We start from the raw sequence: 57,671 nt of genomic DNA, 5'->3' as shown, positions 1-57,671 counted from the left end.
GTTGAGTCCGAACCCGCCGATATTGAGCGTTACATCAGCCAGGCAACACCACAATTGATGGGGTTTTTACGTAATTACCTTGAAAACCAGCCAGTGTATACCTTAGACACTCGCGACAGTAATCAAGCGTTAATGGCTAAAATGACCAAAGAAATTGCCGTACAACAAGGCAAACTGGTGGTTAAGTTTTAACGTTATAATCGTAGTAGCAGAAAGCACCTTAGGGTGCTTTTTTATTGCTTCAAACTCATCTACATGCACATCGAAAATAAAGGCTGAACATCTCAAGTATCAGAAAACTGAGCATTTCCTAATCAATCAGAACCACGTACAATAACTTGGCAATATTGGAGTGCATAATAATCATGGGATAAATGATGCCGTTAATGGATGACGTAGCAAAACTAAAAGCACAACTGGCGGAGTTTACTTCACAGCAAGGCGCTCAGCAAGCCGATGTAAATCGACAATTGGCTCAGTTCAGTCAACAACTTGATGCTTTGGCCCAACAGGTACAAGCGCAAAATAATAATGAACAACCGATAGCCTTGCCTGCTGAAAACTTACATGCCCCAGTGCATGAGAGTCGAGAAAACGATTCGAGCGGCAGTATCGTAGCCGATAAACCTCAATACTCGTCTTCTGCTTGGGAGCGCCAACCGTTAGATATAAGTCATTCAGCGTTAACATCATCTCTATCAGAACAACAAACTTCGGTAGTCGCAAAGTCACCCGCTAGACAAAGTGCCCTAAGTGCGATGGTTACTCAATTAGCTGACGCTATCGGTGAGTTCAGTGCGTCAGCATTTGCTCCCATTTCTGGGTTAACCGAACAAGCAAAAGAATTCTATCAGCATTATCAAAGTAAAGGGTTAGGGCCTGTATTTTTGATGACGGTTGCAGGCATTATTACCCTGACATTAGGTTTTGGTTATTTACTGCAGTTTTCAATTAACAACTGGTTTTCAGAACTGGGTAAAGCGTTATTAGGTTTAGGCGTAGCAAATAGTATTATTGTTGGTGGAGTATTTATTCGGCAAAAACGCCCAGGAATGCAAGACTTCGGCTCAGGCCTAGTTGGCCTTGGGCTTATTCTTAATTATTTGTGCCTATATTTCCTTGGACCGTACTTTAATCTTATTCCTGATATTGCCTGCTTTGGCTTGTTATTGCTTAATACGATATTGGGTTATAGCTTATCGTTTAAACTCGACACCAAAGTTGTCGCGATTGTCGCTTTACTTGGCGGATCACTCGCGCCATTGATGCTACTTGATGGTGGACAAACGCCGCTATTGTACCTGCCTTATTTAATGCTTATCGGTATTTGCTCGATGGTACAAAGCCACAAATTAGCTTGGCCAATACTCATCGAAATTACCGCCTTACTCCATATAGCTTGCATACAAATACTCAGCTTATTTATTCAATTGCCGCTGTCTGTCATTGATTGGCAAACCGGCCTAGCAGTATTAATGATCAATGGGCTGTTCTACCTCTACAGTATTGCCAGCTTATTATTTGTCATCAAGTCTGCATTAACACCAAGGCTGCTAGCGGTTCCAATCGCACTTATGGTTTTTACTCTCTACACCCTAACGGAGTGGAGCATTTTTGCTGGTGAGCTATTTGCACTTAATGCATTGCTGTGTGGGTTGCTATATTGGGTAATTAAACGCGATAAAGATATTAGTGCCCTAGCCTTGGCTTTTGCCGGAAGCTTTGCTGGTTTTGCCGCACTGTTTTTACTCAGCGTCGAACTGATGGGTTTAGTGCTGTTATTAGAGGGATTATTGTTACTGTGGATCGGCTGTAAACAGTTGTTTAGCCCTATTAGAGCAGAAGCCTATGTCTTACTCGTACTAGGCATAATCGGCAGCTTTGCTAACGTCTTTGATGTGCTAGCTCTGTCACGCTATGACAATGATGGCCTATTAGGATATCAAGCATTATTAATTATATCGATGACACTAACCTGTGCGATGACTTTTGTAGCGCAAAAGCTTCTGAGCCGCCATCAAGCTGATTTAATGCAATTTGAACACCTAGTAGTACGGTTTATCCGCGAGTTACTTGGAGTGCTCTATACAGTAACCTTGTTACTCATTAGCTTCTTTATCACCGAGCAATATTGGCTTAATACATTACCATTAATCAGCTTTTTACTACTGTACATGAGTGCTAAATACACCCTACGTTTTAGCGAAGTATTAGCCTGGTTATTGCAACTACCGTTATTAGGGTTAGTTATTTTTGGCATGATAGACGCTGATAGTCTTAGCTTTGCCGACCAAGCAATGAACGCTAAATTAGCCCGTTTTGAACTCTTTATCGGATTACTATTGGCGTATTATTGGTACAAAAAATATTATGCCAATGCCAAGTTAATCCACGTTGCTTACTATGTTCAGTTAGCATGTTATCTCGCGCTACCATTACTATTATTGCCCAAAGTCATACGCAGCTATCCTGACTACATTGCTATCTCATTATGGTTAAGCAGTATGATGAGTCTAGGTTTGGCTTACTTTATTAATCACAAGAGTCTTCGCTATGAGTCGCAAATACTCACGGTATTAGCAACCATGGTTACAGCAGCAATGTGCCTAGCAGAATTGTGGCAAGGACTTGCTGCATTGACAATAGGATTGCTATTACTCGGATTAATTAGTGTACGCTATGTACAATTACCAAAAAAGTGGCAGCAAATTACTACGCTACAATGGCACATTGCTCCATATTATATTGCCTTAGTCATAGCCGTACTAAGTCAAACTCTCACTAACTTAATCCATCCATCATGGGCAATAACAGCGTTAATCATCTGTGGATATTTTAGTGTTATTACCGAAAGAAACACACGCATAGGTCAACATTTTAAGCAGGCCTTAGCACCAAGTTATAGCTTGGCGTATTTTGCTATTTTTGCTTGTGCCATTTTACCCATCCTATTTCACAGCGAAACACAACTCACCCTTAATATTGATAATGTTCTGACCAATTTAGCAGAGCTTGGAGTGCTGATTTTATTAGGTCGTTATTTGTTAACAGCAAGATTAGGTATTAGAGCACACAGAAAAATTATCTCTTATGTCACGCTTAAGTGGGCTTGGCATGCTTTATTGGTGATAAGTTATTTACTGTGGAGCTATCAATTCGACCTAATTATTGCTGCACCAATGAGTGCAGTGCTGTTAGTTGTGCATGCTAGTGTGGTGATGTTTATAAGCTTACGGCCTCAACAAGCAAGCCTAGTCAGGCTAGCAGCATTACTATTTGCTTTGGCATGTATCAAAGTGATTGTTGTTGATATGGCGTCATTTGAATTAATTCAAAAAATCGTCGCCTTTATTTTGATTGGCGTTATTTTATTAACGGTTGCTTACTTTTATCAAAAAGCGAAAAACAGTCAATTGGCTGATGACCTTACAGCCTAGTCATTAAATCTAGCTTGCTTACACCAATGGTAAGCAAGCTAGAAATACACTTACTTGGCGAATCTAGGTATCGACGGGTAATCAACAATAACGGCTTCTTCAAGTAGTGCACGACGAAGCATATCGTAAGCAATTGCCGTACTCATACTTCTCACAAGCTGACGTGAGCGCTTTGGTAACTTGACCATTTGACTGTATACGCCATGTTTAGTTGCTAATGCTATAGCGACTGTTCCAACGGGCTTATCATCTGAGCCTCCGTCAGGGCCAGCAATACCACTAGTAGCTAAAGCATAATCACTATCAAGAATACCTCGTACGCCTTGCGCCATCGCCTCAACAGTAGCAATAGACACTGCACCATGATCATCTAAGATCTGTGGATTAACGCCCAGCACTTTCACTTTAGATTCATTACTGTAGGTCACTAAACCATGATGCAAGTACGATGAACTCCCTGCAAAGTCGATCAATTGACTGGTGATCATGCCACCTGTGCAAGACTCTGCCACACTAAGACTAAAACCAGATTGGTATAATCGATGATGGATCTCTGCTGCTAATGTTGGCCGATTTTCAGCAACAACCGCACAACCTAATAAAGCTTTAACCTGCTTTGTTACATCAGGTAGCTGACGGATAGCTTTTTCACCACGAGCAAAAATCTTAATTTCAATGTGTGGCATAGATGAGCGATAACCTAGCTCAATGCCTTGTGGCAAAGTGATGTCTGACAATGTATCTGCTAATGATGACTCACCGTGACCAATTGTAAGTAATTTTTCTAAAGCCGATTTTTGTTGTACACCGAACTCTTGAGTAATAAACGGAATAAACTGTTCAGTGATCATGTGCTTTAATTCAAACGGCACGCCTGGAGTAAAGAATAACCATGCGTTATTCAGCTTCACTCTAAAGCCACATGCTGTCCCAACAGGATTATCTACCATCACAGCAGAAGCTGGTAACCAAGCCTGCTTTAAATTACTCTTGGCCATTACACGATTATTACGCGTAAACCAATCTTCCAAATGTTCACGCCATTGCACATTTTCGACAAGGTCTTCACCTTTAGCTTTCGCCATGGCTAACGCAGACATATCATCACTGGTAGGCCCCAATCCACCATTAACAATAATGATATCTGCATGCTTACTGCGTTCTTGGAATGCAGCAACAAGGTCATCCATTCGATCGCCAACCGTCACTCGATGTTGCATCTCGATACCTAACTCCATCAAAGTATTCGCAACCCAAGCAGCATTGGTATCGACTATTTGGCCAGAGAGTACCTCTTCACCAGTACAAATCATTTCTAACTTCATCATTATTCCTAATCCCATGCTATTGGCACTTAAGTTAGGGGAGCAATATGTGAATGGCAAGACAATAGATCGCATTTATCCAAAATTAGCCAATAAAAGACTTAATGAATTACAACAACTCAACAGTAATATCTCAAAAATAGCTAAATTGATTATTTTGATATTGATTCAATGTATTAAAGTATTATCAAAAATGAAAGACAATACAAAATAATGTCGGACAAATTACAAAGCCTATTGCCGCTTAATGAAACAGAAATGTCGCGGTTGATTTTCACATACGAAAAAGGCCTTTGCATTGCAGCAAAGGCCTTCATCTTAAGGTGGCAGTGCGGACGCTGCTTATAATAAAGAATGAACTAGTCATCTGGCGTGACTGGTCACTTTCTATTGATTGAGAGTCAACCGTCCAAATAGATTGGATGAATGCAAAGCAATACCGGGAACGTTATTGGACCAATTAAATTAATGCAGCGCTTGTGGCTGTTGATATCTGTTCGGGAAAAATGGGTAAGCTTCAGATACAAAAAAGCCTCGTCGTTAGACGAGGCTTCTATGTAATTGGCGGAGCGGACGGGACTCGAACCCGCGACCCCCGGCGTGACAGGCCGGTATTCTAACCAACTGAACTACCGCTCCTTTAGCAAATTGCTTACGCACGATGCTAAATGCTTTTTAAGTCGCTAACGTGTCATGGTTAGGAGACTTGCTTCATAATGAAGCTACTCTTTCGAGTAATTAGGCGCCTGGAAATGACCTACTCTCGCATGGGGAGACCCCAAACTACCATCGGCGATACTGTGTTTCACTTCTGAGTTCGGAATGGGATCAGGTGGTGCCACAGCTCTATGGTTTCCAGACAAATTTTGTTTATCTAACGCACTATTCTTGATGCATTAAATAATAATTCGGAAAGCTGATTGCTTTTACTCTTATTAAGAGTCTTGAGTTCGACAAGTACACGGATGTACTTGATGTCATAAACGCATGGAGCATTTTATGACCACTGTTTAAGCGCCTCATTCTAATACTAAGTCGTATCAGTAAAACCCATCTGGGTTGTATGGTTAAGCCTCACGGGTCATTAGTACAAGTTAGCTCAACGCCTCACAACGCTTACACACCTTGCCTATCAACGTAGTAGTCTCCTACGGCCCTTTAGAGAGCTTAAAGCTCTAGGGATGACTCATCTTAGGGCTCGCTTCCCGCTTAGATGCTTTCAGCGGTTATCGATTCCGAACGTAGCTACCGGGCAATGCCATTGGCATGACAACCCGAACACCAGCGGTTCGTCCACTCCGGTCCTCTCGTACTAGGAGCAGCTCCCTTCAATCATCCAACGCCCACGGCAGATAGGGACCGAACTGTCTCACGACGTTCTGAACCCAGCTCGCGTACCACTTTAAATGGCGAACAGCCATACCCTTGGGACCGACTTCAGCCCCAGGATGTGATGAGCCGACATCGAGGTGCCAAACACCGCCGTCGATATGAACTCTTGGGCGGTATCAGCCTGTTATCCCCGGAGTACCTTTTATCCGTTGAGCGATGGCCCTTCCATTCAGAACCACCGGATCACTATGACCTACTTTCGTACCTGCTCGACGTGTATGTCTCGCAGTTAAGCTGGCTTATGCCATTGCACTAACCGTACGATGTCCGACCGTACTTAGCCAACCTTCGTGCTCCTCCGTTACTCTTTGGGAGGAGACCGCCCCAGTCAAACTACCCACCAGGCACTGTCCTCAACCCCGATAAGGGGCCAGAGTTAGAACATCAAAACTACAAGGGTGGTATTTCAAGATTGACTCCACTCAGACTAGCGTCCAAGCTTCAAAGTCTCCCACCTATCCTACACATGTAGGTTCAATGTTCAGTGCCAAGCTATAGTAAAGGTTCACGGGGTCTTTCCGTCTAGCCGCGGGTATACGGCATCTTCACCGCAATTTCAACTTCACTGAGTCTCGGCTGGAGACAGCGTGGCCATCATTACGCCATTCGTGCAGGTCGGAACTTACCCGACAAGGAATTTCGCTACCTTAGGACCGTTATAGTTACGGCCGCCGTTTACCGGGGCTTCGATCATGAGCTTCTCCGAAGATAACCCAATCAATTAACCTTCCGGCACCGGGCAGGCGTCACACCGTATACGTCATCTTGCGATTTTGCACAGTGCTGTGTTTTTGATAAACAGTTGCAGCCACCTGGTATCTGCGACTCCCGTCAGCTTAGAGAGCAAGTCTCATCACCAACAAGAGCGTACCTTCTCCCGAAGTTACGGTACCATTTTGCCTAGTTCCTTCAGCCGAGTTCTCTCAAGCGCCTTGGTATTCTCTACCCGACCACCTGTGTCGGTTTGGGGTACGATTCCCACTAACCTGAAGCTTAGAAGATTTTCCTGGAAGCATGGCATCAACTACTTCATCACCTTAGTGACTCGTCATCAGCTCTCAGCCTGTACATTAAAGTACGATTTCCCGGATTTGCCTAAGAAATCAACCTACCACCTTAAACGCGGACTACCAACGCCGCGCTAGCCTAGCCTTCTCCGTCTCTCCATCGCAGTTAGCGGAAGTACAGAAATATTAATCTGTTTCCCATCGATTACGCCTTTCGGCCTCACCTTAGGGGTCGACTCACCCTGCCCCGATTAACGTTGGACAGGAACCCTTGGTCTTCCGGCGAGGGAGTTTTTCACTCCCTTTATCGTTACTCATGTCAGCATTCGCACTTCTGATACGTCCAGTGTGGGTTACCCCTTCACCTTCAACCGCTTACAGAACGCTCCTCTACCGCGCACTTCCTAAGAAATGCACCCGTAGCTTCGGTGGTATGTTTAGCCCCGTTAAATCTTCCGCGCAGGCCGACTCGACTAGTGAGCTATTACGCTTTCTTTAAATGATGGCTGCTTCTAAGCCAACATCCTAGCTGTCTAAGCCTTCCCACATCGTTTCCCACTTAACATACACTTTGGGACCTTAGCTGACGGTCTGGGTTGTTTCCCTTTTGACAACGGACGTTAGCACCCGCTGTCTGTCTCCCGAGTAGTACTCATTGGTATTCGGAGTTTGCAAAGGGTTGGTAAGTCGGGATGACCCCCTAGCCTTAACAGTGCTCTACCCCCAATGGTATTCGCTCGAGGCGCTACCTAAATAGCTTTCGAGGAGAACCAGATATCTCCGAGTTTGATTGGCCTTTCACCCCCAGCCACAAGTCATCCGCTCATTTTTCAACATAAGTCGGTTCGGTCCTCCAGTTGATGTTACTCAACCTTCAACCTGCCCATGGCTAGATCACTCGGTTTCGGGTCTACACCTTGCAACTAAACGCGCAGTTAACACTCGGTTTCCCTACGGCTCCGCTATTCGCTTAACCTCGCTACAAAATGTAAGTCGCTGACCCATTATACAAAAGGTACGCAGTCACGGTCTCAAGAACCGCTCCCACTGCTTGTACGTATACGGTTTCAGGTTCTATTTCACTCCCCTCACAGGGGTTCTTTTCGCCTTTCCCTCACGGTACTGGTTCACTATCGGTCAGTCAGGAGTATTTAGCCTTGGAGGATGGTCCCCCCATATTCAAACAGGATGTCACGTGTCCCGCCTTACTCGTTTTCATCTATGGTTAGTTTTCATGTACGGGGCTATCACCCTGTGCCGCTGTGCTTTCCAACACATTCCACTAACACCCCATAGACTTAAGGGCTAATCCCCGTTCGCTCGCCGCTACTAGGGGAATCTCGGTTGATTTCTTTTCCTCCGGGTACTTAGATGTTTCAGTTCCCCGGGTTTGCCTCACTACACTATGTATTCATGTAGTGATAACAGCTTATGCTGCTGGGTTTCCCCATTCGGATATCGTTAGCTCAAATGCTTATTACTAGCTCGCCAACGCTTTTCGCAAGTTATTACGTCCTTCATCGCCTCTGACTGCCAAGGCATCCACCGTATACGCTTGGTCACTTAACCATACAACCCAAATGAGTTTCACTTGCGTGAACATCTGGGTCATATCATGACCAGCTGGTTTTTACTTGTCTCACCTCCGACCAGGAAGTGGACTCGCCTTAGTTTTTTAGAATATTCAAGACACTTAAACAGTGTTTTGAGAACTCAAGTGTTAATGCTTTCGCATTAACGTTTTTCGCACTAACATCATCACATCAATAACAACGAATCGTCATTCATGCGCCTTTAGTTAGTACTATCAGCTTTCCAAATTGTTAAAGAACAACACTTAACCGGCAAGCGGTGTGTTTCACTCTACTTCCGAAGAAGTTAACAAGTAATCTGTGTGAACACTCACATGCATCTCTGCACTTTAGGTATTGAGTTAGTCGTATAGGTAAGGAGGTGATCCAGCCCCAGGTTCCCCTAGGGCTACCTTGTTACGACTTCACCCCAGTCATGAACCACAAAGTGGTGAGCGTTCTCCCGAAGGTTAAACTACCCACTTCTTTTGCAGCCCACTCCCATGGTGTGACGGGCGGTGTGTACAAGGCCCGGGAACGTATTCACCGTGGCATTCTGATCCACGATTACTAGCGATTCCGACTTCACGGAGTCGAGTTGCAGACTCCGATCCGGACTACGACGTACTTTGTGAGATTAGCTCCACCTCGCGGCTTTGCAACCCTCTGTATACGCCATTGTAGCACGTGTGTAGCCCTACTCGTAAGGGCCATGATGACTTGACGTCGTCCCCACCTTCCTCCGGTTTATCACCGGCAGTCTCCCTAGAGTTCCCACCATTACGTGCTGGCAAATAAGGATAGGGGTTGCGCTCGTTGCGGGACTTAACCCAACATTTCACAACACGAGCTGACGACAGCCATGCAGCACCTGTCTCACAGTTCCCGAAGGCACAAGTCCATCTCTGGTCTCTTCTGTGGATGTCAAGAGTAGGTAAGGTTCTTCGCGTTGCATCGAATTAAACCACATGCTCCACCGCTTGTGCGGGCCCCCGTCAATTCATTTGAGTTTTAACCTTGCGGCCGTACTCCCCAGGCGGTCTACTTAATGCGTTAGCTTGGGAGCCCAGTGACTAAGTCACCAAACTCCGAGTAGACATCGTTTACGGCGTGGACTACCAGGGTATCTAATCCTGTTTGCTCCCCACGCTTTCGTGCATGAGCGTCAGTCTTTGTCCAGGGGGCCGCCTTCGCCACCGGTATTCCTCCAGATATCTACGCATTTCACCGCTACACCTGGAATTCTACCCCCCTCTACAAGACTCTAGTTCGCCAGTTCCAAATGCAATTCCCAGGTTGAGCCCGGGGATTTCACATCTGGCTTAACAAACCGCCTGCGCACGCTTTACGCCCAGTAATTCCGATTAACGCTCGGACCCTCCGTATTACCGCGGCTGCTGGCACGGAGTTAGCCGGTCCTTCTTCTGTAGGTAACGTCACAGTAATAGTTTATTAAACTATTACCTTTCCTCCCTACTGAAAGTGCTTTACAACCCGAAGGCCTTCTTCACACACGCGGCATGGCTGCATCAGGGTTTCCCCCATTGTGCAATATTCCCCACTGCTGCCTCCCGTAGGAGTCTGGGCCGTGTCTCAGTCCCAGTGTGGCTGATCATCCTCTCAGAACAGCTAGGGATCGTCGCCTTGGTGAGCCATTACCTCACCAACTAGCTAATCCCACCTAGGTTCATCCAATCGCGGAAGGCCCGAAGGTCCCCTCCTTTCCCCCGTAGGGCGTATGCGGTATTAGCAGTCGTTTCCAACTGTTATCCCCCTCGACTGGGCAGATCCCTAGGCATTACTCACCCGTCCGCCGCTCGTCACCTCAGAAGCAAGCTCCCTTGTGTTACCGCTCGACTTGCATGTGTTAGGCCTGCCGCCAGCGTTCAATCTGAGCCATGATCAAACTCTTCAATTAAAGTTCTTTTGAAAACCCCACTCTTATAAATAAGAACAAAGCTTTCGGCTCAATGAATTCTGATTTCATTCATTAGACTCGGAAGAATCTAAATAATGTTTGTACATATTACTATGAACACTCATCGTTGCATTGAGTTGTAATTTTTTGATTGCCAACATTCCGAAGAACAGAAGACAATTTCGAATAACTCAATACCTGTGAATGTCCACACAGATTTCTTGTTTAGATTGTTAAAGAACGTTGCTAACATGAACATCTTTCGATTTTTCATTCAGCGGCCGTTGACGCTAGGTCGTTGGCTTGGGGTGCGTATTCTACGCTTTCCCGGGTTGGCGTCAAGTGTTTTTTCAAACTTTCTTTTCGCCTTGAACTCTGTGTTTTGAAGCACTTAATTCAACCTGACTCAGTAACCGCTTGCGCTGTCTGCCGTGTCAGTGGATGCGCATTATAGGCACCACACGGTTTTGCGCAAGGCCTTTTTTAATAAAAAAGGATCGCTTGGCGATCTTTTCACCAAAAGCGATCCTTTTTCGTATTTTAAGCGACTTTATGACGGTTTATTGTACTTCTTTAGCGTTCTGGCGGAACTGTTCAAGGAAAGTCACCACATTTGAATCGTCCCAATCGACATACGAACGAACATAAGCCACCAGCTCACCTTGTTCATTTAAGATAAATGTTGCAGGTATCGTATCAAGCGGGAAGACATCACGTAGTTGTTGTTGCGGATCGAAATACGAATTAAACCGGCCTAATCCAAGAGACTCTAAAAATGGTTGCACAATAGTCACAGCTTCAGCATCAATAGAAATAGGCAGTAGAGCAAAATTTTGTGCATTTAGAGTTTGATTTAATCGATCGAGTGCTGGAAGTTCTCTAACACAAGGTGGACACCAAGTAGCCCAAAGATTCACAACAACCACTTTACCCTTATATTGTTCAAAGTTAACCGACTGACCAACAAGATCAGTAAAATCGACTAGCGCAATTGGGAATGGTTGCGGCAATATGTTTATGCGATCGAGTGTTGATTCAGTGGTTTGCTTGGCCGCTGCTTGCATGCCTGGGTATGCATTTACCGGACCTGCTGTCCCCATAAGAATGAGACAAGTGAAAATAAACGCAAACCACTGTTTCAAAGTTAATACTCCAATCGGTTACTTAGTTGTCTTACTACGATTTAATAACGCATCTAACTCAGCTTGTTGCTCTGTTGACAAGGTTGTCGATTCAGATGCCTGTATACGTTGCTTACGCACAAAGATAAAACCAATAAAGAGACCTAAAACAAGTAACCCAAATGGACCAAGCCATAGAATATAAGTTTTCGAGTCTAACTTTGGATTGTATAAGACAAAATCGCCATAGCGGCTGGTCATAAATTCAATAATCTCTGAATCTGACTTACCACTATCGACCATCGTATACACTTCAAGACGTAAATCTTGCGCAACCGGAGAGTTTGAATCGACTAAGTTTTGATTCTGACACTGTGGGCAACGCAATTGGTGTGCTAGTGACAATGCTCTTTGTTGATTATCTACCGATTGAAATTCATAAGTATCAACAGGTGTCGCCATTACCGTCAGAGTAAAAAGTAAACTCGTACAAGCCACCATCATTTTAAATATGAATTTCATTACGATGCTCCATCGACTTTAGCTTCAGCTTGTAATTGCTGGATCATTGGATACAAGGTTTGTGTCCATACCGTTTGATCTATAGGACCGGCATAGCGATAACGAATAATACCGTTGTGGTCGACTATAAAAGTTTCCGGTGCTCCATATACTCCAAGATCAAGACCTAAGCGGCCATCTTTGTCAAAGATGTTCACTGTGTATGGATCACCTTGAGTAGTTAACTCCTTAACAGCTAATGCTCGCTCGTCACGATAGTTGATACCATATATAGGTAACAAGTTACGTTTAGACAGCATCATCAAATAAGGATGCTCATACTTACATGCTGGACACCAAGTTGCCCAAAAGTTCAACATAGACACTTTTGCTGGAAGATCTTTCTCAGTTAACACTTCACTAGGCACTTCTAAGCGCTCAAGTTGGAAAGCCGGAACTGGCTTTCCTTCTAATGCAGAATCAAGCACCTTAGGATTGAGAAATAATCCTTTGTATAAAAACACGCCCATACCCAAAAATATAACCAAAGGTATAAACAGTACAAACTTCTTCATAATGTCTCCGAGTATATTAAGCAGTCGCTAATTTTGCTTTTACTGCTTCATCTGTCGCAGCTTGCTTTACACGATAACGCTTATCGGATGCTGCCAGGAAGCCACCAATCATCATAAAGATTGATCCAAACCACAACCAACGTACAAACGGTTTGTAATTAAGACGCACCGCAAACTCGGTTAAACTAATGGGATCACCCATAGTGACATATAAATCGCGGAATAATCCCCAATCAATACCCGCTTCAGTCATATCCATAGTCCGTACATTGTATTGACGACGGTCAGGTTTGAGTAAAGTGATAAATTCATCATCTTTGTAAATCTCAATCTGACCTTGTTGAGCGGTATAGTTAGGACCGACAACATTTTTAGTTTCTAAATACTTAAATGTGTAACCTGCTAGTTCTTGGCTGATACCAGGACCCATACGGACGCTTTTTTCAATCGAATAGTTAGAGACAATAGTAGCCCCCATTACCGACACAGCAATACCAAAGTGAGCGAAAAGCATTCCTAATTGACTACGTCCAATTCGATTAAGACTAATACCACCTTCTTTATCGCTCACCATATTATAAGCAGCGCGAAAAGTGGATAGCATGATCCATGCTGTAGCAGCCACACCACACATCACCCAAGCATTAAATTGGCCACCAGCAATAAATGGAGCAGCGACACCGGTAACTAATGCAATAATAGCTGGAATAAGTAACTGTTTTTTAATTTCGCCTGCTTTAGATTTCTTCCAGCGAATAATTGGACCAATACCCATAAAGCCAAATAGCACTAATACGATAGGTACAAATACAGCATTAAAATATGGAGGTCCGACGGAAATCTTGCCCATGCCTAATGCATCTATCAATAAAGGATAAAGCGTACCCAGCAACACAGTACCTGCAGCAACAGTGAGTAACACATTACAGATTAGCAACATGGTTTCTTTCGATTTAAGCTCAAATCGTGCTGGACTGCTCATTTCACTGGCTCGGAAAGCAAACAGAGTTAACGAACCACCAATGGCAATACCTAACAACAGCAAGATAAACAAACCACGACTTGGATCTGCTGCAAATGAATGCACTGACGTAAGCACACCAGAACGTACAATAAAGGTGCCGAGTAAACTTAATGAGAAGGCAAAGATAGACAGCAATACAGTCCAGTTACGGAATGCCCCACGCTTTTCCGTCACAATTAATGAGTGCACTAAAGCAGTACCGACTAACCAAGGCATAAATGATGCATTTTCAACTGGGTCCCAGAACCACCAGCCGCCCCAACCTAATTCGTAGTAAGCCCACCAAGAACCAAGTGAAATACCGCCAGTTAGAAATATCCATGCCGCTAATGTCCATGGACGACTCCAGCGTGCCCAAGCAGAATCAAGTCTGCCACTCATGAGGGCTGCAATAGCAAAGGCAAAACAGACTGAAAAACCCACATACCCTAGATACAACATTGGTGGGTGGAAGATTAAGCCAACATCTTGCAACATTGGATTTAAATCTCGCCCTTCTAGAGGAATAGGAAATATCCGTTCAAATGGACTTGATGTAAGGATCATAAATAAACTGAAGCCAACAACAATCATCGCTAAAACAGATAACACCCTTGCGGTAAAGACTTCTTCTAAGCCCTTACTAAATAGTGCTACTGATGCAGTCCATACAGACAACGCGAATACCCAGAATAATAATGAACCTTCATGACCACCCCATACCGCCGCAATTTTAAAGAATATTGGTAGTTGAGAATTAGAGTGATGGGCGACATAAGCCACAGAGAAATCATCAACAGCAAAGCTGTACCCTAGTGCTATAACGGAGAGACTGATGAAAAAAAACATTCCGTATGTCAGTGGCCAGGCATATCGAACAAGATACTGGTCTTTACGTGCGGAACCATATAACGGCACGCTAGCTAGCAGTAAGGCAAAAGCCAAACCGAGAATTAGCGAGAAATGTCCAAGTTCTGGAATCATGGGTATTCCTTAGTCTAAAAAAATTAGCGGATCTGAAACAAACAAATCACGACAGTACTAATTAATGCGATGAAACTAATATACGCACATTAGCTTAAACGAATTTTAACGCATTTTAGAACTTGCTATGACATATGTCTGCCATTTTCGTACAAAATTGGGTCACCAGTCTCATTATGAACACCGATTCAACCAAAACGAATTTTTTTGGCAACTTGTCTGACAGTATTACTGATATAAAGTTTCGCTATTAGTTAGTCAAACCATTCAATCTGTGAACCAGTACGCAACTATCAGGATTTGGATTCATATCTTCCTTATATTACTATTCAATTAATAATCTTTACGTATAATCGAAGTTCCAAGCACTGCGGTAAATGCCGCTTTCTCTGTTAACCTAAAAGTGAATATTGACATAATGACCACATTTTGGATTTTTATTGCGCTTGTCGTACTCATCGGCCTAATCATGATTTGGGTTCCACACTTTCGCCAAACAAAACTGTTACAAGCCGAAGAGTCTGGCGTTCGTAGACAAACTAACCTTGAACTTTTTGCTGAGCGGTTAACAATTCTTGAAAAAGAATTACATGACGAGCTTTTGGATCAAGTCGAATTCGAAGCATTAAAGAAAGAATTAGAGATAAATCTACTTCAGGACATGCAACAAAAAGGTGATGACTCCCTTGATGTAGAAATTAAATCAAAAAACGCATTATGGCCTGCTTTTATGACCTTGTGCTTATTGGCTGTTTCCGGTTACCTATATCAACACTTAGGTGCTTATAACGAATTAGCCAATCCTCCTCAAGCAAGCAATCCTCATCAAGGCATGGATCCGGCGCAAATAATGTCGCAACGGGTACAAATGATGGAAGCAAAAGTGCAGGCACAGCCAGACGATAGCCAAGCTTGGTTTAGCCTTGGTCATGCTTATATATCTGCCAACCAATATGATAAAGCCATTGGCGCATTTGATAAGGTAATGGAACTCGTCGGCACGCAAGCTGAACTCCTTGGGCCTAAAGCGACTGCGCTATACTATAAAGCAAATCAGCAGATGTCGCCGGCGATTCAAGCTGTGATTGATCAATCTTTAGCGTTAGACCCACAAGACCCCTCTACACTACTTCTTGTTGGCATGGATGCATTCTTTACCGCTGACTACAACAAAGCTATCAATGCTTGGCAGATGATCTTAGACAGCGATCGAGATGATGTTGATAGAACAGCATTAATGAATGCAATTGAATCTGCAAACATGCGCCTTAATGAAGGTTCGGCAATGCCTAATGGTGATTCAACTCAAAAGCCAGTAGTTACGAGCAATGCGAAGACAGTCGCAATTGAAGTTTCTATTGCTCCAGAATTAGCAGACAAAGTGGCCGATAGCGATACTGTGTTTATTTTCGCACGAGCAACGCAAGGTCCAAAAGTACCGTTAGCGGCAACTAAAATCAGTGCTAGCAGTTTACCTGCAACAATCACATTAGATGATAGTACTTCAATGGGTGGCGATGTCACACTGAGCTCAGTACAAGAAGTCGAAATAATTGCGGTACTGTCAAAAAATGGCAGCGTGAAACCGCAACCTGGAGACCTAAAGGGTACCATTAAAGCCATTAAAGTGGGTGATAATGCTGCACTAACTCTGGATACCTTAGTGCAATAGCATTGTGTAATATTAGTGATGTTCTCAGTTAGCATCACTGAAATTAACCCATAAAAAAACCGGCTATAAAAGCCGGTTTTTTGATTTAGTTGAAAACTACTTAGACATAAACTGAATTGCGTTTTTGTAATCTTCATCGGTACAGTCAGTACACATACCACCTGGTGGCATTGCGTTTAAACCAGACTTAACCGAACCAACTAAGGCATCTAAACCTTTTGCTAGACGTGGTTCCCATGCCGCAGCGTCATGAACTTTAGGCGCTCCGGCCACACCCATGCTGTGACATACTTGACACGCTTTATTGTAAATAGCTTCACCTTCTTGAGCAAATACATTTGCAGACAAAGTTAAGGCAGCTACTGCAGTCATTGCTAACAATTTTTTCATATTCATCGTTCCTAATTGCAAATATACAAAGCTTAACGCTGCCCTTTGATTTAGAAGGCAGACTCATTTTTAGCAACGATAGATTACTACAATTAGCAAAAAAACTCATCTTTTTGTGATAACAATCTCAGCTTAGCCTCTAAATCGAGACAATCTGTGTAGTTCAGGTAATATATTAGTAATCGATGAAAAAGTTCAAACTAAATTCATAATTTTGGAACCATATCAAATTGCTAGCACTTAATCAGTGACAAAGCTAAACCGATAAAAGTGTTTGTGTTAATATCTTTTCGAATTCATCCTCAAGTAAAATAAGAGGGATAAGTGACCATATCAAACCAATCACAAGTGCTATTAAGTGCCAACGAATTAACCTGTATTAGGGAAGAGCGCATTCTATTTGATGGACTGAGTTTTAATATCAATGCAGGGGATATTGTCCAGGTTGAAGGTCCTAATGGTGCCGGTAAAACCAGTCTTTTACGTATTATTGCTGGTTTGTCACGTCCCTATGCCGGTGAAGTTGAATATAATGGTGAAAACATCAATCGCTGTAGAGACGAATTTAATCACGACTTACTCTATCTCGGGCATTTAGCGGGTGTGAAAAGCGAGCTAACAGCAGAAGAAAATCTTAACTTCAATTTAAGAATTAGTGGCTATGATAATTTCGATACCACTGAAATTTTGGCGAAAGTCAATTTAACCGGTTTTGAAGAAGCACTAGCAGGTCATTTATCTGCGGGACAACATCGACGTACTGCATTAGCAAGATTACAACACAGTAATTGTAAAATATGGATCCTCGACGAACCTTTTACCGCAATTGATAAAAAAGGTGTAGAAGAATTAGAACAACTTTTTATTCAACATGCTGAATCGGGTGGATGTGTAATATTAACCACACATCAGGATATGAGCATTATTAGTGATGCCATACTACGTAAAATCACTCTCGACTATCGCTTTGTATAAGGTATTTGAATGAAACGAGGAATCAGTTACACCACAGCATTCATGACGCTTTTGCAACGTGATTTAAGAATTGCCATTAGACATCGAGGTGATATTTTTAACCCGCTGTTATTCTTTATTTTAGTGGTCACTCTTTTTCCTTTAGGAATTGGACCAGAACCTCAAGTGTTGACTAGAGTAGCACCTGGTATTATCTGGGTAGCAGCCTTACTTGCATCTATGCTGTCATTAGAACGTTTATTTAAAGCAGATTACAACGATGGCAGCTTAGAACAAATGCTACTGAGCCCACAACCGTTAGCATTAATGGTTCTGGCCAAAGTTCTAGCACATTGGATACTTACTGGTGTGCCATTAATTCTAGTCGCACCATTACTCGCTGTACTGTTGCATTTAGAAGACAATAGTTACGGTGCATTGATGTCGACTTTAGCATTAGGTACACCGATATTGTCGTTACTTGGTGCGATAGGTGTTGCACTGACTGTAGGACTTCGAAAAGGAGGAGTCCTGCTAAGTTTACTTATTCTACCTTTATATATACCTGTACTTATTTTTGCCACTAGTGCGATTGATGCTGCAGGACTGAATATGGCTTATGATGGTCAACTTGCGATTCTTGCCGCAATGTTGGTCGGTTCTTTAATCTTGGCACCTTTCGCAATTGGCGCCTCTTTACGTGTGAGCACAAACTAATGTGGAAATGGTTACATTCTTACGCAGACCCTGAACGGGCATATAAACTGTCAGGCACTTTGTTGCCTTGGTTTAGTATTCTAGCAATATTACTCGTTGGAACAGGCAGTATTTGGGGTTTATTATTTGCCCCGACAGATTACCAACAAGGTGACAGTTACCGAATCATCTTTATCCATGTACCTGCTGCATCGATGTCAATGGCTGCATATATGGGTATGGCAGTGGCTTCATTTATTGGCTTAGTTTGGCAAATAAAATCGGCAGACTGGGCCGCGGCAGCTATCGCACCTATTGGTGCAGTCATTACCTTTATTGCCTTACTAACAGGTGCTGCATGGGGTAAACCTATGTGGGGAACTTGGTGGGTATGGGATGCACGCTTAACCTCTGAACTGGTATTACTGTTTCTCTACCTTGGGGTTATATCACTGTATGCATCATTTGAAGATAAAGTCCTCGCGGCTAGAGCTTCTGGAATTCTGGCGATTGTCGGCGTAATTAATATACCCATTATTAAATATTCCGTTGATTGGTGGAGTAGTTTACATCAGCCATCAACCATTAGAATCACAGAAAAATCGACGATGTCGACCGATATGTTATACCCACTGTTAATTAATATTTTCGGGTTTGGGATGATGATTGGAGCGATAACCTTGATCCGCTATAGAACAGAGATCCTTGCTCGCAATGGCATGCGCCCTTGGGTGAGAGACTTAGCAACAGCAGAGGAGGCAAAATAATGCAATTTGATTCATTTAAAGATTTTCTTGATATGGGCGGTTACGCATTTTATGTTTGGCTATCCTATGGTGTAACGTTCGGCTGTCTAGCCACATTAATAACCCTGAGTATCAGACAAAAACGTAAAGTCCTGATCGAAATTGCTAAAAAGATAACGCGTGAACAACGCCTGAAAGAAACAAGAGGTAATAACCGTGAATCCAAGACGTAAAAAGAGATTAACCCTTGCCGTTGCATTGATTGCGGGCGTTGCTGCTGTTGCATCATTACTATTGTACGCACTAAATTCAAATTTGAATTTATTCTATACACCGTATGAAATTACCCACGGTAAAAACGATACGGGTGTAAAGCCAGAGCTTGGACAACGTATCCGAATCGGTGGCATGGTAACAATGGGATCGATGAAACGCGATCCAGACAGCTTACACGTTGAATTTGCTGTACATGATTCAGCGGGTGGGACTGTATCCGTTACATACGACGATTTATTACCAGACTTATTTAGAGAAGGTCAAGGTATCGTTGCCCAGGGTGTACTGGTTGAGTCAGGAAAACTAGAGGCCACTGAAGTACTCGCTAAGCATGATGAAAATTACATGCCACCTGAAGTTGCTGAAGCTATGGGTCAAACGCATGAAAAACCGACCTATAATCAAAAAGCTCTTGAAGAAAAATAAAGTCTATTTGTAATAAAAAGCCTCTTCGGAGGCTTTTTTTATGAATGAAATTTCAATTGTTATCGACAAATAGTTGCTATTATTTTAGCTACTCATTACGGAGAGGATAGTTTGAACATAGGTTTGTAACCTATTGTCAGTTTTACATTAAGATTTTCAGCAAGGATAAGAAACAATGGTGTGACGGTGCAAAAACCATTATATCCATTTAAGGTAAAATACTGCTTAACTGAAAATGTTGTGTCTCTATTAAAAGTCTGCTTATTTTCCGCGTACTGAACAATGCCAGTCACAGTAAGTCATACCTATAATGAAAGCCTATCGAATTATGAACAACTCTGGTTTCAATAAAACCCTTCTATTTATTGTGATTCCAGTTTTGATTCAATGATTTTGAACCACAGCACAACGGCTTTAACCTATAGACTAATCCATATTTTCTATTTTTGGCATCAGCTCAATAATGCTAAATAACCTCAATTCAGGTTAATAAGTGAGATAGGTAAGGCAAAATGACAATATTCGGCCTATTTCATATCAAACTTGTCATTTTTTTTAACTAAGCGCAGCGGTGCGTCATTACTAGCCTATTGCAAGTAATGCAATACAGTTGGCAATACAAAAGAGAATTTGATGACCATTTATGATTCCAAGCTGAGGCCAAATAGATAATAGTTAGTTATGGTAAGACCTATGTAGCATGTCTACACGCCACGGTTAACAATAATGGCATCATATAACCTAGTCATTGAGTATAACTTCAAAGTACGTTAATCAAGTCGAATACGCAGCCTTAACGTGATGTTAAGTAACAGATCCAGTATTGCATTCCCGCCGTCAGCCATATTCCTACATCAGTAAAATATTACACATACAGTAAGTGGTTTCGACCAACTCTGTTGAAGGTTCGTTTGCAGCTCAAAACCTGTGAACATTGGCTTAAACGGAATAGCCATTGTTGCAAACATAAGAACAACTTTAGCGTCTTGTACTTGGTATTATCGACTTAAGCTTAGACATGGTTAACGTTGCTAATATGTCCTTAATACAAACACAATAATACGATTTTACTAAACAGAGTTGTACGACACATATCGGATCAGAGAATCAAGAAAATGAGTATTGGGTTCATCTCGTTGACCGAGCTGAGAGCGATTGTGAAAATAATCAGATAGAAGATTACGCATAAATAGTAGACATTTACCAAGTTGTACAATAAATGGATATGGATTGCAGCTAAAAAGATATGATGTTTGAAACAAAGTCGAAGTTAAAAAAAGATAAAAAAAAACCGAGCCTAGGCTCGGTTTTTCGGTGAGTAATTAATTACTCAGCAGCTTCAACTTCAACAGCTTCAGCAGCTTCAGGACGACCTACTAACTCGATGTAAGCCATTGGGGCTTTATCACCGGTACGTAGACCGCACTTAAGAATACGAGTGTAACCACCAGGACGTTCCTGGAAGCGTGGACCCAATTCAGTAAATAACTTACCTACAACTTCAGCGTCGCGGGTACGAGCGAAAGCTAAACGGCGATTTGCAACGCTGTCAACTTTAGCAAGTGTTATTAGAGGTTCAACAACGCGACGCAGTTCTTTCGCTTTAGCTACAGTTGTCTTGATAATCTCATGACGAACTATTGAACAAGCCATGTTACGGAACATAGCTTGGCGATGACTGCTGTTGCGGTTTAGTTGACGACCACTCTTACGATGGCGCATGACCTAATCCTTATAACCTAAATCTGTACTAACCTGAGACTTATAGGTCGTCAGCTAAACTAGCCGGAGGCCAGTTTTCTAGACGCATACCTAACGACAGTCCGCGAGACGCTAAAACATCCTTAATTTCAGTAAGAGATTTCTTACCTAAGTTAGGGGTCTTAAGCAACTCAACTTCAGTGCGTTGTACCAGATCTCCGATGTAATGAATCGCTTCGGCTTTTAAACAGTTAGCCGAACGTACAGTTAGCTCTAAATCGTCGACAGGACGCAGCAAAATCGGATCAAACTCCGGTTTCTCTTCTACAACAGCTTGCTCAGTAACATCACGTAGTTCAACAAACGCATCTAGCTGTTCAGCTAAAATTGTTGCAGAACGACGAATTGCTTCCTCAGGATCGATAGTACCGTTTGTGGTCATATCTATCACAAGTTTGTCTAAGTCAGTACGCTGTTCAACACGAGCGGCTTCAACATTATAAGCAATGCGAGCAACAGGTGAAAAAGAAGCATCAACCAGCAAACGACCGATTGGGCGATCATCGTCTTCAGTCTGTGCACGAGCCGAAGCTGGCACATAACCACGACCACGCTCAACGCGGATACGCATGCTGATATCATTGTTACCAGTCAAGTGACAGATAACATGATCAGGATTCACGATGGTAACATCACCATCATGTGTGATATCTGCTGCTGTAACAGGGCCTGTGCCGGACTTGCTTAATGTAAGCAAAGCCTCGTCTTTACCCTCGATGGTCACTGCTAATCCCTTAAGATTAAGCAATATCTCAAGGATATCTTCTTGTACGCCTTCCTTACTGCTGTATTCATGCAGTACGCCGTCAATTTCGACTTCAGTAACTGCACAGCCAGGCATAGACGACAATAGGATGCGACGCAACGCGTTACCTAAGGTATGGCCAAAACCACGTTCTAGTGGCTCTAGTGTAACTTTGGCGCGAGTTGAATTAACCTGCTCAATATCAACGAGACGCGGTTTAAGAAATTCTGTAACAGAACCCTGCATTGTGTCCTCTCTTGTTTGTTAGCTTTACTTAGAGTAAAGCTCGACGATCAGCTGTTCGTTAATATCCGCAGACAAATCGCTACGTTCTGGAACGCGCTTGAAAGCACCTTCCATTTTCGCATTGTCGACTTCTACCCATGTAGGCTTTTCGCGTTGACCAGCCACTTCTAAAGCCGCTTTAATACGAGCTTGAGTACGTGACTTTTCACGGATGCTTACAACATCATTCGCAGACACTTTGAATGACGGAATGTTAACAACACGACCGTTAACCATAACAGATTTATGGCTTACTAGCTGACGTGATTCTGCACGAGTAGAACCGAAACCCATACGATAAACGACGTTATCTAGGCGGACTTCTAAAAGTTGCAAAAGGTTTTCACCAGTATTGCCTTTTAGACGTGCAGCTTCTTTGTAGTAGTTACGGAATTGCTTTTCTAGCACACCATAAATACGACGAACTTTTTGTTTCTCGCGTAACTGAATACCATACTCAGACAAACGTGGCTTACGTGCGCCATGTTGTCCAGGTGCAGTTTCTAGCTTACACTTCGAATCGATTGCTCTCACACCGCTTTTTAGGAAAAGGTCTGTACCTTCTCTGCGGCTGAGCTTGAGCTTGGGACCCAAGTATCTTGCCATGATCTTTCTCCAACTATCCTATATACGCAGTGTTATACACGACGCTTTTTAGGTGGACGACAGCCATTATGAGGGATAGGCGTCACATCGGTAATGTTGGTAATTTTATAACCAACAGCGTTCAGCGCACGAATGGCTGATTCACGACCTGGACCAGGACCCTTCACGAAAACTTCAAGGTTTTTAACACCGTAGTCTTGAGCAGCAATACCTGCACGCTCAGCAGCAACCTGCGCAGCGAATGGTGTTGATTTACGTGAACCACGGAAACCAGAACCACCTGAGGTAGCCCATGACAACGCATTACCTTGACGATCCGTAATGGTGACAATTGTGTTGTTGAAAGACGCATGGATATGAGCCATGCCATCTGCAACCTGTTTACGTACGCGCTTACGCGGAGAACGTGACGGAACTTTAGCCATTTTGGTTTACCTTCCCGTTACTTTCTTATTGGCTTACGTGGACCTTTACGCGTACGCGCATTGGTCTTAGTACGTTGCCCACGAAGGGGCAGGCTACGACGATGGCGGAGACCACGATAACAACCAAGATCCATAAGACGCTTGATGTTCATTGAAATCTCACGACGCAAGTCACCTTCTACAGTGTATTTGGCGACTTCTTCGCGTAGGATATCTATTTGAGCTTCGCTCAATTCCTTGATCTTAGCATCTTCAGCAATTGAAGTAGATGCGCAGATTGCTCTAGCGCGTGTACGTCCAATACCAAAAATAGCAGTCAACGCAATGACTGTATGCTTTTGATCAGGAATGTTAATGCCAGCGATACGGGCCACTATGCACTCCTTAAAGTTAAAGGCCATCTGCGAAAAGCCCGAAAGGATACTCGACAGACGACAGATTTGCAAACAATATTTTGGTCAGCCCATTATTGAGCTGACCAAACTTCTTTCTTAGCCTTGACGCTGTTTGTGTTTTGGTTCAACACATATAACGCGTACAACACCACTACGCTTGACGATCTTGCAATTACGGCAGATCTTCTTCACGGAAGCTCGAACTTTCATTTCATCACTCCGTAAAAGCAATCTTATTTTCCAAAGCGGTCTAAATTGGCTTTGTTAACAAGATTAGCTTTCTTCATCACAGACTCATATTGATGGGACATCATATGGGTCTGAACCTGAGCCATGAAGTCCATGATTACGACTACTATAATTAGTAGCGAAGTACCGCCAAAATAGAACTGTACTTTCCACGCAATTAACATGAACTCCGGAATTAAGCAGATAAAGGTAATATACAACGCACCCGCTAAGGTTAAACGTGTCATTACTTTATCAATGTAACGCGAAGTCTGTTCTCCGGGACGGATCCCAGGAATGAATGCACCACTCTTTTTCAAGTTATCTGCTGTTTCACGAGGGTTAAAAACCAACGCAGTATAGAAGAAACAGAAAAAGATGATTGCTGTCGCATACAATAATGAATACAGCGGTTGTCCTGGTGACACAGCTAAAGCGAAATCGCTTAACCATGACATAGACTCATTTTGTCCAAACCACTGAGCCAGTGTACCTGGAAACAAAATAATGCTGGAAGCAAAGATTGGTGGAATCACACCTGCCATATTTATTTTTAATGGTAAATGTGTGCTTTGCGCTGCAAAGACCTTACGGCCTTGTTGACGTTTAGCGTAGTTAACGACGATACGACGTTGACCACGTTCCACAAATACCACTAAATAAGTTACAGCAAATACAATCACTGCGAGCAACAGTAGTACTAATACATTCATGTCACCTTGACGCGCCTGCTCAGCCGTTGAGCCGATGGCCGATGGTAGACCAGCAACAATACCTGCGAAAATTAAAATCGAGATACCATTACCAATACCACGTTCGGTAATTTGCTCACCTAGCCACATAAGGAACATTGTTCCTGTTACTAAGCTCACAACTGCAACAAAGTAGAAACCAAATCCAGGATTGGCCACAAGACCAGGCATCAGATTTGGTAAACCCGTTGCAATACCGACAGATTGCAGCGTACCCAACACGAGTGTGCCATATCTAGTATATTGACTGATTTTCTTACGTCCTGATTCGCCTTCCTTTTTCAATTCAGCGAGTGCAGGATGCACAACAGTCAATAACTGCATAATGATAGATGCCGAAATATACGGCATAATACCCAATGCGAAGATAGAAGCACGCTCTAAGGCACCACCCGAGAACATGTTAAACATGCCAAGGATGGTATCTTTTTGCTGAGCAAATAGCTCTGCCAATACAGCTGCGTCAATACCAGGAATTGGCACGAACGAACCGGCTCTAAAGACGATAATCGCACCAATCACGAACAGAAGACGAGTTTTCAGTTCAGATAAACCGCCTTTCGCGCTTTTTAAATCAAGTCCTGGTTTTGCCATCGACGTATTATTCCTCGATCTTGCCACCGGCAGCTTCAATAGCTGCACGAGCACCTTTGGTTACCTTGAGACCTTTTACAGTCACTGGGCGGTCAATGGTACCTGAAAGAACGATTTTCGCAAACTGGATGTTGCGAGTAATAACGTTCGCATCTTTCAGTGCATTCAAATCGACAACATCACCGTTAACTTTTGCTAGTTCGAGTAAACGAACTTCAGCTGTTACCAAAGCGCGACGCGAAGTAAAGCCAAACTTAGGTAAACGAATCTTAAGTGGCATTTGACCACCTTCGAAACCGACGCGAACACCGCCGCCTGAACGAGACTTCTGACCTTTATGGCCACGTCCCGCTGTTTTACCTAAACCTGAACCGATACCACGGCCTACACGCTTAGGAGCAGATTTAGAACCTGCTGCTGGAGATAGAGTATTTAGACGCATTATCCTAATTCCTCCACCGAAACCATGTAGTACACCTTGTTAATCATACCGCGAACTGAAGGTGTATCTTCAACTTCAACAGTGTGATTAATGCGGCGTAGGCCTAAACCGGTTAAGGTTGCACGGTGTTTTGGTAAACGACCAATGCTGCTTTTAGTCTGTGTGACTTTTAAAGTTTTAGTAGCCATGGTGCATTACCCCCGAATCTCATCAACATTCAGGCCACGTTTTGCTGCGATTTGAGCTGGTGACTTCATGTGCACCAACGCATCGACAGTTGCGCGAACGATGTTGATCGGGTTAGTAGAACCGTATGCTTTTGACAGAACGTTATGAACGCCTGCTACTTCCAATACGGCACGCATTGCGCCACCGGCAATAATACCGGTACCCTGTGATGCTGGTTGCATATAAACTTTTGAACCAGTATGGCGACCTTTAACTGGGTGATGCAAAGTACCTGCATTCAACTCCACTGTTACCATATTACGACGGGCTTTTTCCATTGCTTTTTGAATAGCAGCTGGAACTTCACGCGCTTTACCATAGCCATAGCCAATCTTACCGTTACCGTCACCCACTACTGTTAGTGCTGTGAAGCTAAAGATACGACCGCCCTTAACTACTTTAGAAACACGATTAACTGCAATCAATTTCTCTTGCAGATCGTCTTTTTGCTGAGCTTCTAATTTAGCCATTTTTATAACCCCTTAGAACTTCAGGCCAGCTTCACGAGCGGCATCTGCTAGTGCAGCTACACGACCATGATACTTGAAACCAGAACGGTCGAACGCAACTGTTGCTACGCCCTTCTCGATCGCACGCTCAGCAACAATTTTACCTACTGCTTTAGCCGCATCAACGTTACCGGTACTCTTTAGTAGCTCTTTAACCGCTTTTTCAACGGTTGAAGCAACTGCCAACACCTGAGCTTCAGGATTGATCACCTGAGCATAAATGTGACGCGGTGTACGATGTACAACCAGACGATTCACGCCCAGCTCTTGGATCTTCTTACGTGCACGTAACGCGCGACGTAAGCGAGATGTTTTCTTATCCATATCGCGTTACCTACTTCTTCTTAGCCTCTTTACGGCGTACTATTTCGTCATCATAACGAACACCTTTGCCTTTATAAGGCTCTGGTGGACGATATCCGCGAATTTCAGCAGCAACCTGACCAACAACTTGTTTATCAACGCCCGAAAGCACGATTTCAGTTTGGCTAGGACACTCTGCAGTAACGCCTGCGGGCAGTTTGTGTACTAATGGATGTGAGAAACCTAATGTTAAATCTAAGTCACTACCAGCAATCTTTGCACGGTAACCTACACCAACTAATTTAAGTTTTTTCACAAAACCTTGAGATACACCAACAACCATGTTGTTTACTAGTGCACGTGCAGTACCAGCCTGAGCCCAAGCGTTAGAAACGCCATCGACAGGAAGAAACTTTACTTGTGCATCTTCGATAACAACATTTACCGCATTGTTGATTACTCGAGTCAGACTTCCTTTACTGCCTTTAACAGTTAAGGTCTGTTCGTTTAAAGTCACCTCTACGCCAGCAGGAACAGTGACTGGTGCTTTTGCAACACGAGACATTTCTAGCTCCTTACGCTACGTAGCAGATAACCTCGCCACCCGTGCCATTTTGGCGGGCGGCGCGATCAGTCATCAAGCCTTGAGAAGTGGACACAATTGCGATACCCAGACCGCCCATCACCTTTGGTAACTCGTCTTTACCTTTGTAAATACGAAGACCAGGGCGACTTACACGCTGGATAGTCTCAACGACTGGTTTGCCTTGAAAGTACTTTAACGTAATTTCTAATTCAGGCTTAGCTTCATCTGCTACGGCGTATTCAGTAATGAAACCTTCATCTTTAAGTAATTTCGCAATTGCTACTTTTAACTTAGCTGAAGGCATCTTAACAGATACGTGGTTAGCAGCTTGGCCGTTACGAATACGGGTTAACATATCCGCAATAGGATCTTGCATGCTCATATTAGCTTACTCCGTGACAAGTGCTTACCAGCTGGCCTTACGCAGACCAGGAACTTCACCACGCATGGTTGCTTCACGTAATTTAATACGGCTTAAGCCGAATTTACGTAGAAAACCATGTGGGCGACCAGTTTGATTACAGCGGTTGCGTTGACGCGCAGCGCTAGAATCACGTGGTAGAGCTTGTAACTTAAGTACGGCATCCCAGCGATCTTCTTCAGAAGTTGCAGGGCTGCTGATTATAGCCTTAAGTGCTAAACGCTTTTCAGCATATTTAGCTACGAGCTGCGCACGTTTTGCTTCACGTGCTTTCATAGATGTTTTTGCCATTATGCTACCCTTATTTCTTGAATGGGAAGTTAAAAGCGTCTAACAAAGCACGACCTTCTTCATCATTCTTCGCAGTAGTAGTGATAACAATATCCATACCACGAATTTTATCGATTTTATCATAATCGATTTCTGGGAAGATGATCTGCTCACGCACGCCCATTGCGTAATTACCACGGCCGTCAAACGCTTTAGCGCTTAAGCCTCGGAAATCACGAATACGTGGTATTGCAATGTCAACTAAACGCTCTAAAAATTCCCACATACGCTCACCGCGTAGGGTAACTTTACAGCCAATAGGGTAGCCTTCACGGATTTTAAAACCAGCAACTGATTTACGAGCAACAGTTACAATTGGCTTCTGGCCAGCGATTGCAGTCATGTCACGGAGCGCATGCTCCATAACTTTCTTATCTGCAACAGCTTCGCCCACACCCATGTTTAGGGTGATTTTTTCAATCCGAGGGACTTGCATGACACTGCTGTAGCCGAACTTTTTAGCTAGTTCAGCAACTACAGTCTCTTGATATTTATCATGCAGTTTCGCCATCGTTTACTCCAAATTACTTAACGAGTTCGCTGTTCGATTTAAAGAAACGGACTTTTTTGCCGTCTTCAAATCGGAAACCAACACGATCTGCCTTGCCTGTGGCTTGGTTAAAGATCGCAACGTTTGATGCTTGCATCGGTGCTTCTTTCTCGATAACGCCGCCAGTCACACCCAATTGAGGGTTAGGTTTCTGGTGCTTTTTAACAAGATTAAAGCCTTCAACAATTAACTTACCAGTAGGTAGAACTTGAGAAACCTTACCGCGGCTACCCTTGTCTTTACCTGCTAATATAATTACTTCGTCTTCACGACGGATTTTAGCTGCCATTTGAAGCTCCTTACAGTACTTCTGGTGCCAGCGAGACAATTTTCATGAATTTATCATTACGCAATTCACGTGTCACTGGGCCAAAGATACGAGTACCAATCGGTGCAAGGTTTGCGTTAAGCAATACCGCTGCATTCCGATCGAAGCGAATGACAGAACCGTCTGGACGACGTACGCCTTTCTTAGTACGGACTACCACCGCGTTATATACATCACCTTTCTTCGCTTTAGCGCGAGGAATCGCTTCTTTAACAGAAACTTTGATAATGTCGCCGATACCGGCATAACGACGATGAGAGCCACCCAAGACCTTAATACACTGAACTCTGCGTGCGCCGCTGTTACATGCGACGTCTAGAGTCGATTGCATTTGGATCATTTCAAGTGCTCCGCTATCGTTACTACACAATCCCACTATGGGAGTATATTTGAACCAAATTCAAGTAATAATTTACTCAAAATTGGCGCGCAAGTATAACACACATTTTTGGAATGCATAGCAAAAAAAACAAACGGCCCCAAATACTGGGGCCGTTTACGTTAACCTAATCGAGATTAGGCTTTTGTTACTACTTCAGCTAGTGTCCAAGACTTAGTCTTAGATAGAGGACGACACTGGCTAATAGCCACGAAATCCCCTTCATTACACTGATTAGTTTCGTCATGTGCATGGATCTTAGTTGTACGCTTAATGTACTTCCCATAAATAGGATGTTTCACTTGGCGCTCAATAGCAACAGTAATAGACTTATCCATTTTGTTGCTAATTACTTTACCTTGCAAAGTACGGGCTTTATCAGACATTACACACCTGCCTTAGAAGTAATAATGGTCTTAACACGTGCAATGTTACGACGCACTAGTTTCAACTGATTCGTTTGAGTCAACTGACCAGTAGCGTGTTGCATACGCAGGTTAAACTGCTCACGCAGCAGACCAAGTAATTCAGCGTTAAGTTCTTCAACGCTCTTTTCTCTTAGTTCGCTCGCTTTCATTACATCACCGTCTTAGTTACGAAGGTAGTCTTCAGAGGAAGTTTGGCAGAAGCCAAAGCGAAGGCTTCACGAGCCAACGACTCAGGAACACCATCCATCTCGTAAAGAACCTTACCAGGTTGAATCTGACATACCCAGTATTCAACGTTACCTTTACCTTTACCCATACGCACTTCAAGAGGCTTAGAGGTAATTGGCTTGTCAGGGAAAACTCGAATCCAAATTTGTCCTTGACGTTTAACATGACGTGTCATGGCACGACGTGCAGATTCAATTTGACGTGCAGTTAAACGGCCACGGCCGACTGCTTTCAAACCGAAAGTACCAAAGCTAACTTCAGTACCGTTCGCTAGACCACGGTTGCGGCCCTTGAACATCTTGCGAAACTTCATACGTTTAGGTTGCAGCATAAAAGTTTCTCCTATTTACCACGAGGCTTACGCTTAGGTTGCTGCTTAGGCTCTTCAATAGCAGGTACTAAACCGTCTAGAACTTCGCCTTTGAAGATCCAAACTTTAATACCAATCACACCGTATTGAGTGTGACTTTCTGCGGTTGAATAGTCGATATCAGCACGCAAAGTATGCAAAGGTACACGACCTTCACGATACCATTCTGCACGCGCAATTTCAGCGCCGCCTAAACGGCCGCTCACTTGAACTTTGATACCTTGAGCACCAATGCGCATTGCGTTTTGTACAGCGCGCTTCATAGCACGACGGAACATAACACGACGCTCTAACTGCTGAGCAATAGAGTCAGCAACGAGCTTAGCGTCTAATTCAGGCTTACGGATCTCAGCGATGTTGATTTGAGCAGTAGTACCAGTGATTTTAGACACATAGGCACGTAATACTTCAACGTCTTCACCTTTCTTACCAATCACAATACCTGGACGGGCAGTGTGAATAGTAACGCGGATGCTTTTCGCTGGGCGTTCAATAACAATCTTAGATACTGATGCGGCCTTTAACTTTTCAGTTAAATATTGACGCACTTCCCAGTCGCTGTTCAGATTATTTGCATAGTCTGACTTATCTGCGTACCAGGTAGAGATCCAAGGCTTAGTGATACCCAGACGGATACCATTAGGATGTACTTTCTGTCCCATTGCTCTCTTCTCCTAGCGATCTGCTACAACCACAGTGATGTGACTGGTACGCTTCATGATACGATCAGCGCGGCCTTTAGCACGTGGCATGATACGCTTCATTGTTGGGCCTTCATCTACGAAGACGGCTCCAACTTTAAGCTCATCAATGTCAGCACCTTCGTTGTGTTCGGCGTTTGCGATAGCTGAGTCAAGTACTTTTTTTACTAGTACGGCGGCTTTCTTGGGGCTGAATGTCAAAATCTCGAGTGCCTTAGAAACAGGCAATCCGCGAATTTGATCAGCAACTAGACGGGCCTTCTGCGCAGACGTACGAGCAAAACGATGTTTAGCTAAAACTTCCATCTTATTCCTCCCGTATTAACGCTTCTTCGCTTTCTTATCTGCAGCATGGCCGCGATAAGTGCGAGTTGGTGAAAATTCACCAAGCTTGTGGCCGATCATTTCGTCAGTTACGAACACAGGTACGTGCTGACGACCATTATGGACAGCGATGGTCAACCCAATCATATTAGGGATGATCATTGAGCGACGAGACCAAGTCTTAATTGGCTTTTTGTCTCCCGCTTCCATCGCTTTCTCTACCTTCTTCAGCAAGTGCAGGTCAATGAAGGGACCTTTCTTGAGAGAACGTGGCATGGCGAATCCTCTTACTATTTATTACGACGACGTACGATGTACTTATCAGTGCGCTTGTTGCTACGAGTTTTATAACCCTTAGTCGGCACACCCCATGGACTCACTGGATGACGTCCACCAGAAGTACGGCCTTCACCACCACCATGTGGATGGTCTACTGGGTTCATTGCAACACCTCGAACTGTAGGGCGTACGCCTCTCCAGCGCTTAGCACCTGCTTTGCCTAACTGGCGTAGCATGTGCTCGGCATTACCAACTTCACCAAATGTCGCGCGGCAATCTACTGGAACTTTACGCATTTCGCCAGAGCGAAGACGTAGAGTTGCATAAGCACCATCACGAGCAACAACTTGTACATAAGCACCAGCTGAACGTGCGATTTGAGCGCCTTTACCAGGCTTCATTTCGACAGCGTGTACAACACTACCTACTGGAATGTTGCGTAACGGTCTAGCGTTACCAGTCTTGATTTCTGCATCCAAGCCAGATTGGATTGGGTCGCCAGCTTTCATGCCTTTTGCAGCAAGAATATAACGACGCTCACCATCTGCATACAGTACTAGCGCGATGTGCGCTGTACGGTTTGGATCGTATTCAAGACGTTCAACTTTCGCAGGGATACCATCTTTGTTGCGTTTGAAGTCAACAATACGATAGTGCTGCTTATGTCCACCACCTACGTGGCGTACAGTGATACGGCCAGTATTATTACGGCCACCACTTTTAGTTTTTTTCGCCAACAGGCCAGCAAAAGGTTTACCCTTATGCAGGTCCGTATTCACCACTTTAACTACGTGGCGACGACCTGGAGAGGTTGGCTTACACTTAATAACTGCCATGATAATTCTCCTTTGCTTATTCAGCGCCGCCGACGAAATCGATTTCAGCACCAGCAGCTAAAGTAACATAAGCTTTTTTCCAATCGATACGACGACCTACACGGCCACCGGTACGCTTGGTTTTGCCTTTATTAACTAAAGTGCGAACAGAATCAACTTCAACTTCAAATAGCTTCGCTACTGCAGCTTTAATCTCTGCTTTAGTTGCATCGATGGCTACGCGGAAAACTACAGTGTTGTTTTTCTCAGCAAGCACAGTACTCTTTTCAGAGATATGTGGACCAAGAATAACTTTTAGCAAACGTTCTTCGCGGATCATGCTAGCATCTCCTCGATTTGCTTCACTGCATCAGCAGTAACAAGAACAGTGTTGAACGCAATTAGACTAACTGGGTCAAGACCCGCTACGTCACGCACGTCAACTTTGTATAAGTTGCGAGCTGCTAAGAATAAATTCTCATCAACTTCAGCTGTAACAATTAGAACATCTTCTAAGTTCATTGCTTTTAATTTAGCTTTCAGCTCTTTAGTTTTAGGAGCTTCAACACCAAACGATTCAACAACAACTAGACGCTCTTGACGTACCAATTCAGAGAATATGCTCTTTAGAGCACCACGGTACATCTTCTTGTTAACTTTTTGGCTGTGATCTTGTGTTTTAGCAGCGAATGTTACGCCACCGCCACGCCAGATTGGGCCTTTAACACTACCGGCACGAGCGCGGCCTGTGCCTTTCTGGCGCCAAGGCTTTTTGCCTGAGCCAGTTACTTCCGCACGAGTCTTTTGAGCACGAGTGCCCTGACGCGCGTTTGCAGCATATGCTACAACTACCTGATGAACCAATGCCTCGTTAAAGTCACGGCCGAAGGTAGTTTCGGAAACTTCAAGAGCGCTCTGGGCGTCTTTCAATACCAATTCCATTACTATCTCCTCAGACCTTAAGCTTTAACTGCTGGCTTGATAATCAAGTCACCATTGGTAGCGCCTGGAACTGCGCCGCGTACTAACAACAAGTTACGCTCTGCATCAACACGTACTACGTGTAGATTTTGAGTTGTTACTTGCTCAGCACCCATATGGCCTGACATTTTCTTGCCTTTGAATACACGACCAGGCGTTTGGTTCTGACCGATAGAACCATTCGAACGGTGTGCCAAAGAGTTACCATGTGTCATATCTTGAGTACGGAAGTTCCAACGCTTAACGCCGCCTTGGAAACCTTTACCTTTTGATTGACCAGTAACATCTACTTTCACTGTCTCAGCGAAAATATCAACATTAATTTCAGCACCAACTTCAATGCCTTCGCCTTCACCATCTGCTAAACGCATTTCCCACAAACCACGACCAGCTTCTACGCCGCCCTTGGCAAAGTGACCTGCTTCTGCTTTAGTGATGCGATTGGCTTTTTTGGTACCAGTAGTCACTTGAAGTGCACGATAACCGTCTGTTTCTAAAGTTTTCACTTGAGTAACGCGGTTGCCTGCAATCTCGATTACTGTTACAGGGATTGACGTACCATCTTCAGTGAAGATGCGAGTCATACCCACTTTACGACCAATAAGACCGATAGCCATCTCTCAAACCTCTTCTAAGGATCTCAATTAACCTAAGCTAATCTGAACGTCGACACCAGCCGCAAGATCTAAACGCATTAATGCGTCTACAGTCTTTTCTGTTGGCTCTACGATGTCAACTAAACGCTTGTGGGTACGAATTTCGTACTGATCACGAGCATCTTTATTAACGTGCGGAGAGATCAAAACGGTATAACGCTCTTTGCGAGTAGGTAGTGGAATTGGACCACGAACCTGCGCGCCTGTACGCTTAGCAGTTTCAACGATTTCCGCTGTAGACTGATCAATTAAACGATGATCAAAGCCTTTCAAGCGGATACGGATTCTTTGGTTCTGCATTGACCAGAGCTCCTAAAATGGACATATAAAAAATCACCCTCTAGCTTCTTCCTAATGGAAAAGCAGAGCGAGATGATTTAACCGTTCGACTCCCAATCGGAGTCGCTGTGAAAATGAGTAACCTACTTGGTTAAACATTATAATTTACGCTGCACTAGTCAGCGAGTGGGCAATTATACAGATCTTCTTTCTAAGATCAAGCCCATTGTGTAAATAGTCTTCTAAAAGTCTTCTTACAATCAACTGCCGCGCATTCTACACATTTTATGTGTTAATGCTACTAATGATTGCTACTTTTTGGAAATAAAAAAGGAAGCCTAAGCTTCCTTTTTTAGTGTCCACTAAACTCGCTATTACGCGATAATTTTAGCTACAACACCTGCACCAACTGTACGGCCACCTTCACGGATAGCGAAACGTAAACCGTCGTCCATCGCGATTGGGTAAATCAGAGTAACGACCATCTTGATGTTATCACCAGGCATAACCATTTCTACGCCTTCTGGTAACTCAATTGTGCCTGTTACGTCTGTTGTACGGAAGAAGAACTGTGGACGGTAGCCTTTGAAGAATGGAGTATGACGTCCGCCTTCTTCTTTTGACAACACGTAAACTTCTGATTCGAAAGTTGTGTGTGGGTTAATTGAACCAGGCTTAGCTAGTACTTGACCACGTTCTACGTCATCACGCTTAGTACCACGTAATAACACACCACAGTTTTCGCCAGCACGACCTTCGTCAAGTAGCTTGCGGAACATTTCTACACCAGTACACGTTGTTTTAGTTGTTGGACGAACACCAACAATTTCAACTTCGTCTGATACGCGAACGATACCACGTTCAACACGACCTGTTACCACTGTACCACGACCTGAAATCGAGAATACGTCTTCGATTGGTAGTAGGAATGGCTTATCGATGTCACGAGCTGGTTCTGGAATATAAGTATCTAGGGCTTCTGCAAGCTCAAGAATTTTTGCTTCCCACTCTGGCTGGCCTTCTAGTGCCTTAAGAGCTGAACCTTGAATTACTGGTAAATCATCACCTGGGAAGTCGTATTCTGAAAGAAGCTCACGCACTTCCATTTCTACTAATTCTAGTAATTCTTCGTCATCTACCATGTCACATTTGTTCATGAATACGATGATGAAAGGTACGCCTACTTGACGTGAAAGCAAGATGTGCTCACGTGTCTGTGGCATTGGGCCGTCTGTAGCAGCAACTACTAAGATTGCGCCGTCCATCTGTGCAGCACCGGTAATCATGTTTTTAACATAATCCGCGTGACCTGGACAATCTACGTGTGCGTAGTGACGAATTGGTGTGTCATATTCGATGTGAGAAGTATTAATTGTAATACCGCGCTCACGCTCTTCTGGAGCGTTATCGATTTGAGCGAAGTTTTTAACTTCACCACCATAAGTTTTAGACAAAACGGCAGAGATTGCTGCTGTTAAAGTTGTTTTACCATGGTCAACGTGACCAATGGTGCCCACGTTTACGTGAGGCTTAATACGTTCAAATTTAGCTTTTGCCACGATATATTCCTTTCTTTTCAGAAGTGCTCGATTAATTCGAGCAATATAACATTGATGCCGTAACCAATATTAGTTACGAGATTCTATAATCGCTTTTGCAATGTTTTGCGGTGCATCTGCGTACTTCAAAAACTCCATAGAGTATGAGGCACGACCCTGAGATGCAGAGCGCAAATCAGTCGCATAACCAAACATTTCAGATAGAGGCACTACTGCATGGACAAGTTTAACACCTGCGATGCCATCGTCCATACCTTCAATTATGCCACGACGGCGGTTTAAATCACCCACAACATCGCCCATATAATCTTCAGGTGTAGTTACTTCTACTTTCATACAAGGTTCGAGCAACACAGGGGTCGCTTCTAGCGCACCCTTTTTGAAGCCCATAGAACCTGCAATTTTGAACGCCATTTCGTTCGAGTCCACATCATGATATGAACCATCAAACAAACTGACTCTCACATCAAGTACAGGATAGCCGGCTAATACGCCATTCTTCATCTGTTCTTGAATACCTTTGTCAACGGCAGGAATGAATTCACGAGGAACTACACCACCTACAATCTCGTTAACAAATTCGTAGCCCGCACCCTCTTCGAGTGGTTCAATTCTTAACCAAACATGACCAAATTGGCCACGTCCGCCAGATTGACGTACGAATTTACCTTCCACTTCTACTTTAGAACGAATTGTTTCACGGTAAGCAACCTGAGGTTTACCTACGTTACACTCTACACCAAATTCGCGACGCATACGGTCAACGATAATGTCTAGATGCAATTCGCCCATACCAGATATTAGTGTTTGTGCCGACTCTTCATCAGTCTCAACTTTGAATGATGGATCTTCTGCTGCTAATTTTTGCAGCGCAATTCCCATTTTATCTTGGTCTGCTTTTGAACGTGGCTCAACGGCTATGGTAATTACGGGTTCAGGGAAATCCATGCGCTCAAGAATCACTCTGTGATTATTATCGCAAAGAGTATCACCGGTTGTTACATCTTTAAGACCGATAGCAGCTGCAATATCGCCAGCACGTACTTCTTTCAGTTCTGTTCGGTCATTTGCGTGCATTTGCACAATTCGACCTACTCGTTCACGTTTCTGCTTAACAGAATTATAAACACCAGCACCTGATTCAAGTACACCTGAATACACGCGGATAAAGGTCAGTGTACCAACAAATGGATCAGTCGCAATTTTAAATGCTAAAGCCGCAAAAGGGGCATTGTCATCTGGTGGGCGTTTTACTTCATTTTCGCTTTCATCGATACCTGTAATTGCAGGAACATCAATAGGCGCGGGTAAGAAGTCAACTACCGCATCGAGTACCGCTTGCACACCTTTGTTCTTAAATGCAGAACCGCAAGTGGCTAACACGATCTCATTGTTAATTGTGCGCTGACGCAACGCTGTTTTGATCTCGACTTCTGACAACTCACCTTCTTCAAGGTATTTGTTCATCAGTTCATCTGAGGCTTCAGCTGCTGCTTCCACGAGATACTCATGCATTTCTGCAGCTTTTGCCGCTAGATTTGCAGGAATGTCTTCATAAGTGAAGGTCATACCCTGATCTGTTTCAGACCAGTTAATGGCTTTCATCTTAATTAAATCAATAACACCCTTGAAGTTTTCTTCTGTACCAATGTTCAATTGAATCGGCACACAAGTCGCGCCAAGGCGGTTACGAATTTGATTTATTACACGGTCAAAATCTGCACCTGCACGGTCCATCTTATTAACAAACACCAAACGCGGAACGTGGTATTTGTCAGCTTGACGCCATACTGTTTCAGATTGTGGTTCAACGCCTGACGAGCCGCAAAATACTACTACAGCGCCATCGAGTACGCGTAATGAACGCTCGACTTCAATAGTGAAGTCTACGTGACCTGGGGTATCGATGATATTAATTCGGTGTTCAGCGAATTGAGCCTCCATTCCGCGCCAAAATGTGGTTACAGCAGCTGAGGTGATAGTAATACCACGCTCTTGCTCTTGTACCATCCAATCTGTCGTGGCGGCGCCGTCATGCACCTCACCGATTTTATGAGACATACCGGTATAGAACAGAACACGTTCTGTTGTGGTAGTTTTACCTGCATCCACATGAGCTACAATACCGATATTACGATAACGCTCAATTGGGGTTGTACGAGCCACTATTTATACCCTCTCAACTAAAGCTTTTGGCTTTAGCAATATCAACAATATGGAGCGGACCGAAGTCCGCTCCATCATATTACCAACGGTAATGGGCAAAGGCTTTGTTAGCTTCAGCCATGCGATGCACGTCTTCACGCTTCTTAACCGCAGTACCTTTGTTTTCAGACGCATCTAGCATTTCACCTGCTAGACGTAGAGCCATAGATTTTTCACCACGCTTGCGAGCAGCTTCAACTAACCAGCGCATCGCTAGTGCGTTACGACGCACTGGACGAACTTCACATGGTACTTGATAAGTAGAACCACCAACACGACGAGATTTAACTTCGACTGATGGGCGAACGTTATCAAGGGCTGCTTCAAGGATACTTAAATGATTTTCGCTTTTCTTTTCAGCGACAACATCTAGTGCCTTGTAGATAATTTTTTCTGCAGTCGACTTTTTGCCGTCCTGCATAATGACGTTGATGAACTTAGCCAACAACTCACTGTGAAACTTTGGATCTGGTAGGATTTTACGTTGTCCTACAACGCGACGTCTTGGCATATTAATTCTCCGTATGCTTCAGGTATTTCCAAAACTGGAATGTCAAATAAATACTAGCTTGGCCTTACTTAAACGGGATACGTTAAGACTTAGGACGCTTAGCACCGTACTTAGAACGGCCTTGGCGACGTGAAGTCACGCCAGCACAGTCTAATGCGCCACGAACAGTGTGGTAACGCACACCGGGTAAGTCTTTAACACGACCACCACGGATTAGGATTACACTGTGCTCTTGCAAGTTATGGCCTTCACCACCGATATACGAAGTTACTTCGAAACCGTTAGTTAGACGCACACGAGCTACTTTACGTAGTGCAGAGTTAGGTTTTTTAGGTGTTGTAGTGTACACACGAGTACAAACACCACGTTTTTGTGGACACGCATTCAACGCAGGCACATTAGTCTTTTCGACTTTTGGCGAGCGTGGCTTACGTACCAACTGGTTAACAGTTGCCATGTATAGCTCCGAAAGTTGATTTAAGCTCAACAATTAGGTGTGAAAAATCTATATCCCACAATGGTGGGACGCGGAATTTTAGAAAGGTAATGGCTGCCTGTCAAGAAATAGACAACTTTTCGTGCAAATTCCAATAAAAAAGGCGCCATTGGCGCCTTTTTTTAACAAAATACTAACTTAATCTTGGCTACCGGCCAGATTTAGTAGATCTGCTAGGTTCTTTTCAGCTTCGCTTGCGGTTACTGTAGTAGTTTCCACTTTGCCACGAGAGCTTAATACTTTAGCACGTTCTTCGTTACGGGTTTTGTGATAAGCATAACCTGTACCTGCTGGGATCAAACGACCTACGATTACGTTTTCTTTCAAACCACGTAATGGATCGCTCTTACCGCCAACGGCCGCTTCAGTTAACACACGAGTGGTTTCCTGGAACGATGCAGCAGAGATGAATGATTCAGTTGCCAAAGAAGCTTTGGTAATACCGAGTAATTCACGTTCAAACGTTGCAGGTGTTTTACCTTGAGCGATTAGCTCACGGTTAGCAATCTTCACGCGTGATACTTCTGCTTGCTCACCTTCTAAGAACTCAGTGTCGCCTGTTGAAGTGATTAGACACTTACGTAACATTTGACGAATGATAACTTCGATGTGCTTATCGTTGATCTTAACGCCCTGTAGACGGTAAACGTCCTGTACTTCGTTCACAATGTAGTTTGCTACGTTGTGGATACCACGAAGACGCAAGATGTCATGAGCCGCTTCTGGACCGTCTGCAATAACTTCACCACGTTCGACTTTTTCACCTTCGAACACGTTCAAGTTACGCCACTTAGGGATCATCTCTTCATAATGTTCACTACCATCTGCAGGAGTGATCACTAGACGACGTTTACCCTTAGTTTCCTTACCGAACGAGATAGTACCAGAGATTTCTGCAAGAATTGCAGGCTCTTTTGGTTTACGCGCTTCGAATAAGTCAGCAACACGTGGTAGACCACCGGTGATGTCGCGAGTTTTAGACGATTCTTGTGGAATACGTGCTAATGGGTCACCAACGTTGATTTTTGCGTTATCATCTTTCGATACAATCGCGTTACCCGGTAAGAAGTATTGAGCTGGTACTTCAGTACCAGGGATCATTAAGTCATTACCATCTGCATCAACTAAGCGAATTGCTGGACGCAATTCTTTACCGGCTGAAGTACGCGCACCAACATCGAGCACAACGACAGAAGATAGACCCGTTAACTCATCTGTTTGACGCGTCATAGTGACACCGTCAATCATGTCAACGAACTTCACACTACCTGCAACTTCAGAAATAATTGGGTGAGTATGTGGATCCCAGTTAGCGATGATTTCGCCAGCTGCAACTTCACTCTCTTCCAACTTCTCTAAAACTGTACCGTAAGGCACTTTATAACGCTCTTTCTCACGACCTAGCTCATCGATGATGGCTAACTCAGAAGAACGCGATACGATAACGAGCTTACCGTCGATGTTAGAGACATGCTTAGCATTGTGTAACTTCAGAGAACCGGCGTTCTTAACTTGAACGTTGTTTTCTGCAGAAGCTCGAGATGCCGCACCACCAATGTGGAAGGTACGCATGGTTAACTGTGTACCAGGCTCACCGATAGACTGTGCTGCAACAACACCAATAGCTTCACCGTGGTTAATAATATGACCACGCGCCAAGTCACGACCATAACACGCTGCACACACACCGAAGTCTGTGTCACAGGTAATTACAGAACGTACAATCACTTCATCAATACTGTGTTCTTCTAACGTATTACACCATGCTTCATCAAGAAGTGTGTTGCGTGGAGCAAGCACTTCATCAGTACCAGGCTTCATTACGTCAAGAGCAACCACACGACCTAGAACACGTTCACGTAATGGCTCAACAACATCACCACCTTCAATAAGCGGTTTCATTGTAAGACCATGCTCAACACCACAGTCATCTTCGATAACCACTAAGTCTTGTGCAACGTCTACTAAACGACGAGTTAGATAACCCGAGTTAGCTGTCTTCAATGCTGTATCGGCAAGACCTTTACGCGCACCGTGAGTAGAAATAAAGTACTGAAGTACGTTTAGACCTTCACGGAAGTTAGCCGTAATTGGGGTTTCGATGATTGAGCCATCTGGCTTAGCCATCAAACCACGCATACCCGCTAACTGACGGATCTGTGCAGCACTACCACGAGCGCCCGAGTCAGCCATCATATAGATGCTGTTAAACGAAGCTTGTTGCTCAGGTACGCCATCACGGTTAATCACTGTCTCAGTTGACAGGTTTTCCATCATCGCTTTTGAAACTTTTTCGTTCGCGCTTGCCCAGATATCGATAACTTTGTTGTAACGCTCACCGGCAGTAACAAGACCTGACTGGAACTGCTCTTGAATTTCAAGTACTTCAGCTTCAGCGTCTGCTACTAAGGTGTATTTCTCGTCTGGAATAACCATGTCATCGATACCAACAGAGGCACCAGAAATGGTTGCAAAACGGAAACCTGTATACATCAATTGGTCAGCAAAGATAACGGTATCTTTAAGACCTAGTTGACGATAACAAGTGTTCAACAGCTTAGAAATCTGTTTCTTACCCATGTTTTGGTTAACCAAATCATACGATAAGCCTTCAGGCAAAATTAATGATAAAAGAGCACGACCCACAGTCGTATCAATGATACGAGTTGCTTTCGTTCTTTCGCCATCTTCTGCGATGTTCGTTTCAGTAATACGCACTTTAACGCGAGCATGTAGTTCAGCAACACCAGTAGCGTAAGCTTTTTCTACTTCTGACACATCAGCGAATGCCATACCTTCACCGCGACCGTTAATACATTCACGGCTGGTGTAGTACAAGCCTAATACAACGTCCTGAGACGGAGTAATTACTGGCTCACCGTTAGCTGGTGACAAAATGTTGTTGGTAGACATCATTAGCGCACGAGCTTCTAACTGAGCTTCAAGCGTTAATGGTACGTGAACCGCCATTTGGTCACCGTCGAAGTCGGCGTTGTATGCCGCACAAACTAACGGATGCAATTGAATTGCTTTACCTTCAATCAGTACAGGTTCAAATGCTTGAATACCCAGTCTGTGAAGTGTTGGTGCACGGTTAAGCATTACTGGATGTTCACGAATTACTTCGTCTAACACATCCCATACTTCAGCCTGTTCGCGTTCAACCATTTTCTTAGCAGCTTTAATCGTAGTCGCTAAACCACGCGCTTCTAATTTACCGTAAATGAATGGTTTGAATAGCTCAAGCGCCATCTTCTTAGGAAGACCACACTGATGCAGACGTAAAGTAGGACCTACGGTAATTACCGAACGGCCTGAATAGTCAACACGCTTACCAAGTAAGTTCTGACGGAAACGACCTTGCTTACCCTTGATCATATCAGCAAGAGATTTAAGCGGACGCTTGTTAGAACCGGTAATAGCACGACCGCGACGACCGTTGTCTAATAGCGCATCAACTGACTCTTGTAACATACGTTTTTCGTTACGTACGATAATGTCAGGCGCAGCTAAATCTAACAGACGCTTTAAGCGGTTGTTACGGTTAATCACACGACGATAAAGATCGTTAAGATCAGATGTCGCGAAACGACCACCATCTAACGGCACTAATGGACGTAGATCAGGTGGAAGAACCGGTAATACTTTTAAGATCATCCACTCTGGCTTGTTGCCAGATGTGAAGAATGCTTCCATCAGCTTAAGGCGCTTAGTGACCTTCTTGCGACGGGTTTCAGAGTTAATTGAAGGCAATTCTTCACGCATTTGCTCGATCTGTTCAGCTAAGTTGATAGCACGTAGCAATTCAAGAACTGCTTCAGCACCCATCTTAGCTTCAAACTCGTCACCGTATTCTTCTAACGCATCAAGATACGTTTCTTCGGTTAGCATTTGGCCGCGTTCAAGCGTGGTCATGCCAGGCTCGATCACAACAAATGATTCGAAATACAGTACGCGTTCAATATCACGTAACGTCATATCTAGCATTAAGCCGATACGTGACGGAAGTGATTTTAAGAACCAAATGTGGGCAACTGGGCTAGCCAGATCAATGTGACCCATGCGCTCACGACGCACTTTAGTCTGGGTAACTTCTACGCCACACTTTTCACAAATAACACCACGATGCTTCAAACGCTTGTATTTACCACACAAACATTCGTAATCTTTAACTGGACCAAAGATACGCGCACAGAACAAACCTTCACGTTCAGGCTTGAATGTACGGTAGTTAATGGTTTCTGGCTTCTTTACTTCACCAAAAGACCAAGAACGGATTAGGTCTGGCGAGGCCAAACCAATTTTTATACCGTTAAATTCTTCAGTCTTACTTTGCTGTTTAAGAAACTTTAATAAGTCTTTCACGTTTCTCTCCTGAAGGAGTTAAACCAGGTGCTTTGCTGCTGCAAAGCACCCTTGGTTACCAAACATTGCTTAAGTGCGATGCTTACTCTTGGTCCAACTCGATATTAATACCAAGTGAACGAATTTCCTTCAACAATACGTTGAAAGACTCAGGCATGCCTGGTTGCATCTGATGGTTACCGTCGACGATGTTTTTATACATCTGAGTACGACCGTTAACGTCATCTGACTTAACTGTTAGCATTTCTTGTAGAGTATAAGCAGCACCATATGCTTCAAGTGCCCACACTTCCATCTCACCGAAACGCTGACCACCGAATTGAGCTTTACCGCCCAATGGTTGTTGAGTCACTAAGCTGTATGAACCCGTAGAACGAGCATGCATCTTGTCATCAACTAAGTGGTTCAATTTAAGCATATACATGTAACCAACGGTTACTTTACGCTCAAATTCGTTACCGGTACGGCCGTCACATAATGTCAACTGACCAGACTCAGGTAAGCCTGCAAGAGCAAGCATTTGCTTGATCTCTTTCTCTTTAGCACCGTCGAATGCTGGTGTAGCAATTGGAATACCACCTTTAAGGTTGGTAGCCAAGCGCACAACTTCATCATCAGTAAACGAATCGATATCAACGCGCTGAAGCACGTCATCACCTAATTCGTACACTTGCTTGATGTAACCACGAAGTTCGGCAATTTCACGCTGCTCTTCAAGCATAGCAGTAATCTTATTACCGATACCCTTAGCTGCTGCGCCCATGTGGACTTCAAGTACCTGACCGATGTTCATACGCGATGGTACGCCCAATGGGTTAAGTACGATGTCTACAGGGTTACCTTCTTCATCGTATGGCATGTCTTCAACAGGACAAATCTTCGAGATAACACCTTTGTTACCATGACGACCTGCCATCTTGTCACCAGGCTGGATAGTACGTTTAACTGCAAGGTAAACCTTAACAATCTTCAATACACCAGGAGCCAAGTCATCACCTTGGGTGATCTTACGACGCTTGATTTCAAATGTCTTATCAAAGTCAGCTTTTAGCTCTTCGTGCTGTTCAGCTAACTGCTCTAATTCAGTTTGTTTGGTTTCATCGTCGATAACTTGAATCAATACGTCTTTACGTGGTATCTCAGCTAACTTAGCTTCAGAATAACCCACAGACAGTAACAAGTTACGTGCACGGCCCAATACGCCTTCTTCAAGGATCTTGAACTCTTCGCCTAAGTCTTTACGAGCTTGGCGAACATGCATGTCTTCAATTTCAAGCGCACGTTTGTCTTTCTCAACGCCGTCACGGGTAAATACCTGTACGTCGATGATGGTGCCTTTAACTGAGTTAGGAACACGTAATGAGCTGTCCTTAACGTCAGAAGCTTTTTCACCAAAAATAGCTCGGAGTAGTTTCTCTTCAGGGGTTAACTGTGTTTCACCCTTAGGTGTCACTTTACCCACTAGAATGTCGCCACCCTTCACTTCTGCACCAATATAAACGATACCTGATTCATCTAGTTTAGATAAAGCAGACTCACCTACGTTTGGAATATCAGCAGTGATTTCTTCGCTACCCAATTTAGTATCACGAGCAATACAAGAAAGCTCTTGGATATGGATAGTAGTGAAACGGTCTTCTTGCGCTACGCGCTCAGAAATTAAGATCGAATCTTCGAAGTTATAACCGTTCCAAGGCATGAACGCGATACGCATGTTCTGACCAAGAGCCAAATCACCTAAATCGGTAGATGGACCATCAGCCAATACGTCACCACGAACCACAGGCTCACCAACAGAACAACAAGGACGTTGGTTAATACAAGTGTTTTGGTTTGAACGGGTATATTTAGTTAGGTTATAAATGTCGATACCGGCTTCACCTGCGTGTAGCTCATCTTCATTTACTTTAACTACGATACGGCTAGCATCAACATAATCAACCACACCGCCACGTTTAGCAGCTACAACCACACCAGAGTCAACAGCAAGAGTACGTTCAATACCCGTTCCGACTAACGGCTTATCAGCACGTAAAGTTGGTACTGCTTGACGTTGCATGTTTGCACCCATCAATGCGCGGTTAGCATCATCGTGTTCTAAGAACGGAATTAATGATGCTGCAACAGAAATAATCTGTTGTGGAGATACGTCCATATACTGAACATCAGCTGCGCGCATAAAGGTAGATTCACCTTTGTGACGACAAGCAATTTGTTCTTCTGCCATACGGCCATCAGCATCAACTTCAATGTTAGCCTGAGCAATAACGTAACGACCTTCTTCGATTGCTGATAAGTATTCAACATCATCAGTAATCACACCATCAACCACTTTGCGGTAAGGTGTTTCTAAGAAGCCGTAAGAGTTAGTACGCGCAAAACTTGCTAACGAGTTGATTAGACCAATGTTTGGACCTTCAGGGGTCTCAATTGGACATAAACGACCGTAGTGAGTTGGATGTACGTCACGAACTTCGAAACCAGCACGCTCACGAGTCAAACCACCTGGGCCAAGCGCAGAAATACGACGCTTATGCGTTACTTCTGATAGCGGGTTGTTTTGATCCATAAACTGTGACAACTGTGAAGAACCAAAGAATTCTTTCACTGCCGCAGAAATTGGCTTAGCGTTAATTAAGTCTTGTGGCATAAGCTCGTTTAAATCGCCTAAAGATAGACGTTCACGAACAGCACGCTCAACACGGACTAAACCAACACGGAACTGGTTTTCAGCCATTTCACCAACGCTACGAATACGACGGTTACCTAAGTGGTCAATATCGTCGACTTCATCATAACCGTTACGGATTTCGATGATTTTCTTCATAACAGATACGATGTCTTCTTTAGACAACACACCGTTACCTTCGTCTTCAGCAATCTCAAGACGACGGTTGAACTTCATACGACCTACTTTAGATAAGTCATAACGTTCTTCACTAAAGAATAGGTTTTGAAATAAACCTTCAGCTGCATCTTTGGTTGGTGGCTCACCAGGACGCATCATACGATAGATTTCAACTAGCGCTTCTAAGCGGTTAGTTGTTGAATCAATTCGTAATGTGTCAGCAATGTAAGCACCGTGATCAAGATCATTGATAAATAATGTATCAATATTCTTAATACCAGCAAGTGATAGCTTAGCTAAATCTTCTAAGGTAATCTCGCTGTTTGCAGTCACTAACACTTCACCGGTATCTTCATCGATGTAGTCTTGAGCAGCATACTTACCAACAATATAATCTACTGGCACTTCTAGTTCAGTAGTGTTGGTTTTTTCAAGTTGCTTAATGTGACGTGCAGTAATGCGACGACCAGCTTCAACCAATAAAGCGCCTTCAGCATCTTTAATGTCATAGCCAGCAGTTTCACCACGTAGGCGGTCAGGCACAAGTGCCATGACTAATGATTCTTTTTTAATCTTAAACTCAATACGCTCGAAGAATAAATCGAGGATATCTTGAGTAGAATATTCAAGCGCACGTAAAATGATCGTTGCCGGTAATTTACGACGACGGTCGATACGAACGAATAGAGCATCTTTAGGATCAAATTCAAAGTCAAGCCATGAACCACGGTAAGGAATAATACGTGCGTTATACAGCACCTTACCAGAAGAGTGGGTTTTACCACGGTCATGATCAAAGAACACACCTGGAGAACGGTGTAACTGAGACACGATTACACGCTCAGTACCGTTAATAACGAAAGTACCGTTATTCGTCATCATAGGAATATCACCCATGTAGACTTCTTGCTCTTTAATGTCTTTAACAGTGCCAGCAGCAGCTTCACGGTCAAACAACACCATGCGTAATTTAACGCGTAGTGGTGCCGAATAAGTTACACCGCGGATCTGACATTCTTTCACATCAAAAACTGGCTCACCTAGCTTGTAGCTGACATATTGCAGCTCAGAATAGCCAGAAAAGCTCTTGATAGGAAAAACGCTACGGAATGCGGCTTCTAAGCCACGCTCACCCGTAGGGTCATGATCGGTGAACTTCTTAAAAGAGTCTAACTGGATAGACAATAAATAAGGGATGTCCAAAACTTTTGGACGCTTACCAAAGTCTTTGCGAATACGCTTCTTTTCAGAATAGGAGTAAACCATGGGTTTCCTCTGCTTACGAGATGTGACCAAGACTGAAATTAATATTAATTAAATCAGCACGTTTGCCTATCACCCTTGTTGACAAGAACCTAACCAGTAATCTCTGCTAGGGACTGTTAAAACTGGCGACAAAAGGTGAAAAAAATCGCCTGCGCATAAAGCGCAAAAAAGGCCAACGGTTAAAAAACCGTCAGCCTTCACCCAATCACTTGGGTGATGCAAGCTAAATTATAGCTTACTTAACTTCAACAGAAGCACCAGCGGCTTCTAGATCAGCTTTAAGAGTTGCAGCTTCTTCTTTAGACACAGCTTCTTTAACTGCGATTGGAGAAGATTCAGCCATAGTCTTAGCTTCTTTCAGGCCTAAACCTGTAGCGCTACGAAGAGCTTTAATAACAGCTACTTTGTTTTCGCCGAATGAAGTAAGTACTACGTCAAATTCTGTTTGCTCTTCAGCAACAACAGCATCGCCGCCGCCTGAAACTACTGCAGCAGCAGCAGAAACGCCGAATTTCTCTTCCATAGCTTCGATTAGTTCAACTACTTCCATTACAGACATTGCTGCAAAAGCTTCTAACATTTGGTCTTTAGTGATAGACATTAGAAATATTTCCTATTGTTCTGAATTCAATTTTATTAAGCTGCCAGCCTAAAATTAAGCGGCGTCTTGTTTTTGATCGCGAAGGGCGGCCAATGTACGAACGAACTTGCCAGCAGATGCTTCTTTCATAGTCATCATCAACTGAGCTAGTGCTTCTTCGTATGTTGGTAGTTTCGCTAAACGATCAATATCAGCTGCAGGGATAAACATCCCTTCGAAAGCTGCACCTTTAACTTCAAATTTTGCTTGACCCTTAGCGAAGTCTTTTAAAAGACGCGCTGCAGCACCTGGATGCTCGTTAGAGAAAGCTATTAAAGTTGGGCCAGTGAACGTTTCTGCTAGGCACTCAAAAGCTGTACCTTGAACTGCACGACGAGCAAGGGTGTTACGTACTACACGTACAAACACACCATTTTCGCGAGCAGCTTTACGCAGACCGGTCATAGCACCTACAGTTACGCCACGTGAATCGGCAACAACTGCAGAAAGTGCACCTTTGGCAGCTTCGTTGACTTCAGCAACAATTGCCTGTTTGTCTTCGAGTCTTAATGCCATTGGCTTTACTCCTGGATTCTACCTAGGGAATTTTCCCTAGTATTTACCAAATTAAACACTTATGTGTTTAATTACTTACGGTGCAGATTTTCCAGTAAAAAAATTTAGCTGGGGCCTGACACCGTCTACGCTGGAAATTAAGTTAATCTTACGATTAACACCTGCGGTCTTGGACGGAAACCGACTCTAATATGCAAAAATTTAAAAACTAATGCATAAAAGCGGCTTCAACCCACAAAGTGCGCGCATTATAGACTAATACGCGCGCTTTGTATATTACTTCGCTTCTTCCAGAGAACTCTGGTCGATAGCAACACCTGCACCCATAGTGGTAGAGATGCTAATCTTTTTCACGTAAATGCCTTTAGCAACTGCAGGCTTAGCCTTTTTCAGTGCTGACACTAACGATTCTAAGTTTTCTCTCAACTGCTCAGTTGTAAAAGTTACTTTACCGATAGTTGTATGAATAATACCGTTTTTGTCGTTTCTGTAACGAACTTGACCCGCTTTGGCATTCTTAACTGCTTCAGCAACGTTTGGCGTTACTGTACCAGTTTTAGGGTTAGGCATTAAACCACGTGGGCCTAAGATTTGACCTAACATACCAACAACGCGCATTGCATCTGGAGATGCGATAACAACGTCAAAGTTCATTTCGCCAGCTTTAACTTTTTCAGCTAAATCTTCCATACCCACTAGTTCAGCGCCAGCAGCGATAGCAGCTTCAGCGTTTGCACCTTGTGTGAATACAGCAACACGAACATCACGACCAGTACCATGTGGAAGTACAGTAGCACCACGCACGTTTTGATCTGATTTACGAGGATCGATACCTAGATTAACAGCTACGTCAACACTCTCAACAAATTTAGCAGTCGCTAATTCTTGTAAAAGTACTACGGCTTCGTTGATGTCATACAATTTTGTTGCATCAACTTTTTCGCGGATAACGCGAGCACGCTTAGTTAGCTTTGCCATTATATTAATCCTCTACTACCAAACCCATTGAACGTGCAGTACCTTCAATTGAGCGAGTCATCGCTTCAATATCAGCACCAGTCATATCAGCAGCTTTAGTTTCAGCAATTTCCTGAACTGCGCTACGCTTGATAGTACCTACTTTTTGAGTATTAGGACGGCCAGAACCTGATTTCAGACCAACTGCTTTAAGCAGTAAGAAAGATGCAGGTGGAGTCTTAGTTTCAAAAGTGAAAGAACGGTCATTATATACAGTGATAACAACAGGAATTGGCATACCTTTTTCGAACTTTTCAGTACGAGCGTTGAATGCTTTACAGAATTCCATGATGTTCACACCTTTTTGACCTAAAGCAGGTCCAACTGGTGGAGACGGGTTTGCAGCGCCAGCTGCTACTTGTAGCTTAATATAAGCTTCAATTTTCTTTGCCATGTCGACATTTCCTCAATTTGGGTTCAAACGCATGTTGGCGACATGCCAATACGCTCCCCTGAAAACAACGGGTGCGAATTATATAAAAATACGCACCCGCAAACAATGTTTATTTTGTAGTTATTTTAATCAGCTTTTTTCAACTTGATTAAAATCTAATTCTACTGGTGTTGAACGACCGAAAATCATCACCGAAACTTTAATACGGTTCTTTTCATAATCGACTTCTTCAATAGTACCGTTAAAGTCAGCAAATGGACCGTCACAAACACGGACAACTTCACCTGGCTCGTACATAATACGATGAGTTGGTGATTCAACAGTGTCTTGAAGACGTTGAAGAATAGCGTCAGCTTCCTTGTCAGAAATCGGTGCAGGGCGATCTGATGTACCACCAATAAAGCCCATTACACGTGGAATACTTTTGACTAAGTGCCAGCTATCGTCGTTCATTTCCATCTGGACTAATACATAACCAGGGAAAAACTTACGCTCACTCTTACGACGTTGACCTGCACGCATTTCAACAACTTCTTCGGTAGGAACTAAAATCTCACCGAAGTATTCTTCCATATTGTGCATTTTGATATGTTCAAGCAGTGTTTTAAGTACACGGCCTTCATAGCCCGAAAAGGCTTGGATCACATACCATCTTTTTTTCGCTTCTGTAACTTCAGTCATTTTCAGATGCCTATACGCCAGTAATTAAATTGACTACTCGTAACAATATAGCATCTAATCCCCAAAGGATTAATGCCATTACTGCAGTAGCTGCAAGTACTATAAAGGTAGTGTTTAGCGCCTCTTGGCGAGTTGGCCAAACGACTTTACGCACTTCAATATGGGCTTCTCTAGCAAAAGATTGTGCCTGCTTACCCTTGCTTGTCTGCAGTGCAATGATGCCTGCAATAGCGAAGGCAATAATTACCCCAGCAACACGAGCTACAACATTAGCGTCTGCATAAAATTGATTGCCTATAACAGCAGTAGCAATTAGCAATGCAGCTATGCCCCACTTAACGATATCCAAAGAATTACTCTGGTTTTCAGTATTTGTTGTCATCGGTTAATTCCGTTACTCACTACGACCTGGGCTTAGCTTGGTAAACAACATATTTACCAAATCCGCATTTCCGAACTTTCCCAGAAAATGCATAAGCACAGGGTCAAAAATCGGCCATAGATTGTATTCTTATTCAGCTTTATTCGCAACAATACAGGTAAAGTAAGAGCAATAAATCAATCAAAAATCGATTTTTGTTACTAACCTCACCCTAAAAATAAAAAAGGAAGCCTAAGCTTCCTTTTTTAGTGTTCACTAAACTCGCTATTACGCGATAATTTTAGCTACAACACCTGCACCAACTGTACGGCCACCTTCACGGATAGCGAAACGTAAACCGTCGTCCATCGCGATTGGGTAAATCAGAGTAACGACCATCTTGATGTTATCACCAGGCATAACCATTTCTACGCCTTCTGGTAACTCAATTGTGCCTGTTACGTCTGTTGTACGGAAGAAGAACTGTGGACGGTAGCCTTTGAAGAATGGAGTATGACGTCCGCCTTCTTCTTTTGACAACACGTAAACTTCTGATTCGAAAGTTGTGTGTGGGTTAATTGAACCAGGCTTAGCTAGTACTTGACCACGTTCTACGTCATCACGCTTAGTACCACGTAATAACACACCACAGTTTTCGCCAGCACGACCTTCGTCAAGTAGCTTGCGGAACATTTCTACACCAGTACACGTTGTTTTAGTTGTTGGACGAACACCAACAATTTCAACTTCGTCTGATACGCGAACGATACCACGTTCAACACGACCTGTTACCACTGTACCACGACCTGAAATCGAGAATACGTCTTCGATTGGTAGTAGGAATGGCTTATCGATGTCACGAGCTGGTTCTGGAATATAAGTATCTAGGGCTTCTGCAAGCTCAAGAATTTTTGCTTCCCACTCTGGCTGGCCTTCTAGTGCCTTAAGAGCTGAACCTTGAATTACTGGTAAATCATCACCTGGGAAGTCGTATTCTGAAAGAAGCTCACGCACTTCCATTTCTACTAATTCTAGTAATTCTTCGTCATCTACCATGTCACATTTGTTCATGAATACGATGATGAAAGGTACGCCTACTTGACGTGAAAGCAAGATGTGCTCACGTGTCTGTGGCATTGGGCCGTCTGTAGCAGCAACTACTAAGATTGCGCCGTCCATCTGTGCAGCACCGGTAATCATGTTTTTAACATAATCCGCGTGACCTGGACAATCTACGTGTGCGTAGTGACGAATTGGTGTGTCATATTCGATGTGAGAAGTATTAATTGTAATACCGCGCTCACGCTCTTCTGGAGCGTTATCGATTTGAGCGAAGTTTTTAACTTCACCACCATAAGTTTTAGACAAAACGGCAGAGATTGCTGCTGTTAAAGTTGTTTTACCATGGTCAACGTGACCGATGGTGCCCACGTTTACATGGGGCTTTTTACGTTCAAATTTAGCTTTTGCCATGGTATTGCCTCAGTCCAATTATCTTGGTGATGAAAACACATATAGTAAAAATCCGATGCATAAAAATGACATCGAATCGATTGTTTAGGGTTAGGAAGTTTATTCATGACATGGGATGTTGATAGGCAGATTCGTACTGCCGACCTCACCCTCATCAAGGGTGCGCTCTACCAACTGAGCCATATCAGCGAACAAATTTGGAGCGGATGGCGGGAATCGAACCCGCGTTATCAGCTTGGAAGGCTGGAGTAATACCATTATACGACATCCGCGCAACCTATTTTAGGCTACCTAACTACCTAGAAAGTGGTGGAGGGAGAAGGATTCGAACCTTCGAAGGCTGAGCCGTCAGATTTACAGTCTGATCCCTTTGGCCACTCGGGAACCCCTCCAGAAAAATGGTGCCGGCACCAAGAGTCGAACTCGGGACCTACTGATTACAAGTCAGTTGCTCTACCAACTGAGCTATGCCGGCGTGTCATTTCGGGTTCGGATATTAGGTAAATGTGCCTCGGAGTGCAATAGGAAAATGATAAAAAACCAAAAAAAAGTTTCAAATGACGTTTTTTTACACTCGTTTCACTTAGAAAGTGTGATTTATAGGCAAATGTAATGGGCGATGAAGACAAATGAGGAGCAAACTATTGTCGCCATTTATTCGATAGTGTAATGTGCCTGACCAACCTAGAGGAATGGTTATGAATCCAATTAACTCAATACAAGATGCACTCTACTTTGCTTTTCAGCGCGAGCATTGGGCTGAATTACGTAAATCAGTGCCGCTCACATTGAGTCAGGCTGAATTAGAAAACCTGCGTGGTATGAATGAAAAGCTGTCTTTAGACGAAGTCACTGACATTTACCTTCCTCTCAGCCGTTTACTGAATTTATTTGTCGGCTCAAAACAACAGCGTGGACTTGTTCTTGATAAGTTTCTGGAGCAAAAAGCTTCCCCTGGTCCTTATATCATTAGTATCGCAGGAAGTGTCGCCGTTGGTAAGAGTACCACAGCGCGTATATTACAAACGTTATTGCAACGTTGGCCTGAGCATCCTAAAGTTGATTTAGTCACCACAGATGGTTTTTTATATCCCTTGGCAGACCTTAAACGTAAAGGGTTACTCCAACGTAAAGGTTTTCCTGAAAGTTACGACATGAAAATGTTGGTAGAATTCATTTCGGCAGTTAAAGCGGGACAGAAAGAGATTCTTGCACCGCTTTATTCACATGTTACATACGATAGATGTCACGACGAGCATCAAGCCATCCGTCAGCCTGATATTTTAATTTTAGAAGGGCTAAATGTGCTGCAAACGGGTTTAGATACCCCAATAGACACAAGAAGGCCATTTGTATCAGATTTTGTTGATTTTTCAATTTACGTCGATGCTGATGAGTCGTTGTTAAAAGATTGGTATAAACAGCGGTTTTTGCAATTTAGAACTGGTGCATTTAGTGATCCAAACTCATTTTTTCATCACTATTCATCTTTAACCGATGATGAGGCGAATGTGATTGCTGCTAATATTTGGGATACCATTAATGGCCCAAATTTATCATTAAACATTCAACCAACACGAGAGCGGGCCCACCTCATTTTGCAAAAAGGTCCCAACCATTTAATGGACCGAGTTTTACTTAGAAAATAATAACATATGAGCCTATTCCTAGGCTCATTTCTGGCATCTACATTACTGCTCTAAGGCTAATTTCACCGCCAAGATAACGTGTAAGCCCTTGCTCGTTTTCAAGCAATAAAGCCCCTTGCTCATCAATACCTCGACAAGTACCGTTAACTGAATTAGGTGCCATTAGCAGTGATACTTCACGGCCAATAAATAAATCAAATTCATTCCAACGTTCTAAGAATGCACCCAACCCTTTCAGCTCAAACAGCTGTAAATCACTCTTAAGGGTTTGATGTAATTTAATTAATAGCTCCGTTTTATCTGGCATATTCACCAAACTAGATAGATCGTTCCATGGCTGGTCTATTAGCTCCCCCTGCTCTACAGACATACTCATATTGATACCAAAACCAATGACTAATTCTGTTTTATTAGCGGATGAATTACAAACCTCAACTAAAATTCCAGCCAATTTTTTATGATCAAGGTAGATATCATTTGGCCATTTCAGCCCTAACCCCTCAACCCCAAAGTCAGCTAGAGATTTAACAATGGAACAACCAACAACTAAACTTAAACCACTGGCATGACTAATATCATTATTTAAACGCCAAAACATTGAAGCATAAATATGATGAGCATAAGGAGACAACCACTGACGCCCTCTTCGACCTCGACCAGCGGATTGATATTCAGCAATGCAAATATCTCCTGATTTTAATTCAGAGGCATGTCCAAGCATAAAAGCATTAGTACTGGTCGTTTCATCAAAATAAAAACAACGGCCATCAATTCCATTAACAAGATGAGACTCATTTACCAACGACACTGGATTTGCTAATTTGTAGCCTCTTCCTTTCACACTATAAATTTCGATACCATAATCTTTTAATGCATCTATATGCTGATTAATTGCCGCGCGAGTAAGCGATAAAGATTGCGCAATTACCTCACCAGAAACAAAACGTTCATGATGTAAACACGCTAAAATTTGGCGTTTACGTGACCAATGCTCATTCATTTTATTTCAATCTCCCCAACAGAGCCAATAATCCTAGGCTCAGGTTGTAATGTAACCGCAAATTTATCAAAAACCATCTGAATAATATGTTTCGCTAATTGGCATACTTCATTACCAGTTGCATAACCTAGGTTAACTAAAACCAAAGCTTGATCTTGATGGACTGCTGCACCACCGATATTAACGCCCTTCAAGCCAGCATGTTCAATTAGCCAACCTGCAGCAAGTTTGTAATGGTTATCAACCTGTCGATAACCCACTAAGGATCCATAACGACTTTTAAGTGAGTCATAGTCATCTATTGATACAACTGGGTTCTTAAAGAAACTTCCTACATTACCCAATATTTTAGGATCAGGCAGCTTAGATTGACGAACCATACAAACACAATCAAATATTTGTTGCGCCGATACATCTATAGCGTCTAAGTGTTGAAGAGGTCCATAACTTATCACCGGCACCCACTTTTTAGCCAATTTTAGGGTCACCTCAGTAATAACGACTAAGTTCATAAGTTGTTGTTTAAAAATGGATTCACGATAACCAAAGTGACATTGTTCGTTATTATAATGTACCAAGTTACCAGTATCGAGTTGTAAAAATTCAATCTTGTGACAATAACGATTAAACTCAACACCATAAGCACCGATATTTTGTATTGGCGCTGCGCCTACAGTTCCAGGGATCAGAGCCATATTTTCTAAACCATAAATATGTTTAGTTAAGCAATATTTAACTAATTGATGCCAATTTTCACCGGCTTGAACCGTGAGATAATAAAAATCATCATCTTCAATAATCGTAATGCCCTTGGTACTCACTTTAACCACAGTTCCCTGAAAATTGTCAGTAAATACGACGTTACTGCCTCCTCCGAGAATAAGCATGTTCTTTTGTTGTTGATACAACTCAAAACTTATCTTTATTAACTCCTCTTTGCTAGTCACTTCAACTAAAGAGTCGCAATACTGATTAAGGCCAAATGTGTTTAATGAAGTAAGCAAAATAGGCATAGATAGAAAGGCATCGTATTCAGAAATATATTGTTATTGTAGCAGGGAATAGCTAACAAATTAGCATGATTACCGCTAAAAAAGATCACAATCTAAAACGTTGTATCGATTAATGCCGCTACATACTCTGAGATACATCAGTCGAAATTAACTGATACAGTGCTAATTGCTTACGTAAAAATCCAGCTTATTTTATCAAGCCTCGCTCGACTGATTCTACCAATTTGGCCACAAATTATAGACGTAAAAAAAACCGTTACGTTAGTAACGGGCTTATCACTATTCTTTCGAGTCAATTAGGCGTCTGGAAATGACCTACTCTTGATTATCCCCGAAGGTGACGCATGGGTATATCGTTTGCATTATGATGGATGCTATCAATCACCATACCCTCAAATTTTGAACAAAAAAAACCGCTATATGATAACCGGCTGTTTCGCGACTATTGCAAGTCCATCAGGCCCCTGGAAATGACCTACTCTTTTATCCCCGAAGGGGACGCATGGGCATATTCGACAAACTGCTGTCATGTTTTGGCCAATAACAAACTCTACACTATAAATTGCAGACGTAAAAAAGCCCGCTAGATAATAACGAGCTGTTTCGCGACTCTTTCGAGTAATTAGGCGCCTAGAAATGACCTACTCACACATGGGCATATTCGACAAACTACTGTCATGTTTTGGCCAATAACAAACTCTATACTATAAATTGCAGACGTAAAAAAGCCCGTTACGTTAGTAACGGGCTTATCA

The 57,671-nt window shown here is 43.3% G+C and carries 58 protein-coding genes, 5 tRNA genes and 3 rRNA genes (1 of these 66 running past the window's edge); 9 read left to right on the top strand and 57 right to left on the bottom strand.

Annotated features, from left to right (window positions below; translation table 11 throughout):
* Together CXF88_RS00330 and CXF88_RS00325 are read left to right on the top strand one after the other, a co-directional pair.
* Positions 1 to 192, top strand: partial view of a DUF1439 domain-containing protein gene (locus tag CXF88_RS00330; RefSeq protein ID WP_101084815.1) — the 3' end only. Its footprint begins 348 nt before the window's first position; the window shows 192 of its 540 coding nt (coding positions 349–540); the start codon falls outside the window, past its left edge; the stop codon is at positions 190 to 192.
* 185 nt (positions 193 to 377) lie between these two features.
* Entirely contained in the window at positions 378 to 3,437 is a 3,060-nt protein-coding gene (locus tag CXF88_RS00325; RefSeq protein ID WP_101084814.1) for a DUF2339 domain-containing protein, read from the top strand.
* Positions 3,438 to 3,487: 50 nt separating this feature from the next.
* Here the strand turns inward: CXF88_RS00325 and CXF88_RS00320 are convergent, their stop codons facing one another.
* From CXF88_RS00320 to CXF88_RS00280, 9 genes are all read right to left on the bottom strand, one after another.
* Positions 3,488 to 4,762: a CinA family nicotinamide mononucleotide deamidase-related protein gene (locus CXF88_RS00320; protein WP_101084813.1), complete on the bottom strand. Its 1,275-nt coding sequence runs from the start codon at positions 4,760 to 4,762 to the stop codon at positions 3,488 to 3,490.
* 562 nt (positions 4,763 to 5,324) lie between these two features.
* Positions 5,325 to 5,401 (bottom strand) — tRNA-Asp (locus tag CXF88_RS00315).
* A gap of 105 nt (positions 5,402 to 5,506) precedes the next feature.
* Positions 5,507 to 5,622, bottom strand: a 5S ribosomal RNA gene (gene rrf, locus CXF88_RS00310).
* Positions 5,623 to 5,825: 203 nt separating this feature from the next.
* Positions 5,826 to 8,730 (bottom strand): 23S ribosomal RNA (locus tag CXF88_RS00305).
* 377 nt (positions 8,731 to 9,107) lie between these two features.
* A 16S ribosomal RNA gene (locus CXF88_RS00300) occupies positions 9,108 to 10,650 on the bottom strand.
* Together the 16S, 23S and 5S rRNA genes with 1 tRNA gene alongside form the textbook arrangement of a ribosomal RNA operon.
* 560 nt (positions 10,651 to 11,210) lie before the next feature.
* On the bottom strand, positions 11,211 to 11,750 hold the full coding sequence (locus tag CXF88_RS00295) for a TlpA disulfide reductase family protein (protein WP_101085349.1): 540 nt from the start codon (positions 11,748 to 11,750) through the stop codon (positions 11,211 to 11,213).
* Between the two features lie 60 nt (positions 11,751 to 11,810).
* Complete coding sequence (nrfF, locus tag CXF88_RS00290) at positions 11,811 to 12,293, bottom strand: heme lyase NrfEFG subunit NrfF (RefSeq protein ID WP_101084812.1); 483 nt, start codon at positions 12,291 to 12,293, stop codon at positions 11,811 to 11,813.
* Positions 12,293 to 12,847: a DsbE family thiol:disulfide interchange protein gene (locus tag CXF88_RS00285; protein ID WP_011635673.1), complete on the bottom strand. Its 555-nt coding sequence runs from the start codon at positions 12,845 to 12,847 to the stop codon at positions 12,293 to 12,295. Before CXF88_RS00285 ends, nrfF begins: the two co-directional genes overlap by 1 nt.
* 16 nt (positions 12,848 to 12,863) lie before the next feature.
* Positions 12,864 to 14,834, bottom strand: coding sequence for a heme lyase CcmF/NrfE family subunit (locus CXF88_RS00280; RefSeq protein WP_101084811.1), 1,971 nt, complete (start codon positions 14,832 to 14,834; stop codon positions 12,864 to 12,866).
* A 418-nt stretch (positions 14,835 to 15,252) separates the two neighbouring features.
* On the opposite strand from CXF88_RS00280, the gene ccmI reads away from it, so the two are divergent.
* Complete coding sequence (gene ccmI / locus CXF88_RS00275) at positions 15,253 to 16,506, top strand: c-type cytochrome biogenesis protein CcmI (protein ID WP_101084810.1); 1,254 nt, start codon at positions 15,253 to 15,255, stop codon at positions 16,504 to 16,506.
* 96 nt (positions 16,507 to 16,602) lie between these two features.
* Here ccmI and CXF88_RS00270 read toward each other — a convergent pair whose 3' ends face one another.
* A complete protein-coding gene (locus tag CXF88_RS00270) occupies positions 16,603 to 16,896 on the bottom strand; it encodes a c-type cytochrome (protein ID WP_101084809.1) in 294 nt (97 codons plus the stop codon).
* A gap of 324 nt (positions 16,897 to 17,220) precedes the next feature.
* Here CXF88_RS00270 and ccmA point away from each other — a divergent pair, with 324 nt between their 5' ends.
* Genes ccmA through ccmE form a run of 5 tightly spaced genes read left to right on the top strand, consistent with a single transcriptional unit; the run spans position 17,221 to position 19,994 of the window.
* Complete coding sequence (gene ccmA, locus CXF88_RS00265; protein WP_101084808.1) at positions 17,221 to 17,871, top strand: cytochrome c biogenesis heme-transporting ATPase CcmA; 651 nt, start codon at positions 17,221 to 17,223, stop codon at positions 17,869 to 17,871.
* A 9-nt stretch (positions 17,872 to 17,880) separates the two neighbouring features.
* On the top strand, positions 17,881 to 18,567 hold the full coding sequence (ccmB, locus tag CXF88_RS00260; RefSeq protein WP_011635668.1) for a heme exporter protein CcmB: 687 nt from the start codon (positions 17,881 to 17,883) through the stop codon (positions 18,565 to 18,567).
* Entirely contained in the window at positions 18,567 to 19,313 is a 747-nt protein-coding gene (locus tag CXF88_RS00255; RefSeq protein ID WP_101084807.1) for a heme ABC transporter permease, read from the top strand. The genes ccmB and CXF88_RS00255 overlap by 1 nt, the downstream gene beginning before the upstream one ends.
* The gene (ccmD, locus tag CXF88_RS00250) at positions 19,313 to 19,525 is read left to right on the top strand and encodes a heme exporter protein CcmD (RefSeq protein ID WP_011635666.1); all 213 of its coding nucleotides are present in this window, start codon (positions 19,313 to 19,315) and stop codon (positions 19,523 to 19,525) included. The genes CXF88_RS00255 and ccmD overlap by 1 nt, the downstream gene beginning before the upstream one ends.
* Positions 19,509 to 19,994 carry a cytochrome c maturation protein CcmE gene (gene ccmE, locus CXF88_RS00245; protein ID WP_101084806.1) on the top strand — a complete coding sequence of 162 codons (486 nt, stop codon included), beginning with the start codon at positions 19,509 to 19,511 and terminating at the stop codon, positions 19,992 to 19,994. The genes ccmD and ccmE overlap by 17 nt, the downstream gene beginning before the upstream one ends.
* Positions 19,995 to 21,320: 1,326 nt before the next feature.
* Here the strand turns inward: ccmE and rplQ are convergent.
* The 45 genes from rplQ to CXF88_RS00020 all read right to left on the bottom strand — a co-directional run bounded on the left by rplQ (position 21,321) and on the right by CXF88_RS00020 (position 53,729).
* Positions 21,321 to 21,716: a 50S ribosomal protein L17 gene (rplQ, locus tag CXF88_RS00240; RefSeq protein WP_011635664.1), complete on the bottom strand. Its 396-nt coding sequence runs from the start codon at positions 21,714 to 21,716 to the stop codon at positions 21,321 to 21,323.
* Positions 21,717 to 21,756: 40 nt separating this feature from the next.
* Positions 21,757 to 22,746 carry a DNA-directed RNA polymerase subunit alpha gene (rpoA, locus tag CXF88_RS00235; protein WP_011635663.1) on the bottom strand — a complete coding sequence of 330 codons (990 nt, stop codon included), beginning with the start codon at positions 22,744 to 22,746 and terminating at the stop codon, positions 21,757 to 21,759.
* Positions 22,747 to 22,770: 24 nt separating this feature from the next.
* Positions 22,771 to 23,391: a 30S ribosomal protein S4 gene (gene rpsD, locus CXF88_RS00230; protein ID WP_011635662.1), complete on the bottom strand. Its 621-nt coding sequence runs from the start codon at positions 23,389 to 23,391 to the stop codon at positions 22,771 to 22,773.
* Positions 23,392 to 23,423: 32 nt separating this feature from the next.
* A complete protein-coding gene (gene rpsK, locus CXF88_RS00225; protein ID WP_011635661.1) occupies positions 23,424 to 23,816 on the bottom strand; it encodes a 30S ribosomal protein S11 in 393 nt (130 codons plus the stop codon).
* Between the two features lie 17 nt (positions 23,817 to 23,833).
* Positions 23,834 to 24,190, bottom strand: a complete 357-nt coding sequence (rpsM, locus tag CXF88_RS00220; RefSeq protein WP_011635660.1) for a 30S ribosomal protein S13 — start codon at positions 24,188 to 24,190, stop codon at positions 23,834 to 23,836.
* A gap of 117 nt (positions 24,191 to 24,307) precedes the next feature.
* The gene (gene rpmJ, locus CXF88_RS00215; protein ID WP_006083579.1) at positions 24,308 to 24,421 is read right to left on the bottom strand and encodes a 50S ribosomal protein L36; all 114 of its coding nucleotides are present in this window, start codon (positions 24,419 to 24,421) and stop codon (positions 24,308 to 24,310) included.
* Between the two features lie 23 nt (positions 24,422 to 24,444).
* The gene (gene secY, locus CXF88_RS00210) at positions 24,445 to 25,785 is read right to left on the bottom strand and encodes a preprotein translocase subunit SecY (RefSeq protein WP_101084805.1); all 1,341 of its coding nucleotides are present in this window, start codon (positions 25,783 to 25,785) and stop codon (positions 24,445 to 24,447) included.
* A 7-nt stretch (positions 25,786 to 25,792) separates the two neighbouring features.
* Positions 25,793 to 26,227, bottom strand: coding sequence for a 50S ribosomal protein L15 (rplO, locus tag CXF88_RS00205; protein WP_011635657.1), 435 nt, complete (start codon positions 26,225 to 26,227; stop codon positions 25,793 to 25,795).
* On the bottom strand, positions 26,227 to 26,415 hold the full coding sequence (rpmD, locus tag CXF88_RS00200; protein ID WP_011635656.1) for a 50S ribosomal protein L30: 189 nt from the start codon (positions 26,413 to 26,415) through the stop codon (positions 26,227 to 26,229). The genes rplO and rpmD overlap by 1 nt, the downstream gene beginning before the upstream one ends.
* A gap of 6 nt (positions 26,416 to 26,421) precedes the next feature.
* Complete coding sequence (rpsE, locus tag CXF88_RS00195; protein ID WP_011494651.1) at positions 26,422 to 26,925, bottom strand: 30S ribosomal protein S5; 504 nt, start codon at positions 26,923 to 26,925, stop codon at positions 26,422 to 26,424.
* Between the two features lie 12 nt (positions 26,926 to 26,937).
* The gene (gene rplR, locus CXF88_RS00190; RefSeq protein ID WP_011635655.1) at positions 26,938 to 27,288 is read right to left on the bottom strand and encodes a 50S ribosomal protein L18; all 351 of its coding nucleotides are present in this window, start codon (positions 27,286 to 27,288) and stop codon (positions 26,938 to 26,940) included.
* A gap of 10 nt (positions 27,289 to 27,298) precedes the next feature.
* On the bottom strand, positions 27,299 to 27,832 hold the full coding sequence (rplF, locus tag CXF88_RS00185) for a 50S ribosomal protein L6 (RefSeq protein WP_011635654.1): 534 nt from the start codon (positions 27,830 to 27,832) through the stop codon (positions 27,299 to 27,301).
* A 10-nt stretch (positions 27,833 to 27,842) separates the two neighbouring features.
* On the bottom strand, positions 27,843 to 28,235 hold the full coding sequence (gene rpsH / locus CXF88_RS00180; protein ID WP_011635653.1) for a 30S ribosomal protein S8: 393 nt from the start codon (positions 28,233 to 28,235) through the stop codon (positions 27,843 to 27,845).
* Positions 28,236 to 28,259: 24 nt separating this feature from the next.
* A complete protein-coding gene (rpsN, locus tag CXF88_RS00175) occupies positions 28,260 to 28,565 on the bottom strand; it encodes a 30S ribosomal protein S14 (RefSeq protein WP_011635652.1) in 306 nt (101 codons plus the stop codon).
* A gap of 10 nt (positions 28,566 to 28,575) precedes the next feature.
* Positions 28,576 to 29,115, bottom strand: coding sequence for a 50S ribosomal protein L5 (gene rplE, locus CXF88_RS00170; RefSeq protein ID WP_011635651.1), 540 nt, complete (start codon positions 29,113 to 29,115; stop codon positions 28,576 to 28,578).
* A gap of 13 nt (positions 29,116 to 29,128) precedes the next feature.
* Entirely contained in the window at positions 29,129 to 29,443 is a 315-nt protein-coding gene (gene rplX, locus CXF88_RS00165; RefSeq protein ID WP_101084804.1) for a 50S ribosomal protein L24, read from the bottom strand.
* A 10-nt stretch (positions 29,444 to 29,453) separates the two neighbouring features.
* Entirely contained in the window at positions 29,454 to 29,822 is a 369-nt protein-coding gene (gene rplN / locus CXF88_RS00160; RefSeq protein ID WP_011635649.1) for a 50S ribosomal protein L14, read from the bottom strand.
* 176 nt (positions 29,823 to 29,998) lie between these two features.
* Positions 29,999 to 30,247, bottom strand: a complete 249-nt coding sequence (gene rpsQ, locus CXF88_RS00155; protein ID WP_011635648.1) for a 30S ribosomal protein S17 — start codon at positions 30,245 to 30,247, stop codon at positions 29,999 to 30,001.
* Positions 30,247 to 30,438, bottom strand: a complete 192-nt coding sequence (gene rpmC / locus CXF88_RS00150; RefSeq protein WP_011635647.1) for a 50S ribosomal protein L29 — start codon at positions 30,436 to 30,438, stop codon at positions 30,247 to 30,249. Before rpmC ends, rpsQ begins: the two co-directional genes overlap by 1 nt.
* On the bottom strand, positions 30,438 to 30,848 hold the full coding sequence (gene rplP, locus CXF88_RS00145; RefSeq protein WP_011635646.1) for a 50S ribosomal protein L16: 411 nt from the start codon (positions 30,846 to 30,848) through the stop codon (positions 30,438 to 30,440). Before rplP ends, rpmC begins: the two co-directional genes overlap by 1 nt.
* Positions 30,849 to 30,859: 11 nt before the next feature.
* Positions 30,860 to 31,549 (bottom strand): 30S ribosomal protein S3, encoded by a 690-nt coding sequence (gene rpsC / locus CXF88_RS00140; protein ID WP_011635645.1) that lies wholly within the window; start codon positions 31,547 to 31,549, stop codon positions 30,860 to 30,862.
* 12 nt (positions 31,550 to 31,561) lie between these two features.
* Positions 31,562 to 31,894 (bottom strand): 50S ribosomal protein L22, encoded by a 333-nt coding sequence (gene rplV, locus CXF88_RS00135; RefSeq protein WP_011635644.1) that lies wholly within the window; start codon positions 31,892 to 31,894, stop codon positions 31,562 to 31,564.
* A gap of 15 nt (positions 31,895 to 31,909) precedes the next feature.
* Positions 31,910 to 32,188: a 30S ribosomal protein S19 gene (rpsS, locus tag CXF88_RS00130; protein WP_006083596.1), complete on the bottom strand. Its 279-nt coding sequence runs from the start codon at positions 32,186 to 32,188 to the stop codon at positions 31,910 to 31,912.
* Positions 32,189 to 32,202: 14 nt separating this feature from the next.
* A complete protein-coding gene (gene rplB / locus CXF88_RS00125) occupies positions 32,203 to 33,027 on the bottom strand; it encodes a 50S ribosomal protein L2 (protein ID WP_011635643.1) in 825 nt (274 codons plus the stop codon).
* A gap of 16 nt (positions 33,028 to 33,043) precedes the next feature.
* Entirely contained in the window at positions 33,044 to 33,346 is a 303-nt protein-coding gene (rplW, locus tag CXF88_RS00120; RefSeq protein ID WP_011635642.1) for a 50S ribosomal protein L23, read from the bottom strand.
* Positions 33,343 to 33,948: a 50S ribosomal protein L4 gene (gene rplD, locus CXF88_RS00115; RefSeq protein WP_011635641.1), complete on the bottom strand. Its 606-nt coding sequence runs from the start codon at positions 33,946 to 33,948 to the stop codon at positions 33,343 to 33,345. Before rplD ends, rplW begins: the two co-directional genes overlap by 4 nt.
* A gap of 17 nt (positions 33,949 to 33,965) precedes the next feature.
* Positions 33,966 to 34,604, bottom strand: coding sequence for a 50S ribosomal protein L3 (rplC, locus tag CXF88_RS00110; protein ID WP_101033710.1), 639 nt, complete (start codon positions 34,602 to 34,604; stop codon positions 33,966 to 33,968).
* 27 nt (positions 34,605 to 34,631) lie between these two features.
* A complete protein-coding gene (gene rpsJ, locus CXF88_RS00105) occupies positions 34,632 to 34,943 on the bottom strand; it encodes a 30S ribosomal protein S10 (protein ID WP_011635639.1) in 312 nt (103 codons plus the stop codon).
* 353 nt (positions 34,944 to 35,296) lie between these two features.
* Positions 35,297 to 36,481, bottom strand: coding sequence for an elongation factor Tu (tuf, locus tag CXF88_RS00100; protein WP_011635638.1), 1,185 nt, complete (start codon positions 36,479 to 36,481; stop codon positions 35,297 to 35,299).
* A gap of 69 nt (positions 36,482 to 36,550) precedes the next feature.
* A complete protein-coding gene (fusA, locus tag CXF88_RS00095) occupies positions 36,551 to 38,647 on the bottom strand; it encodes an elongation factor G (protein WP_101084803.1) in 2,097 nt (698 codons plus the stop codon).
* 79 nt (positions 38,648 to 38,726) lie between these two features.
* Positions 38,727 to 39,197 (bottom strand): 30S ribosomal protein S7, encoded by a 471-nt coding sequence (gene rpsG, locus CXF88_RS00090; RefSeq protein ID WP_011635636.1) that lies wholly within the window; start codon positions 39,195 to 39,197, stop codon positions 38,727 to 38,729.
* A gap of 82 nt (positions 39,198 to 39,279) precedes the next feature.
* Positions 39,280 to 39,654, bottom strand: a complete 375-nt coding sequence (gene rpsL / locus CXF88_RS00085; protein WP_059746616.1) for a 30S ribosomal protein S12 — start codon at positions 39,652 to 39,654, stop codon at positions 39,280 to 39,282.
* Positions 39,655 to 39,831: 177 nt separating this feature from the next.
* A complete protein-coding gene (gene rpoC / locus CXF88_RS00080; RefSeq protein ID WP_101084802.1) occupies positions 39,832 to 44,058 on the bottom strand; it encodes a DNA-directed RNA polymerase subunit beta' in 4,227 nt (1,408 codons plus the stop codon).
* An 82-nt stretch (positions 44,059 to 44,140) separates the two neighbouring features.
* On the bottom strand, positions 44,141 to 48,172 hold the full coding sequence (gene rpoB / locus CXF88_RS00075; protein ID WP_101084801.1) for a DNA-directed RNA polymerase subunit beta: 4,032 nt from the start codon (positions 48,170 to 48,172) through the stop codon (positions 44,141 to 44,143).
* Between the two features lie 235 nt (positions 48,173 to 48,407).
* On the bottom strand, positions 48,408 to 48,773 hold the full coding sequence (gene rplL, locus CXF88_RS00070; RefSeq protein WP_101084800.1) for a 50S ribosomal protein L7/L12: 366 nt from the start codon (positions 48,771 to 48,773) through the stop codon (positions 48,408 to 48,410).
* A gap of 54 nt (positions 48,774 to 48,827) precedes the next feature.
* On the bottom strand, positions 48,828 to 49,328 hold the full coding sequence (rplJ, locus tag CXF88_RS00065; protein ID WP_011635631.1) for a 50S ribosomal protein L10: 501 nt from the start codon (positions 49,326 to 49,328) through the stop codon (positions 48,828 to 48,830).
* A 276-nt stretch (positions 49,329 to 49,604) separates the two neighbouring features.
* Entirely contained in the window at positions 49,605 to 50,306 is a 702-nt protein-coding gene (gene rplA, locus CXF88_RS00060; protein ID WP_059746618.1) for a 50S ribosomal protein L1, read from the bottom strand.
* A gap of 4 nt (positions 50,307 to 50,310) precedes the next feature.
* Positions 50,311 to 50,739, bottom strand: coding sequence for a 50S ribosomal protein L11 (gene rplK, locus CXF88_RS00055; RefSeq protein WP_011635629.1), 429 nt, complete (start codon positions 50,737 to 50,739; stop codon positions 50,311 to 50,313).
* A gap of 129 nt (positions 50,740 to 50,868) precedes the next feature.
* Positions 50,869 to 51,420: a transcription termination/antitermination protein NusG gene (gene nusG / locus CXF88_RS00050; protein ID WP_011635628.1), complete on the bottom strand. Its 552-nt coding sequence runs from the start codon at positions 51,418 to 51,420 to the stop codon at positions 50,869 to 50,871.
* A gap of 10 nt (positions 51,421 to 51,430) precedes the next feature.
* Positions 51,431 to 51,802, bottom strand: a complete 372-nt coding sequence (gene secE / locus CXF88_RS00045) for a preprotein translocase subunit SecE (RefSeq protein WP_011635627.1) — start codon at positions 51,800 to 51,802, stop codon at positions 51,431 to 51,433.
* Positions 51,803 to 52,069: 267 nt separating this feature from the next.
* Entirely contained in the window at positions 52,070 to 53,254 is a 1,185-nt protein-coding gene (gene tuf / locus CXF88_RS00040; RefSeq protein WP_101084799.1) for an elongation factor Tu, read from the bottom strand.
* A 116-nt stretch (positions 53,255 to 53,370) separates the two neighbouring features.
* Positions 53,371 to 53,443, bottom strand: a tRNA-Ile gene (locus CXF88_RS00035).
* A gap of 9 nt (positions 53,444 to 53,452) precedes the next feature.
* Positions 53,453 to 53,526, bottom strand: a tRNA-Gly gene (locus CXF88_RS00030).
* A 35-nt stretch (positions 53,527 to 53,561) separates the two neighbouring features.
* Positions 53,562 to 53,646, bottom strand: a tRNA-Tyr gene (locus CXF88_RS00025).
* Positions 53,647 to 53,653: 7 nt separating this feature from the next.
* A tRNA-Thr gene (locus CXF88_RS00020) sits at positions 53,654 to 53,729 on the bottom strand.
* A 223-nt stretch (positions 53,730 to 53,952) separates the two neighbouring features.
* On the opposite strand from CXF88_RS00020, the gene coaA reads away from it, so the two are divergent.
* Complete coding sequence (coaA, locus tag CXF88_RS00015) at positions 53,953 to 54,903, top strand: type I pantothenate kinase (protein WP_101084798.1); 951 nt, start codon at positions 53,953 to 53,955, stop codon at positions 54,901 to 54,903.
* 37 nt (positions 54,904 to 54,940) lie between these two features.
* Here the strand turns inward: coaA and birA are convergent, their stop codons facing one another.
* Complete coding sequence (gene birA, locus CXF88_RS00010) at positions 54,941 to 55,903, bottom strand: bifunctional biotin--[acetyl-CoA-carboxylase] ligase/biotin operon repressor BirA (protein ID WP_101084797.1); 963 nt, start codon at positions 55,901 to 55,903, stop codon at positions 54,941 to 54,943.
* Entirely contained in the window at positions 55,900 to 56,916 is a 1,017-nt protein-coding gene (murB, locus tag CXF88_RS00005) for a UDP-N-acetylmuramate dehydrogenase (protein ID WP_101084796.1), read from the bottom strand. Before murB ends, birA begins: the two co-directional genes overlap by 4 nt.
* Positions 56,917 to 57,671 lie beyond the last annotated feature (755 nt).

This window comes from Shewanella sp. ALD9 (assembly GCF_002836315.1).
In the GTDB taxonomy this organism is placed as follows: Bacteria; Pseudomonadota; Gammaproteobacteria; order Enterobacterales; family Shewanellaceae; genus Shewanella.
This window is presented reverse-complemented; position numbering and strand designations above follow the sequence as displayed.

Excerpts from the sequence above, each read along its gene's own strand:
- CXF88_RS00325 (WP_101084814.1), top strand. The coding sequence starts at position 378 with ATGCCGTTAATGGATGACGTAGCAAAACTAAAAGCACAACTGGCGGAG.
- CXF88_RS00320 (WP_101084813.1), bottom strand. The coding sequence starts at position 4,762 with ATGAAGTTAGAAATGATTTGTACTGGTGAAGAGGTACTCTCTGGCCAA.
- CXF88_RS00295 (WP_101085349.1), bottom strand. The coding sequence starts at position 11,750 with ATGGGGACAGCAGGTCCGGTAAATGCATACCCAGGCATGCAAGCAGCG.
- nrfF (WP_101084812.1), bottom strand. The coding sequence starts at position 12,293 with ATGAAATTCATATTTAAAATGATGGTGGCTTGTACGAGTTTACTTTTT.
- CXF88_RS00285 (WP_011635673.1), bottom strand. The coding sequence starts at position 12,847 with ATGAAGAAGTTTGTACTGTTTATACCTTTGGTTATATTTTTGGGTATG.
- CXF88_RS00280 (WP_101084811.1), bottom strand. The coding sequence starts at position 14,834 with ATGATTCCAGAACTTGGACATTTCTCGCTAATTCTCGGTTTGGCTTTT.
- ccmI (WP_101084810.1), top strand. The coding sequence starts at position 15,253 with ATGACCACATTTTGGATTTTTATTGCGCTTGTCGTACTCATCGGCCTA.
- CXF88_RS00270 (WP_101084809.1), bottom strand. The coding sequence starts at position 16,896 with ATGAAAAAATTGTTAGCAATGACTGCAGTAGCTGCCTTAACTTTGTCT.
- ccmB (WP_011635668.1), top strand. The coding sequence starts at position 17,881 with ATGAAACGAGGAATCAGTTACACCACAGCATTCATGACGCTTTTGCAA.
- CXF88_RS00255 (WP_101084807.1), top strand. The coding sequence starts at position 18,567 with ATGTGGAAATGGTTACATTCTTACGCAGACCCTGAACGGGCATATAAA.
- ccmD (WP_011635666.1), top strand. The coding sequence starts at position 19,313 with ATGCAATTTGATTCATTTAAAGATTTTCTTGATATGGGCGGTTACGCA.
- rplQ (WP_011635664.1), bottom strand. The coding sequence starts at position 21,716 with ATGCGCCATCGTAAGAGTGGTCGTCAACTAAACCGCAACAGCAGTCAT.
- rpoA (WP_011635663.1), bottom strand. The coding sequence starts at position 22,746 with ATGCAGGGTTCTGTTACAGAATTTCTTAAACCGCGTCTCGTTGATATT.
- rpsD (WP_011635662.1), bottom strand. The coding sequence starts at position 23,391 with ATGGCAAGATACTTGGGTCCCAAGCTCAAGCTCAGCCGCAGAGAAGGT.
- rpsK (WP_011635661.1), bottom strand. The coding sequence starts at position 23,816 with ATGGCTAAAGTTCCGTCACGTTCTCCGCGTAAGCGCGTACGTAAACAG.
- rpmJ (WP_006083579.1), bottom strand. The coding sequence starts at position 24,421 with ATGAAAGTTCGAGCTTCCGTGAAGAAGATCTGCCGTAATTGCAAGATC.
- secY (WP_101084805.1), bottom strand. The coding sequence starts at position 25,785 with ATGGCAAAACCAGGACTTGATTTAAAAAGCGCGAAAGGCGGTTTATCT.
- rplO (WP_011635657.1), bottom strand. The coding sequence starts at position 26,227 with ATGCGTCTAAATACTCTATCTCCAGCAGCAGGTTCTAAATCTGCTCCT.
- rpmD (WP_011635656.1), bottom strand. The coding sequence starts at position 26,415 with ATGGCTACTAAAACTTTAAAAGTCACACAGACTAAAAGCAGCATTGGT.
- rpsE (WP_011494651.1), bottom strand. The coding sequence starts at position 26,925 with ATGGCTAAATTAGAAGCTCAGCAAAAAGACGATCTGCAAGAGAAATTG.
- rplR (WP_011635655.1), bottom strand. The coding sequence starts at position 27,288 with ATGGATAAGAAAACATCTCGCTTACGTCGCGCGTTACGTGCACGTAAG.
- rplF (WP_011635654.1), bottom strand. The coding sequence starts at position 27,832 with ATGTCTCGTGTTGCAAAAGCACCAGTCACTGTTCCTGCTGGCGTAGAG.
- rpsH (WP_011635653.1), bottom strand. The coding sequence starts at position 28,235 with ATGAGCATGCAAGATCCTATTGCGGATATGTTAACCCGTATTCGTAAC.
- rpsN (WP_011635652.1), bottom strand. The coding sequence starts at position 28,565 with ATGGCAAAAACATCTATGAAAGCACGTGAAGCAAAACGTGCGCAGCTC.
- rplE (WP_011635651.1), bottom strand. The coding sequence starts at position 29,115 with ATGGCGAAACTGCATGATAAATATCAAGAGACTGTAGTTGCTGAACTA.
- rplX (WP_101084804.1), bottom strand. The coding sequence starts at position 29,443 with ATGGCAGCTAAAATCCGTCGTGAAGACGAAGTAATTATATTAGCAGGT.
- rplN (WP_011635649.1), bottom strand. The coding sequence starts at position 29,822 with ATGATCCAAATGCAATCGACTCTAGACGTCGCATGTAACAGCGGCGCA.
- rpsQ (WP_011635648.1), bottom strand. The coding sequence starts at position 30,247 with ATGTCTGATAAAGCCCGTACTTTGCAAGGTAAAGTAATTAGCAACAAA.
- rpmC (WP_011635647.1), bottom strand. The coding sequence starts at position 30,438 with ATGAAAGCGAGCGAACTAAGAGAAAAGAGCGTTGAAGAACTTAACGCT.
- rplP (WP_011635646.1), bottom strand. The coding sequence starts at position 30,848 with ATGCTGCAACCTAAACGTATGAAGTTTCGCAAGATGTTCAAGGGCCGC.
- rpsC (WP_011635645.1), bottom strand. The coding sequence starts at position 31,549 with ATGGGACAGAAAGTACATCCTAATGGTATCCGTCTGGGTATCACTAAG.
- rplV (WP_011635644.1), bottom strand. The coding sequence starts at position 31,894 with ATGGAAGTTTTAGCTAAACATCGTTTTGCTCGTACGTCTGCGCAGAAG.
- rpsS (WP_006083596.1), bottom strand. The coding sequence starts at position 32,188 with ATGCCACGTTCTCTCAAGAAAGGTCCCTTCATTGACCTGCACTTGCTG.
- rplB (WP_011635643.1), bottom strand. The coding sequence starts at position 33,027 with ATGGCAGTTATTAAGTGTAAGCCAACCTCTCCAGGTCGTCGCCACGTA.
- rplW (WP_011635642.1), bottom strand. The coding sequence starts at position 33,346 with ATGATCCGCGAAGAACGTTTGCTAAAAGTTATTCTTGGTCCACATATC.
- rplD (WP_011635641.1), bottom strand. The coding sequence starts at position 33,948 with ATGGAATTGGTATTGAAAGACGCCCAGAGCGCTCTTGAAGTTTCCGAA.
- rplC (WP_101033710.1), bottom strand. The coding sequence starts at position 34,604 with ATGGCTATCGGTCTTATTGGTCGTAAAGTGGGTATGACTCGCATCTTC.
- rpsJ (WP_011635639.1), bottom strand. The coding sequence starts at position 34,943 with ATGCAGAACCAAAGAATCCGTATCCGCTTGAAAGGCTTTGATCATCGT.
- rpsG (WP_011635636.1), bottom strand. The coding sequence starts at position 39,197 with ATGCCAAGACGTCGCGTTGTAGGACAACGTAAAATCCTACCAGATCCA.
- rpsL (WP_059746616.1), bottom strand. The coding sequence starts at position 39,654 with ATGGCAACTGTTAACCAGTTGGTACGTAAGCCACGCTCGCCAAAAGTC.
- rpoB (WP_101084801.1), bottom strand. The coding sequence starts at position 48,172 with ATGGTTTACTCCTATTCTGAAAAGAAGCGTATTCGCAAAGACTTTGGT.
- rplL (WP_101084800.1), bottom strand. The coding sequence starts at position 48,773 with ATGTCTATCACTAAAGACCAAATGTTAGAAGCTTTTGCAGCAATGTCT.
- rplJ (WP_011635631.1), bottom strand. The coding sequence starts at position 49,328 with ATGGCATTAAGACTCGAAGACAAACAGGCAATTGTTGCTGAAGTCAAC.
- rplA (WP_059746618.1), bottom strand. The coding sequence starts at position 50,306 with ATGGCAAAGCTAACTAAGCGTGCTCGCGTTATCCGCGAAAAAGTTGAT.
- rplK (WP_011635629.1), bottom strand. The coding sequence starts at position 50,739 with ATGGCAAAGAAAATTGAAGCTTATATTAAGCTACAAGTAGCAGCTGGC.
- nusG (WP_011635628.1), bottom strand. The coding sequence starts at position 51,420 with ATGACTGAAGTTACAGAAGCGAAAAAAAGATGGTATGTGATCCAAGCC.
- secE (WP_011635627.1), bottom strand. The coding sequence starts at position 51,802 with ATGACAACAAATACTGAAAACCAGAGTAATTCTTTGGATATCGTTAAG.
- tuf (WP_101084799.1), bottom strand. The coding sequence starts at position 53,254 with ATGGCAAAAGCTAAATTTGAACGTAAAAAGCCCCATGTAAACGTGGGC.
- coaA (WP_101084798.1), top strand. The coding sequence starts at position 53,953 with ATGAATCCAATTAACTCAATACAAGATGCACTCTACTTTGCTTTTCAG.
- birA (WP_101084797.1), bottom strand. The coding sequence starts at position 55,903 with ATGAATGAGCATTGGTCACGTAAACGCCAAATTTTAGCGTGTTTACAT.
- murB (WP_101084796.1), bottom strand. The coding sequence starts at position 56,916 with ATGCCTATTTTGCTTACTTCATTAAACACATTTGGCCTTAATCAGTAT.